General features: G+C 68.2%; 34 protein-coding genes. 12 read left to right on the forward strand and 22 right to left on the reverse strand.

Going from position 1 to position 41,312, the window contains the following annotated elements; genetic code table 11:
• Window positions 1–848 (forward strand): 3-deoxy-D-manno-octulosonic acid transferase (locus V7702_RS06410; protein WP_335649307.1); only part of this gene is annotated, 848 nt, incomplete at its 5' end.
• The gene (lpxK, locus tag V7702_RS06415) at window positions 845–1,867 is read left to right on the forward strand and encodes a tetraacyldisaccharide 4'-kinase (RefSeq protein ID WP_335649308.1); all 1,023 of its coding nucleotides are present in this window, start codon (window positions 845–847) and stop codon (window positions 1,865–1,867) included. The genes V7702_RS06410 and lpxK, both read left to right, overlap by 4 nt.
• An 11-nt stretch (window positions 1,868–1,878) precedes the next feature.
• On the opposite strand, the gene V7702_RS06420 is transcribed toward lpxK, so the two are convergent.
• The 8 genes from V7702_RS06420 to V7702_RS06455 all read right to left on the reverse strand — a co-directional run bounded on the left by V7702_RS06420 (window position 1,879) and on the right by V7702_RS06455 (window position 10,992).
• Window positions 1,879–2,952: a phosphotransferase gene (locus V7702_RS06420; RefSeq protein ID WP_335649309.1), complete on the reverse strand. Its 1,074-nt coding sequence runs from the start codon at window positions 2,950–2,952 to the stop codon at window positions 1,879–1,881.
• A gap of 134 nt (window positions 2,953–3,086) precedes the next feature.
• Window positions 3,087–4,358 carry a phosphoribosylamine--glycine ligase gene (gene purD, locus V7702_RS06425; RefSeq protein WP_335649310.1) on the reverse strand — a complete coding sequence of 424 codons (1,272 nt, stop codon included), beginning with the start codon at window positions 4,356–4,358 and terminating at the stop codon, window positions 3,087–3,089.
• 59 nt (window positions 4,359–4,417) lie between these two features.
• Window positions 4,418–5,107: a phosphate regulon transcriptional regulator PhoB gene (phoB, locus tag V7702_RS06430; RefSeq protein WP_300578091.1), complete on the reverse strand. Its 690-nt coding sequence runs from the start codon at window positions 5,105–5,107 to the stop codon at window positions 4,418–4,420.
• 16 nt (window positions 5,108–5,123) lie between these two features.
• Window positions 5,124–5,819 (reverse strand): phosphate signaling complex protein PhoU, encoded by a 696-nt coding sequence (phoU, locus tag V7702_RS06435; protein ID WP_335649311.1) that lies wholly within the window; start codon window positions 5,817–5,819, stop codon window positions 5,124–5,126.
• Window positions 5,820–5,835: 16 nt separating this feature from the next.
• Window positions 5,836–6,660 carry a phosphate ABC transporter ATP-binding protein PstB gene (gene pstB / locus V7702_RS06440; RefSeq protein WP_442958403.1) on the reverse strand — a complete coding sequence of 275 codons (825 nt, stop codon included), beginning with the start codon at window positions 6,658–6,660 and terminating at the stop codon, window positions 5,836–5,838.
• Window positions 6,661–6,701: 41 nt separating this feature from the next.
• Window positions 6,702–8,003, reverse strand: a complete 1,302-nt coding sequence (pstA, locus tag V7702_RS06445; protein ID WP_335649312.1) for a phosphate ABC transporter permease PstA — start codon at window positions 8,001–8,003, stop codon at window positions 6,702–6,704.
• Window positions 7,996–9,438 (reverse strand): phosphate ABC transporter permease subunit PstC, encoded by a 1,443-nt coding sequence (pstC, locus tag V7702_RS06450; protein WP_335649313.1) that lies wholly within the window; start codon window positions 9,436–9,438, stop codon window positions 7,996–7,998. Before pstC ends, pstA begins: the two co-directional genes overlap by 8 nt.
• Window positions 9,439–9,555: 117 nt before the next feature.
• The gene (locus V7702_RS06455; protein ID WP_442958404.1) at window positions 9,556–10,992 is read right to left on the reverse strand and encodes an ATP-binding protein; all 1,437 of its coding nucleotides are present in this window, start codon (window positions 10,990–10,992) and stop codon (window positions 9,556–9,558) included.
• A gap of 175 nt (window positions 10,993–11,167) precedes the next feature.
• Here V7702_RS06455 and V7702_RS06460 point away from each other — a divergent pair, with 175 nt between their 5' ends.
• The 4 genes from V7702_RS06460 to V7702_RS06475 all read left to right on the forward strand — a co-directional run bounded on the left by V7702_RS06460 (window position 11,168) and on the right by V7702_RS06475 (window position 15,465).
• Entirely contained in the window at window positions 11,168–12,265 is a 1,098-nt protein-coding gene (locus V7702_RS06460; protein WP_335649315.1) for a histidine kinase dimerization/phosphoacceptor domain -containing protein, read from the forward strand.
• A gap of 8 nt (window positions 12,266–12,273) precedes the next feature.
• Window positions 12,274–12,735 (forward strand): response regulator, encoded by a 462-nt coding sequence (locus V7702_RS06465; protein ID WP_335649316.1) that lies wholly within the window; start codon window positions 12,274–12,276, stop codon window positions 12,733–12,735.
• Window positions 12,736–12,741: 6 nt separating this feature from the next.
• Window positions 12,742–13,044: a SemiSWEET family sugar transporter gene (locus tag V7702_RS06470; protein WP_335649317.1), complete on the forward strand. Its 303-nt coding sequence runs from the start codon at window positions 12,742–12,744 to the stop codon at window positions 13,042–13,044.
• A gap of 108 nt (window positions 13,045–13,152) precedes the next feature.
• Window positions 13,153–15,465 carry an O-linked N-acetylglucosamine transferase, SPINDLY family protein gene (locus V7702_RS06475; protein WP_335649318.1) on the forward strand — a complete coding sequence of 771 codons (2,313 nt, stop codon included), beginning with the start codon at window positions 13,153–13,155 and terminating at the stop codon, window positions 15,463–15,465.
• Here the strand turns inward: V7702_RS06475 and V7702_RS06480 are convergent.
• From V7702_RS06480 to V7702_RS06510, 7 genes are read right to left on the reverse strand one after another with little or no spacing between them, the layout of a single operon-like run.
• The gene (locus tag V7702_RS06480) at window positions 15,462–16,277 is read right to left on the reverse strand and encodes an NAD-dependent epimerase/dehydratase family protein (protein ID WP_335649319.1); all 816 of its coding nucleotides are present in this window, start codon (window positions 16,275–16,277) and stop codon (window positions 15,462–15,464) included. The genes V7702_RS06475 and V7702_RS06480 overlap by 4 nt on opposite strands.
• The gene (locus V7702_RS06485; protein WP_335649320.1) at window positions 16,274–16,768 is read right to left on the reverse strand and encodes an acyltransferase; all 495 of its coding nucleotides are present in this window, start codon (window positions 16,766–16,768) and stop codon (window positions 16,274–16,276) included. Before V7702_RS06485 ends, V7702_RS06480 begins: the two co-directional genes overlap by 4 nt.
• Window positions 16,768–17,319, reverse strand: a complete 552-nt coding sequence (gene rfbC / locus V7702_RS06490; RefSeq protein ID WP_335649321.1) for a dTDP-4-dehydrorhamnose 3,5-epimerase — start codon at window positions 17,317–17,319, stop codon at window positions 16,768–16,770. The genes V7702_RS06485 and rfbC overlap by 1 nt, the downstream gene beginning before the upstream one ends.
• Window positions 17,319–18,557, reverse strand: coding sequence for a class I SAM-dependent methyltransferase (locus V7702_RS06495; RefSeq protein WP_335649322.1), 1,239 nt, complete (start codon window positions 18,555–18,557; stop codon window positions 17,319–17,321). The genes rfbC and V7702_RS06495 overlap by 1 nt, the downstream gene beginning before the upstream one ends.
• Complete coding sequence (rfbG, locus tag V7702_RS06500) at window positions 18,557–19,615, reverse strand: CDP-glucose 4,6-dehydratase (protein WP_335649323.1); 1,059 nt, start codon at window positions 19,613–19,615, stop codon at window positions 18,557–18,559. The genes V7702_RS06495 and rfbG overlap by 1 nt, the downstream gene beginning before the upstream one ends.
• The gene (rfbF, locus tag V7702_RS06505; RefSeq protein ID WP_335649324.1) at window positions 19,612–20,385 is read right to left on the reverse strand and encodes a glucose-1-phosphate cytidylyltransferase; all 774 of its coding nucleotides are present in this window, start codon (window positions 20,383–20,385) and stop codon (window positions 19,612–19,614) included. The genes rfbG and rfbF overlap by 4 nt, the downstream gene beginning before the upstream one ends.
• 26 nt (window positions 20,386–20,411) lie before the next feature.
• On the reverse strand, window positions 20,412–21,179 hold the full coding sequence (locus V7702_RS06510; RefSeq protein ID WP_335649325.1) for a cephalosporin hydroxylase family protein: 768 nt from the start codon (window positions 21,177–21,179) through the stop codon (window positions 20,412–20,414).
• Between the two features lie 146 nt (window positions 21,180–21,325).
• Between V7702_RS06510 and V7702_RS06515 the strand changes: the two genes are divergently transcribed.
• A complete protein-coding gene (locus tag V7702_RS06515) occupies window positions 21,326–22,066 on the forward strand; it encodes a sulfotransferase family protein (RefSeq protein ID WP_335649326.1) in 741 nt (246 codons plus the stop codon).
• 110 nt (window positions 22,067–22,176) lie between these two features.
• Window positions 22,177–23,145, forward strand: a complete 969-nt coding sequence (locus tag V7702_RS06520) for a M23 family metallopeptidase (RefSeq protein WP_335649327.1) — start codon at window positions 22,177–22,179, stop codon at window positions 23,143–23,145.
• Between the two features lie 233 nt (window positions 23,146–23,378).
• Here the strand turns inward: V7702_RS06520 and V7702_RS06525 are convergent, their stop codons facing one another.
• From V7702_RS06525 to V7702_RS06540, 4 genes are all read right to left on the reverse strand, one after another.
• Window positions 23,379–25,070, reverse strand: coding sequence for a glycosyltransferase family 4 protein (locus tag V7702_RS06525; protein ID WP_335649328.1), 1,692 nt, complete (start codon window positions 25,068–25,070; stop codon window positions 23,379–23,381).
• Between the two features lie 128 nt (window positions 25,071–25,198).
• Window positions 25,199–27,061 carry a calcium-binding protein gene (locus V7702_RS06530; protein ID WP_335649329.1) on the reverse strand — a complete coding sequence of 621 codons (1,863 nt, stop codon included), beginning with the start codon at window positions 27,059–27,061 and terminating at the stop codon, window positions 25,199–25,201.
• A gap of 232 nt (window positions 27,062–27,293) precedes the next feature.
• Entirely contained in the window at window positions 27,294–28,679 is a 1,386-nt protein-coding gene (locus tag V7702_RS06535) for an HlyD family type I secretion periplasmic adaptor subunit (protein ID WP_335649330.1), read from the reverse strand.
• Window positions 28,676–30,403, reverse strand: a complete 1,728-nt coding sequence (locus tag V7702_RS06540) for a type I secretion system permease/ATPase (protein WP_335649331.1) — start codon at window positions 30,401–30,403, stop codon at window positions 28,676–28,678. The genes V7702_RS06535 and V7702_RS06540 overlap by 4 nt, the downstream gene beginning before the upstream one ends.
• Before the next feature lie 150 nt (window positions 30,404–30,553).
• On the opposite strand from V7702_RS06540, the gene V7702_RS06545 reads away from it, so the two are divergent.
• Window positions 30,554–31,315, forward strand: coding sequence for a DUF6270 domain-containing protein (locus tag V7702_RS06545; RefSeq protein ID WP_335649332.1), 762 nt, complete (start codon window positions 30,554–30,556; stop codon window positions 31,313–31,315).
• Between the two features lie 12 nt (window positions 31,316–31,327).
• Here V7702_RS06545 and V7702_RS06550 read toward each other — a convergent pair whose 3' ends face one another.
• From V7702_RS06550 to V7702_RS06560, 3 genes are read right to left on the reverse strand one after another with little or no spacing between them, the layout of a single operon-like run.
• Window positions 31,328–32,587 (reverse strand): hypothetical protein, encoded by a 1,260-nt coding sequence (locus tag V7702_RS06550; RefSeq protein ID WP_335649333.1) that lies wholly within the window; start codon window positions 32,585–32,587, stop codon window positions 31,328–31,330.
• Window positions 32,584–33,624: a hypothetical protein gene (locus tag V7702_RS06555; RefSeq protein ID WP_335649334.1), complete on the reverse strand. Its 1,041-nt coding sequence runs from the start codon at window positions 33,622–33,624 to the stop codon at window positions 32,584–32,586. The genes V7702_RS06550 and V7702_RS06555 overlap by 4 nt, the downstream gene beginning before the upstream one ends.
• Window positions 33,621–35,618 carry a hypothetical protein gene (locus V7702_RS06560; RefSeq protein ID WP_335649335.1) on the reverse strand — a complete coding sequence of 666 codons (1,998 nt, stop codon included), beginning with the start codon at window positions 35,616–35,618 and terminating at the stop codon, window positions 33,621–33,623. Before V7702_RS06560 ends, V7702_RS06555 begins: the two co-directional genes overlap by 4 nt.
• Before the next feature lie 110 nt (window positions 35,619–35,728).
• On the opposite strand from V7702_RS06560, the gene V7702_RS06565 reads away from it, so the two are divergent.
• From V7702_RS06565 to V7702_RS06575, 3 genes are all read left to right on the forward strand, one after another.
• On the forward strand, window positions 35,729–36,778 hold the full coding sequence (locus V7702_RS06565) for a sulfotransferase family protein (RefSeq protein WP_335649336.1): 1,050 nt from the start codon (window positions 35,729–35,731) through the stop codon (window positions 36,776–36,778).
• 86 nt (window positions 36,779–36,864) lie between these two features.
• Window positions 36,865–40,008: a glycoside hydrolase family 99-like domain-containing protein gene (locus tag V7702_RS06570; RefSeq protein ID WP_335649337.1), complete on the forward strand. Its 3,144-nt coding sequence runs from the start codon at window positions 36,865–36,867 to the stop codon at window positions 40,006–40,008.
• Entirely contained in the window at window positions 40,005–41,135 is a 1,131-nt protein-coding gene (locus tag V7702_RS06575) for a glycosyltransferase family 4 protein (RefSeq protein WP_335649338.1), read from the forward strand. Before V7702_RS06570 ends, V7702_RS06575 begins: the two co-directional genes overlap by 4 nt.
• Window positions 41,136–41,312 lie beyond the last annotated feature (177 nt).

Below are 41,312 nucleotides of genomic sequence, written 5' to 3' on the forward strand. Positions count from 1 at the left end.
CCGAACGGGATGTCCGCCTGGCCCTGGTCTCGGCCCGGATGACGGAAAAGAGCGCCCTGGGCTGGGGCCGCGCGCCCGGCGCCGCCCGCGCCTTGCTGCAGGCTTTCGATCTGGTCCTGCCGCAGGACGCCGAGACGGCCACGCGGCTGGAGCGGCTTGGGGCGAGCCTCGGCCCGCAGCTCAACCTCAAGCAGGTCGGCGCCCCCCTGCCCTGCGACGCCGTCGAGCTCGACCTTTTGCGCCAGGCGACCGAGGGACGGCCGGTGATCCTGGCCGCCAGCACCCATCCCGGCGAAGAGATTCTGATCGCCGAGGCGGTCCAGGGCGTGATGGCCGGCCAGCCCGGCGCCCTGCTGATCGTGGCCCCGCGGCACCCCGAGCGCGGGGCCGAGGTCGCCCGAATCCTGGGGCAGGCCGGCTTCAACACCGCCCGTCGCAGCGCAGGCCATAGGCCTACGCCCCTGGTCGGGGCCTATGTGGCCGACACCCTGGGCGAGCTTGGCCTCTTCTTCCGCCTGGCTGATGTGGTGATCATGGGGGGCGGCTATGCGGCAGGCGTCGGCGGCCACAATCCCCTGGAGCCCGCCCGGCTGGGCGCCGCCATCGTCACTGGCCCCTCGGTGTTCAACGCCGCCGAAACCTATCAGGCCATGTTCGAAGAGGTCGCCGCCCTCTGCGCCCCGGACGGCGAGACCCTGACCCGCCACCTGGCCGGCCTGCTGGACAATCCGACCATCGCCCGACGCATGGGCGCCGCCGCCATGGCCCATGCCCAGCGCTATGGGGCGGCCCTGAATGAGGCCATGGACCGGCTGTCGCCGCTGCTTCCTGGCGGAGACGCCCGATGAAGCTCTCCACGCCGCGCTGGTGGTACGTGCGCGAGCGCGACCGGTCGTCCATGCCCCTGACGCGGGCGCTGCTGACGCCGATCTCCTGGATCTGGGCCGTCGTCACCGCCCGCCGCATCGCCCGTGCGGCGCCCTGCGATCCCGGCGCGCCGGTCATCTGCGTCGGCAACATCACCATGGGCGGGACCGGCAAGACGCCGGTGGCCCGCGAGATCCTGGCCCGGCTGCGTCGCAGTGGCGTCGAGGCCCATGGCCTCTCTCGAGGCTATGGGGGCCGGCTGGCCGGACCTGTCCGCGTGGATCCCGCTCAGCACACCGCCGCCGATGTTGGCGACGAGCCGCTGATGATGGCGCAGGACGCGCCCATCTGGGTCGCCCGCGACCGGGCCCTGGGGGCCTGCGCGGCGGTTCAGGCGGGGGCGGCCGCCATCGTCATGGACGACGGCCACCAGAATCCGAGCCTCGCCAAGCGCCTGTCCTTGATCGTGGTGGATGGCGAGACCCGCGAGGGGGAATGGCCCTTTGGCGACGGGGCGGTCTTTCCGGCCGGGCCGCTGCGCGAGCCCCTGGCCGCAGGCCTGGCGCGGGCCGACGCCGTGATCGTGATGCTGCCGGAGGACATGGTCGCGCCTGACCGCGAACTCCTGGCCCTGTTTGGCGAGACGCCCGTGCTGATCGCCCGGCTGAAGGCCTCGGCGCCGCCGCCGCCCGGGCCGCAGGTGGCCTTCGCCGGGGTCGGCAAGCCGTGGAAGGTGGAGCGCGCCCTGAAGACGGCGGGCTGCGAGCTGGCCGACTTCGTCGCGCTGCCCGACCACTTCGCCTATGACGCCGCCACCCTGGCCCGGCTGGCCGCTCGGGCCGAGGATTTCGGCGCCGGACTGGTGACCACGGAAAAGGACTGGGCGCGGCTGCCCCCCGAATGGCGCGCCCGGGTGACCGCCTGGCCGGTGCAGGCGCAGTTCGAGGACGAGGCCGCCCTGGACGCGCTGCTGTCCAGGGCGATGGGCCAGCCTCTCTAGCCCGTGGGCCTTCAGGCCGTCGCGCCGGCCTTCTGGGCGAAGCTCCAGCCGGCCTTGGCCAGCAGCGGGACCCGTTCGGCCATGGCCGCGGCCTGCGGGCTGTTGGCGGTGCCGTCGCGGACCCGGCCGACGATCCCCTGGATGATGCCGGCCAGGCGGAAGATGTTGTAGGCGAAGTACCAGTTCAGGTCCGGCAGGCTGTCACGGCCGGTCAGGCGGCAGTACTCGGCCACGTACTCGTCGATGGACGGCACGCCGTGCGCCTCAAGGTCCTCGATATTGGCGATGGTCCCGTTGACCCAGTTCATCAGCAGATAGGTGAAGTCGGCCAGGGGCTCGCCAAGCGTCGACAGCTCCCAGTCCAGCACGGCAATGACGCGGGGCTCGGTGGGGTGCAGCACCATATTGTCCAGGCGGTAGTCCCCATGGACGATGGAGGTCCGCTCCTGGGGCGGCACGGTGCGGGGCAGCCATTCGATCAGCCGCTCCATCTCCTCGAGCTTGACGGTTTCCGAGGCGCGGTACTGCTTGGTCCAGCGATCCACCTGCCGGCCCATATAGTTGCCGGGCTTGCCGTAGTCCCCCAGGCCGATGGCCTCATGGTCGGTATTGTGCAGGTCGGCGAGGGTCTTGAGCTTGGCCATATAGATCGGCCGCCGCTCCTCGGGCGTGTACTGGGGCAGTTGCTGGTCCCAGAGGATGCGGCCCTCCACCATGTCCATCACGTAGAACATGGTGCCGATGACCTCGTCGTCGGTGCACAGGCCGTAGGAGCGCGCCACCGGGAAGCCGGTGGGATAGAGGGCGCTGATCACCTTGTATTCCCGGTCCACCGCGTGGGCCGAGGGGAGCAGCTTGCCCGGCGGCTTGCGGCGCAGGACGTACTTCTTGTTCGGCGTCACCAGTTGGTAGGTCGGGTTGGACTGGCCGCCCTTGAACTGGCGCACCTCAAGCGGGCCCTGGAAGCCCTCCACATTGGCCTGCATCCAGGCCTCAAGCCGGGCTTCGTCGAACCGGTGGGACTCCGCGACCTCCTTGGTGCCGGTGTTCAGCTGTTCGCGCTGTTGTTCGGCGGCGTCGGCCATGGGAATCCCCTCTACTCATAGGCTTGGGCGCGTAAGTCTTACGCTTGTTTGAACCCACCTTACCGAGCCGCGGCATGGCGCCGCAAGGCGTTCGGCGCCCGGGCGTACTGGAACCCAGAACCAGGTAAGCCCGGTCAGCGGTTCAGCGCGCGCCAGCCGATGTCGGAGCGATAGAAGCCGCCGGGCATGCGGATCTGGTCCACCGCGGCATAGGCCGCCTGCCGCGCGGCCGGGAAGTCCGCCCCAATCGCACAGACGTTCAGCGCCCGGCCGCCTGCGACCCGCAAGGTCCCATCGGCGTCCTTGGATGTGCCGGCATGAAAGACCACCACACCGTCGCCGAACCCCTGGTCGGCGCCGGTGATCGCAGCGCCTGCGACCGGGGCGCCAGGATAGCCTTCGGCGGCCATCACGACGCAGACGGCGGCCTCATTGCGCCAGGCTGGGGGCGGGAGGCTGTCGAGCTCGCCCCTGGCGCAGGCCATCAGATAGGGGACCAGGTCGCTCTCCAGGCGCAGCATCAGCACCTGGCATTCGGGATCGCCGAAACGGACGTTGAACTCCACCAGACGGGGGCCCTCGCGGGTGGCCATGAACTCCACAAACAGCACTCCGCGATAGGGTGCGCCCTCGGCGGCGATGGCCGCGAAGGTCGGCTCGGCCAGTTCATTGCGCACGCGATCGACCAGTTCGTCGGTGAACAGGGGCGCAGGCGCATAGGTCCCCATGCCGCCGGTGTTGGGACCCTTTTCGCCGTCATAGGCCCGCTTGTGGTCCTGGGCATGGCCAAAGACCATGCTGGTCGTCCCGTCGCACAGGGCGAACAGGGAGCCGATCTCGCCCTCCAGGAACTCCTCGATCACCACCCGCGCGCCAGCCGCGCCGAAGCGGCCGCCCAGGGTGTCGTCGATGGCGGCTTCGGCCTCGTCCCTCGTCTGGGCGATGACCACGCCCTTTCCGGCCGCCAAGCCATCGGCCTTGATCACATAGGGGGGCGAGAACCTGTCCAGGGCGGCTTTGGCTGCGGGCGCCTCGTCGCAGACCACATAGGCGCCGGTGGGCAGGCCGTGGCGTTCGGCGAAGGCCTTGGTGAAGGCCTTGGAGGATTCGAGCTGGCCCGCCGCTTTGCTCGGTCCGAAGCAGGGAATGCCTGCGGCCATGAGGGCGTCGGCAAGGCCCGCCTCGACGGCCGATTCCGGGCCGATCACCACCAGGTCCGCGGTCATCTCCCGCGCCAGGGCCACGAGGCCGGCCACGTCGGTCACCTTGACCTGGACCACCTCGCCCAGGGCCGCCATGCCCGGATTTCCCGGGGCCATGACCAGGCGGGTGAGCAGGGGCGACTGGGCGATCTTCCAGGCCAGCGCATGCTCGCGCCCGCCCGAACCGACGAGGAGAATGTTCATGGGCGGGCTTTGCCGCGCCGCGCCCGGAGCGTCAAGCTGGCCGTCCTAGAGCGTCAGGTTCAGGCCTCGACGTCGAGGGAATAGCCGGCCGAGCGCACGGTGCGGATCGGGTCGGCCGAGGCCTCGCGGTTCAGCGCCTTGCGCAGGCGGCCCACATGCACGTCGACGGTGCGGGCCTCCACATAGACATCCGAGCCCCAGACGGCGTCCAGCAGTTGCTCGCGGGAAAACACTCGGCCGGGATGCTGCATCAGATAATCCAGCAGGCGGAATTCCGTCGGGCCGAGGTGGATCTCCTTGCCCGAGCGCTTCACCCGGTGGGCGACGCGGTCGATGACCAGGTCGCCGATCCGAACCCGGTCCTCGGCCAGGCCCGGCCGCAGGCGGCGCAGGACCGCACGGATGCGGGCCGAGAGCTCCGACATGGAGAAGGGCTTGACGATGTAGTCGTCGGCGCCGGTGTCCAGACCACGGATCCGGTCGGTCTCCTCGCCGCGGGCGGTCAGCATGATGATCGGGATGTTGCGGGTTTCAGACCGCGCCCGCAGGCGGCGGCAGACCTCAATGCCGGACACCTTGGGCAGCATCCAGTCCAGCAGGATCAGGTCGGGCATCTTCTCGTCGACCATCACCAGGGCCTCTTCGCCATCGGCGGCGACCGCGACGGCATAGCCCTCTTTTTCGAGATTGTAGTTCAGGAGGGTCGAGAGGGAGTCTTCGTCCTCGGCGACCAGGATATTGGGGGTCATGGGGGTCCTCCCGCGCCTACCGCTGCAGCGGATCGGTCTTGGGGCGCTCGGCGGCGATCGCCTCGTCCCCGGTGATCTCGTAGTGGATGATCTCGGCGATGTTGGTGGCGTGGTCGCCGATGCGCTCAAGGTTCTTGGCCACGAACAGCAGATGGGCGCAGGCGGTGATCGTGCGCGGATCGCCCATCATATAGGTCAGCAGTTCGCGGAACAGGCTGTTGTAGTGCTCGTCCACCTCGTCGTCCCGGGACCAGACGGTCATGGCCCGCTCAAGGTCAGACGAGGTGTAGGCGTCCAGCACCTCTTTCAGGCGGGTCACCACCAGGCGACCCATGCGCTCGATGGAGCGTGTCAGCGGCACCATCGGGTCGGATTCGATGATCACGATGGTCCGCTTGGCGATGTTCTTGGCCAGGTCGCCGACCCGCTCGAGATTGTTGGCGATCTTCATGGCCGCCACCGTGCGGCGCAGGTCGTTGGCCAGCGGCTGGCGCAGGGCGATCATGCGGATCGCCTTGCGCTCGATATCGGCCTGCAGGATGTCCAGGCGCTCATCGCGGCCCACCACCAGGTCGGCGGTCTGCTGGTCGCGGCGGACCACGGCCTCGAGCGCGTCGGCGACGGCGGCCTCGGTCAGCCCGCCCATCCGCGCGCACTCGGCGGTGAGCATGTTGAGCTCGTCTTCGTAGGCCTTGACGATGTGTTCGTTCATGGCGGCGTCCTCCCGGTCAGCCGAAGCGTCCGGTGATATAGTCCTGCGTGCGGGTGTCACGCGGGTTGGTGAAGATCTCGTCGGTCGCCCCAGCCTCAACCACCGCGCCCATGTGGAAGAAGGCGGTGCGCTGGGAAACCCGCGCGGCCTGGGCCATGGAATGGGTGACGATGACGATGCAGTACTGGCTGCGCAGGTCGTCGATCAGCTCTTCGATCTTGGCCGTGGCGATGGGGTCGAGGGCCGAGCAGGGCTCATCCATCAGGATCACTTCAGGGCTGACGGCGATGGCCCGGGCGATGACCAGGCGCTGCTGCTGGCCGCCCGACAGGCTGGTGCCCGGCGCCTGCAGGCGGTCGGCCACCTCGGCCCAGAGGCCGGCGCGCTTGAGCGAGGATTCCACAATGTCGGCCAGCTCGCTCTTGGTGGAGGCGAAGCCGTGGATGCGCGGCCCATAGGCCACGTTTTCGAAGATGCTTTTGGGGAACGGGTTGGGCTTCTGGAAGACCATGCCCACCCGGGCGCGCAGCAGGACGGGATCGACCCCGCGGTCGTTGATGTCCTCGTCGTCCAGGATGATCCGTCCTTCGACCCGGGCGCCGGGGATGGTGTCGTTCATCCGGTTGATGCAGCGCAGGAAGGTCGACTTGCCGCAGCCCGAGGGGCCGATCAGGGCGGTGACCGCCCGGTCGGGCATGTCCAGGGAGACGTCGAACAGGGCCTGCTTGTCGCCGTAGAAGACGCTGATGTCGGTGGCCGAGACCTTGGGGCCAGCCTGGCCGGCGCGGGGCGTCGTCATGGAGACGCCCTGGGCGTGGGCGTCGTCGCGTTGGCGGGTCATGGGCGAACTCGGAGCATGGCGGGACTGAGAAGACATGGGGATCACCACCGCCGTTCGAAACGCCGGCGGAGCAGGACCGCGGCGAGGTTCATCAACACCATGAAGACCAGCAGCACGATGATGGCCGCGGCCGTGCGCTCATGGAAGGCGCGCTCAGAGGCGTTTTCCCAGATGAAGATCTGCACCGGCAGCACGGTGGCCGCGCTGGTCAGGGTCTCGGGCACGCCGGGGACGAAGGAGACCATGCCGATCATCAGCAGGGGCGCGGTCTCGCCCAGGGCGTGGGCCAGGGACAGGATGGTGCCGGTCATCATGCCGGGCATGGCCAGCGGCAGGACGTGATGGAAGACCGTCTGGGTGCGCGAGGCGCCCACAGCCAGGGCGGCCTCTCGGATCGAAGGCGGCACGGCGCGAAGGGAGGCGCGGGTGGCGATGATGATGGTCGGCAGGGCCATCAGCGCCAGCACCAGGCCCCCCAGCAGGGGCGAGGACCGCGGCACGGCCAGCCAGTTGATGAACACCGCCAGCCCCAGCAGGCCGTAGATGATCGAGGGCACGGCGGCCAGGTTGTTGATGTTCACCTCGATCAGGTCGGTCCACCGGTTCTTCGGCGCAAACTCTTCCAGATAGGTGGCGGCCAGCACCCCGATGGGGGCGGCCAGCAGGGCGGTGACCAGCAGCATCATGGCCGAGCCGACCACCGCGCCGAGCACGCCGGCCTGTTCCGGCTCGGTGGAGTCCGAGCGCGAGAGGAAGGTCCAGTTGAAGCCGCCGCTGACCATGTCGCGCTGGCGCAGCTCGTCCAGCCAGTCGAGCTGGCGGTCGCTGAGCAGCCGGCCGCCGACCTCGGTGTCGCGGCTGATCTGGCCCTTGTAGTAGAGGCTGGCATTGGCCTTCATCGGGCCATGGACCGTGATGGTCTGGCCGACGAGCGAGGGATCTTCCCGCAGGCGGTCGAGGATCTGGAAGCCCAGGTCCCCCGACAGGATGGCCATCATCTCGCTGGAGGCCTCGCCATAGACGTCGTCCTCCTCGCCCAGCACGGCCAGTGCGGACTCGGCGACCATGAGGTTGAAGTTCGAACCGCCCAGGTCGGCCATGTCGACACGGTCGGCGGAAATCTCTACCGGCAGGCTGATGCGGTAATCGACGAAGGTCGAGTAGCCCTGGGTTCCGATCCGGCCCAGCAGCACCACAAGGAAGGCCAGGGCCAGGAAGATGGCCGCGCGGCCATAGAACCGGAATCGCGTCTCGGCGCGATAGCGGCGCTTCAGACGCGCCTCGGCCTGGGCGCGGGCGCGGGCCTTGGCGGCCTGGGCGGGGGTCAGGGCCGCGTCAGTCATACTGTTCCCGATACCGCTGCACGATCTGCAGGGCGACGATGTTGAGCACCAGCGTGATCACGAAAAGGGTCAGGCCCAGGCCGAAGGCCGAAAGGGTCTTGGGACTGTCGAACTCCTGATCGCCGGTCAGCAGGGTGACGATCTGCACCGTCACGGTGGTCACCGTGTCGAGGGGATTGAAGGTGGCGCGGGCCTGAAGGCCGGCGGCCATGGTGACGATCATGGTCTCGCCCACGGCCCGGGAGATGGCCAGCAGCAGCGCGCCCATGACGCCCGGCAGAGCCGCCGGCATGATCACCCGGCCGATGGTCTCCGACCGCGTGGCGCCCATGGCCAGGGAGCCGTCCCGCAGGGACTGGGGCACGGCGTTGATGATGTCGTCCGACAGGGAGGAGACGAAGGGGATCAGCATGATGCCCATGACCGCCCCGGCCACCAGGGCCATCTGGTTCTGCACCTGCATCAGATAGAGGCCGACCCCGTCCAGCGGGCCGCCCAGCAGTTGGGCGCCGAGCCCGTTGAAGAAGCCGCGGAACAGCGGCCCCACCGTCAGGGCGGCGAAGAAGCCGTAGACTACGGTGGGAATGCCGGCGAGCACCTCCAGCAGCGGCTTGACCACCGCCCGCGTCGTCCGCCCAGCGTACTCCGACAGATAGATAGCGGCGAACAACCCGACCGGCGCCGCCACCGTCATGGCGATCATCATGATCAGGAAGGTGCCCATGAACAGGGGCACGGCGCCGAACGCGCCCGAGGAGGCTACCTGGTCAGCGCGGATGGCGATCTGCGGGTCCCAGGTGAGCCCGAACAGGAATTCGAAGATCGGCACGGCCTGGAAGAACCGCCAGGATTCCCAGACCAGCGAAGCCACGATGCCCACGGTCGTCAGCACGGCGACGATGGAGCAGATCAGGAAGAGGGCGGCGATCCACCGTTCCACATTTGGACGGGCGGCGAAGCCGGCGCTGACCTTGGGCCAGGCGAAGGCCGCGCCGGCCAGGGCCAGGGCCAGGGCGGCCGCAAGCGTCGCCGCCACGAGATTGCGATGGATTTCGCGCGCCTCGACCAGCTTGGCCCCGAAGGCCTCGCCAAGCGCGCCATCATATTCGGTCTGGCTGACCTGGCCGTCCGTCACCGTCGCGACCACGTCGTTATAGAAGACGTCCTGGGTGCTGTCAGGCAGTTGCGCGACCGCAGCCGGCGGGTCGGCGCGCAGGACCGCTTCCTCGATCTGGCCGCCCAGCATACTCACCAGGATCAGCAGAATGACCGCCGGCGCCGCGGCCCACAGCGCGACATAGGCGCCGTAGTAGCCAGGCAGGGAATGGAGCACGCGAGTGCGGCCGCCAACGGCGCGCAGCACCTTGCGGCGTCCGGCCGAATAGGCCGCGAGGGAGAACAGGACGAGCCCGATCAGGGCGATCCAGATGAGCATTCAGGCCTTCGACTTATGGCTCGGATCGCGCGGGAAAAGGGGAATCTCGATCTTGAGCTGACCCTTGGGTGCGCGGCGCGGAACCTGCCTGCGGATTGCTGACCGAACGCGACATTTTCATGACACTTTTGCGACATCGTCGGACTTGTCGGTGTCTGCAAGCTCCCGACGCCGACGCACCAGTTCCGCCCTGGGGAAGTAGGCGGTGAAGATCGCCCCGCGCCCCGGCGCGCTTTCGACCATCAGGCCGCCCCTGTGACGGTTCATGATGTGCTTGACGATGGCCAGGCCCAGGCCCGTGCCGGACTTCTCGCCGCTCTTCTGACCCTCGACCCGGTAGAAGCGTTCGGTGAGCCGGGGCAGATGCTCCCGGGCCATGCCGGGGCCGGAGTCCGTGACCGAGAGGGCGGCGAAGCGGTCCGGACCGTGGTCGGGCGTCAGCAGCGACAGGCGGGCCGCCTGGTCCATCCGCGGGGCCATGGCCGCCTCGATCCCCAGGCCGTCCTCCAGAACCACGCGGACGACGCCGCCGGCGGGGGAGTATTTCAAGGCGTTGTCCACCAGGTTCTGGGCCACCTGCACGACCTGATCGCGGTCTCCCACCGCCGTCACGCTGCCCCGGGGCGGCAGGTCAACCTCCAGGCTGACGCCCTTTTCCCGGGCCAGGGGGGTGATGGCGTCGACCACGTCCATGACTGCGGCCACCAGATCCACATCCTCATTGGGCGGGACGTGCTCGTTCAGTTCGATACGGCTAAGCGACATCAGGTCGTCGATCAGCCGGGACATGCGCTCGGCCTGGACATGCATGATGCCGAGAAACTTCTCGCGGGCGCCCTCATCGGCCCGGGCGTGTCCGCGCAGGGTCTCGATGAAGCCCGACAGCGAGGCGAGCGGGGTGCGCAATTCGTGACTGGCATTGGCCAGGAAGTCGGCCCGCATCCGCTCCACTCGGCGAATGTCGGTCTCGTCGTGAAGCACCAGCAGCGCCAGCCGCCCCCCGTCCGCGCCCAGGCCCAAGGGGCGGGCGTAGACCCGGAAGATTCGCTCCTGCGAGCCGCCAGGCTCATAGATGGCTTCGCCCTCGAGGCCGCCGAACAGGGCTTCATCCACGGCCTCCAGGACGTCAGGATCACGGATCGCGGTGACCAGAAGGCCTGCTTCCCGCTGGATCTTCAGCACCTCCCGGCCCGCCAGATTGACCATCACGAAGCGGCGCCCGGTGAGGTCGTCCGGCTCATGGGCGGAGATCACCATGACGGGGTCGGGAAGCGCGTTGAGCACCGCCGTATAGGGCAGAGACAGCTGACCCGCGGCGACCTCGGCGTGGGTCTCGGCCACCTCGGCCTGGAGCCGTGCGGCTTCGCCCCGGGCGCGGAACGCCTGAATGGCCGCGACGCCGGCCACGGGCAGGGCCAGGACGGCGGCCGCCAGGGGATCGGCGCCGCCCACGGCGACCAGGCCAGCCAGGGCCAGCAGGCCCGCCGCCCCCGTGACGAGGGCGGGCCCGGCGGCGAACCCGCGGCGAGGTCCGAGGGGCAAGGGTTGCGGCAGCAGGGACAAGACCGAATCTCCGTTCGCCGGATCATCCACCAAGCCGCATACCTGTGTCATCGCCGTGACAACGGAAAGAATTCACGACTCACAGGCGCCTGACCTGGGATGCGGCCCTGGAACTGCCCCGGCCAGCCGGCGTTTGTCTGGCTCTCGGGGACGCGGTGCAAAGATCATGAGCGAGCGAAGGGACACCTTTCGGGCTGACAGCCTGTTGACCCCGCAGGCCGGCATCGACGATCCGTTCGCCGCCGCCGTCCACGCCACCCGCATGTCGATGATCATCGCCGACGCCCAGGCGCCGGACATGCCCATCGTCTTCGCCAATGACGCCTTCCTCGCCCTCAGCGGTTATCCCCGCGACGAGATTCTGGGACGCAACTGCCGCTTCCTCCAAGGTCCAGACACCGATCCGGAGGCGGCGCGAAGGCTGGCCCAGGCGGTCGCCGACGGCGCGCCGGTCAATGTGGACATCCTGAACTACAGCAAGGACGGCAAGCCGTTCTGGAACGCCCTGCAGATCAGTCCGGTGCACAACGCCGAAGGCCTGCTGGTCTATTTCATCGGCTCGCAGATCGATGTCACCGCCCGGAAGAACGCCGAGAATCGACTCGTCCAGGACCGGGAGGGCCTGGTTTCGGTGGCCACCGAGCAGGCCCGGGCCGCCGAGCAGGCCGTGGCCGAGCGCACGGCGCTGCTCCACGAGGTCGATCACCGGGTCAAGAACAACCTCCAGCTCATAAGCTCGCTGCTGGTCCTGCAGACGCGGCGAACCGAAGACCAGCAGACGCGGGTGGCCCTTCAGTCGATGCTGTCGCGGGTGAGCGCCATCGCCACAGTGCACCGGCGCCTGTTCCAGAGCCGCGATCTGGAGCGGTTCGATGTGGCCGCCTTTGTTCGCGACCTGGTGGGCGACGTGTCCTTGAGCCGCGACGAGGTGGAAGTCGATCTGGATCTTCAAAGTATCGAGATCGCCGCCGCCCAGGCCGCGCCCCTGGCCCTGGCGGTCAATGAGTTGCTGGACAACGCCCTCTCCCACGGCCTGGCCGAGGGGCGCGCAGGCAGGCTGGGCGTACGCGTCCAGCGCCAGAACGGCCATTACGTGATCGAGATCTGTGACGATGGCCCAGGCCTTCCCCCCTGCGGACGGTTCGCACCAGGATTTGGCCTGACGATTGTCGGCCTGCTGGCGCAACAACTGCGCGCCGAGCTGCGTTTTGAATCCGTGAACCCCGGCGTGCGCGCCATTCTCGAATTGCCCGTGAACGCCTAGGTCCCTTGATGCCCAACCCCCTGTCTGTGCTGATCGTCGAGGATGAGGCCCTGCTGGCCGTCGAACTCGGCTTCCTGGTGGAAGAGGCCGGTTGCGTCGAGGTCGGGCACGCGCCGGACTCCGCCGTGGCGGTGCAGATGGCCGGGAGGCTGAAGCCGGACATCGCCCTGGTGGATGTTCATCTGGCTGACGGCCCCACCGGAGTCGATGCGGCTCGCGAGATCGCCGCCCATCACGGGGCGATGGTGCTGTTCATGACCGCCAATGTGAAGCGCCTCCCGGATGATCTGGCCGGCGCCTGCGGCGTAATCGGAAAGCCCTACACGGACCGCGCCGTCCGTCGCGCCCTGACCTATCTCGTCGGATGCCTGGAGCGTGGCTGCGCCGACGCGCCCCCGCCGCCGGGCCTCACCCTTTCCGACAGCTACGCCGCCCGCTGGGGCGTGCAACGCCTCGAACAGACGGCTTAGACAACCATGGCCCCGAGTTTCCTGGCCGAGGTGATCGGCTTCTGCGCCGGTCTGTGTTCAATGGTGAGCTTCACCCCTCAACTCATCAAGACATGGCGGGAGCGGGACGCCCGATCGATTTCCCTGCGCATGTACGTGGTGACCGTCACCGGTTTCAGTCTCTGGGTGACCTACGGAGTGATGATCGGGAGCTGGCCGGTGATGCTGACCAACTCGGTCTGTCTGATCCTGTCGGGGCTCATCCTGGCGCTGAAGTGGCGCTTCTCGCACAACCCGGCCCCCCCTGGAAATCTTGAGCCCACGGCCTAGCTTTCCGGCATCGGTTGGCGCCGCAGCAGGCGCTCTCTAGAATTGCTGTTCCGACGACGAGCGTCGCGCCGCACCTGGCGTGTGCGACCGCCATTTCAGGACTTCGCAATGAACGACCGGATCGCCGCAGTTGAGGCCGCTTTCAAGGCTGGCCACTTCGAGGATGGGGTCGCCCTGACCGAAGCGCTGTTGACCGACGAGCCCAAGTCTGGCGCCCAGCTCTATCGCAATTTCGCCTCGCTGCTGTTTCGCCGGGGCCGCTATGAGGACAGCGCCCGTTGGGCGAAAACCGGCGCGGAGATTTATCCCCGCGACAGTGAGCTCTGGAACGTTCTCGGCGTCTCGCTCCGCCGCCTGGGCCGCCCGCAGGAGGCCCTGCAGGCGCTCAACGCCGGCATCAAGGCACAGCCCAAGAGCGAGGCCCTCTGGCAGAACAAGGGCAATGTCCTGAACGATCTGAAGGACGGCCCCGGCGCCATTGCGGTGTTCAGCCGTCTCGTTCGCCAAGCTCCCACCAATCCTGAGTTCCAACGGAGTCTGGGGCGCGCCCATGGGCACGCAGGCGAACTGGACAAGGCAGAGATGCGCTACCGGCTGGCCGCGCGCCTGCGGCCGGACCTGGTCGACGCTTGGCTCGACCTCTCGGCCCTGCAGGCCGAAGCCAAGACGCCGGAAGTCGCCGTGGCGACCCTGGACGAGGCCATCGCGCAGAACCCGGCCCCCCGCCTGAAGGAAGCCAAGGCGCTGGCCATCCGCCGATCCAACAAGCTGCGCCAGGCTGAAGCCTATCTGCTCACCGTGCTGGAGGACCTTCCGGACGAGGCCTGGGCGCATCATCAGCTGGGGGCGGTGATCACCGACTGGGACCGACCACGGGCCAATAAGCATCTTCGCCGGGCGGTCGATCTGGCGCCGGACAATCTGGACTACCGGATGGGCCTCGTCGAAAGCCTTGTCCGATCGCGCCACGGGGACGAGGCGGCCAATATCGACGCCGCCTATGTCGAACTGAAGCTGGCCCGCGAGCTCGGCCCCCTGGTCAGCGGCCCGCAGCTCAAGGTCGCCTCAGAGGTGCTGTCCCGTGTGGCCGACTTCGAGGGGCTGGAGGCGACTTGCGACTTCTACGAAACCGGCCGGCTGTGGGCGGGCCAAGGTCGCCACACCGCGCTGCTGAGCCAGCTGTCGCGGGTGCGGGCGCCGGAGGACCGCGACGAACTGATCACCCAGCACCGCATCTATGGGGACATGGTGCAGGAGAAGATCGACCGCCATCCCCTGCGGCGGCCGGCAGAGCCGCGGAGCCCGGACGGCAAGATCCGCCTGGGCTTCATGTCGTCGGACCTGCGCAATCACCCGGTGGCCTATTTCGCCCTGCCCCTGTTCGAGCACTATCCGCGTGAGCGCTTCGATCTCTATTGCTACTCCTTCTATCAGGGCCAGGAAGACCAGCTCCAGAAACGGATCGCCAGCCAGGTGAAGGCCTTCCGCTGGCGCCAGGACATCAGCGACTTCGACGCCGCCCAGATGATCTGCAACGACCAGCTGGACATGCTGATCGAACTCGGCGGCTCGACCCACATGAACAAGCTCAATGTCATGGCCTGGAAGCCCGCCCCCCTTCAGGCCAGCTGGCTCGGCTATCCACACTCCTCGGGCCTGTCTCGGATCGATCACCTGATCGTCGACCCCTACCTGCTGCCGCCGCGGCCGGAACTGATGATCGAAGAGCCCCTGCTGATGCCTGCAAGCTGGATCGCCATGGGCGAACTGGCCTTCCCGGAGCGGCCGATGGCGGCCGAGCCGCCAGTGGTCGCCAACGGCTATGTGACCTTCGGCACCGCCAACAATCCGTACAAGTACAGCCGGGAGATGGTCCGCCACTGGGCGCGAGTGACCGCAGCCGTCCCCAATTCGCGATTCATGTTTGTCCGCCCGGAAGTTGGCACCTCGGCGTTCCGCGACAATATCAGCGCCATCTTCGAGTCCGAGGGCGTGAGCCGGGACCGGTTGCGCTTCGAGGCGGTGCGCGGCGCGCACATGCCCTTCTACAACGAGATGGACATCACCCTGGACACCTTCCCCCAGACCGGCGGCACGACGACCTGCGAGTCGCTCTGGATGGGGGTCCCGGTGGTGACCCTGGTGGGGCCTGGCCTGTTCGAACGGCTGAGCCTGTCCATCCTGGGCAATGCCGGTCTGTCCGATCTTTGCGCCGGCGACCTCGACGCCTATCTGCAGACCGCCGTGAAGCTGGCCGGCGATGTGAAGCGGCTGACCGACCTGCGGCAGAACCTGCGATCGACCCTCAAGGCCAGCCGCCTTGGGCAGACCAAGACCTTCGCCCAGGACTTCTATCGGATGATCGACGCCGCCGTGACCCGCAGCCAGAACGCCAAGGTCCCGGCCAACGAGGTCGCCTAACCCCGGAAGAAGTCGGGCGCCCGGAGGGCTTCGCGCAATAGCACCCGCGGGTCGCGAGGGGCGACGCCGAGGGCGCGCAGGCGTGCGGTGGCGCAGACTGGCGCCTGCGGCGTCGGCCTGTCGGGCGCCAGATTCAGGGTCCAGCCGGCCTCGGCGAAGACCTGGGCGAGGTCGGCGTTGGAGACGTTCTCGCCGCGGGCCACATTGACGACCCCCGTGGCGTTCCGGTCCGCCATGGCCAGCAGGCCTGCGACCACGTCCTCGGCATGGATGTAGTCGCGCACGGCGCCGGGAACCGAGTCGCGGCTCAGCGTCCGGGCATGGCGCGCCTCCTGGAGAAGCTCCGGCAGAAAGCCGCTGGCGTCCTCGGCCAGATCGAAGACGTTGGAGAGGCGGGCCACGGCGCCGCGGCCCTCCGACCGGGCCAGGGTGAGGTTCTCCCCTAGAGCCTTCGACAGGTCATAGACATTGCGCGGGGCGGCCGGATCGAAGGCGAGCATGTCATCTTCCCGCCCGCCGGCCGCGCCCAGGCTGTCATAGAGCCGGGTGGACGACAGATAGATGAGCCGCTCGAACCGGGCCTTGGCCAGCACCTGGGCGAGCAGGGTGACGTGAGCCTCCACCGTGTCGAAGGGCCGGACGGCGAAGTCCCCGGTCAGGCCGGCGCAATAAAAGACCTGGCCGAGGTCCCGCTCGAACAGGTCCTTAGCGTCCCGGGAGGGCGCATAGACCGCCTCACCCCGGGCTCGCAGGGCCCGGGTCAGCCGACCGCCGATGAAGCCGCCGGCCCCGATGATGGTCCAGCCGCTCATCCCTTACCGCGCTCGCCGATGCGGCGGACGGGCGCGCCCGCATAGATTCCATAGGGTTCGAGCTTGCCGCGCACCACCGCGCCCGCAGCCACCACGCAACCCTTGCCGATCACAGCGCCGTCCAGGACGACGACGCCGGCGCCCAGCCAGACATCGTCCTCGATCACGATGCCGCCGCGGCTCTCCATGAAGCCCTGGTCGCGGATGCGCGCATTACGGTCGGAGATCTCGTGGTTGGTCGGCGCCAGCGTGCAGTTGGCTGCGATCAGCACCGCCTCGCCGATCCGCACGCCATTGCCCGTATAGATGACCGTGCCGGAATTGACCGCCGAGTCCGCGCCGATGATCACCTCGCCGGATCCGCCGACGGCCTTGATTTTGACGAAGGAGTCGATGAGCACCCGGGGGCCGATCTCGATCAGGGTGCCGCGCACCGAGCGCTCGACATCGGCTAGGGGCGAGACGACAGCGGTGGGATCGATCTTCAGCATCAGCGGCCTCCTGGCCCGGCGTCGGGGTCGAAATCCGGATAGCTGGCGTCCCGCTCGGAGATCACCTGCGGCGTGGCCGGCCAGGCGATGGCGAAGGCCGGGTCGTTCCAGCGCACCCCGGCCCCATGGCCAGGCTCGAAGATCGGGGCGATCTGATAGAGCACGTCGGTGTCGGGCTCCAACGTCAGGAAGCCGTGGGCGACGCCTTCGGGAATGAACAGGGCGCGGCCGTCCTGCGCATCCAGCTCCACCCCGGTCCAGCGGCCGAAGCTCGCGCTGCCGGGCCGCAGGTCAAGGGCCACGTCGAAGATCCGTCCACGGACCACCCGCACCAGCTTGGTCTCCCCGTGAGGGGCCAGCTGATAATGCATGCCCCGCAGCGTCAGCGCGGCGGTGTTCCGCGACAGGCTGGTCTGGGCCGGAACGAAGTCGATGCCGGCGTCGGCGAACTCCGCCGGGCAGTGCAGCCGGGCGAAGGCGCCGCGATCATCGAGCACAGGGTCAGGATCGACCACGACAACGCCCGCGATCTCCGTGGGCGAAAACCGCATCAGTCGAGGACCCTGGTCGTCGGCGAGGCGATGACGAAGGGGCCGCCCCAGTCGCGGACATAGGCCAGTTGGCCCATGATCTCGTCCTTCAGATTCCAGGGCAGGATCAGCACATAGTCGGGCTTCACCTCGGCCACCTTGTCCGGCCCATAGATCGGCGCATGGCTGCCAGGCAGGAAGCGGCCCTGCTTGTGTGGATTGGCGTCGAAGGCGCAGACGAGGTCGTCCGGCCCCACCCCGGCATAGTTGAGGAAGGTGTTGCCCTTGGCCGCCGCCCCATAGGCCGCGACAGTCTTGCCGTCCGCCTTGGCCTGGCGAAGGAAGGCGAGGAAACTGTCGCGCACCTCGTCGACCCGGGCGGCATAGCCCTCATAGGTCTCCAGCCTGTGCAGGCCGGCTGCGGCTTCTCGGGCGCGAACGGTCCTGAGCGCCTCGGTCTCCTGATGGCTGGAGGCCTCATGGGCGCAGAACAGGCGGAGCGACCCGCCGTGGGTGGGCAGCAGCTCGACGTCAAAGGCCCGCAGACCATTGGCCCGCAGCACCTGGGCCACAGCTAGCAGGGACAGGTAGGAGAAGTGCTCGTGATAGATGGTGTCGAACTGCACCATCTCCAGCATGTTCAGAAAGTGCGGAAACTCGAAGGTCAGCACACCCTCGGGCTTCAGCACCTCGCGGAAGCCTGCCACGAAACCGCCGATGTCGGGGACATGGGCCAGCACGTTGTTGGCCGCCATCAGGTCGGCCTTGACCCCCCGGGCCGCCAGCGCCTTGCCGGTCTCGCCGTGGAAGAACATGACCTCGGTGGGCACGCCCTTTTCGATGGCCGCCTGGGCGGTGTTGGCCGTGGGTTCGATCCCCAGCACCGGTACGCCGGCGGCCCTGAAATGCTGCAAAAGGTAGCCGTCATTGGAGGCGATCTCGACCACCAGGGAGTCCGCCCCAAGGCCAAACCGCGCGATCATCGCCTCGGCATAGCGGCGGGCGTGCTCCACCCAGCTGGCCGAGTAAGAGGAGAAATAGGCGTAGCCGGCATCGAAGATCTCGTCGGCGGCGACCGGATCGTCCACCTGCACCAGGAAGCACTCGGCGCAGACCCGGGCGTGCAGGGGATAGGTCTTCTCATCGCCAGCCGCCAACTGCTCGGCGGTCAGGTTGCTGTTGGCCAGGGGCTGGCGGCCCAGATCCACCAGGGTGTGGGTGAGCGGCGTACGGCAGAAGCGGCAGACAGGGGTCGTCATCACAGGCTTTCGTAGGTCTCGATCTGCGCCAGGCAAAGCTCACGGGCGACCTCGCCCTGCCCCTGGCGGCGGTACCAGTCCATGGTCCAGGCCACGGCCGCAGGGCCGTCCAGCCGGCTCTCGAAGGCAAGGCTCTTGCGGGCGAGGCTCGCGTCCACCGCCAGGCTCTTGGCCTCAATGGAGGCCAGGTCGGGCTCGTGACGCCAGGGCTGGGCGTGCAGGGCGGCGATAGCCTGGGTCGCCAGCTCGCCCACGGTGATTTCGGCCGAGCCAGGGCGGGGGCCGAAGTTCAGGGCGCGCGGGGTGTCGGGCTTCTGGACCAGGGCCTGGGCGAAGACGAGGTAGCCGGCCACGCAGTCGAGCACATGCTGCCAGGGCCGTGTGGCCTCCGGGTGGCGCAGGACCGTGGTCTCGCCGGCCCGGGCGGCGCGAACGATGTCGGCCACCAGACGGTCGCGGGAGAAGTCGCCGCCGCCGATCACATTGCCGCCGCGGGCGGTGGCCACCGGCACCCCGGCCTTGTCGAAATAGGAGCGGGCGAAGCTGGAGGTGACGATTTCGGCGCAGGCCTTCGACGCCGAATAGGGATCCTTGCCGCCCAGGGCGTCGCCCTCCTGGAAGGCGCGGCCGCCGTCATTATTGGCGTAGACCTTGTCCGAGGTGATCACCAGGACGGCGCGCAGGGCGTCTTCGTCCCGCAGGGATTCCAGAAGATGGGCGGTGCCCATGATGTTGGTCGAGAACGCGCCGACCGGGTCCTCGATCGCCGCGCGCACGATGGGCTGGGCGGCCATGTGCAGCACGAGGTCGAAGGGCTGGCCCCCGACCACGTCCAGCACAGCGCGGCGATCGCGCAGATCGACGATGTGCGAGGCGGCCAGATGGTCATAGCCGGCCAGATCGGCCAGGGCGGGAGTCTGATCCGGCGCCAGCGCCAGGCCGGTCACCCGGGCGCCCATGCGGGCGAGCCAAAGCCCCGTCCAGGCGCCCTTGAAGCCGGTGTGGCCGGTCAACAGGACGCGCTTGTCGGCCCAGAAGCCCGGGTCGGGCCGGCTCATGCCCACTTGCGCCAGGGCGCCTGGCCCGACGCCCACAGGCTCTCCAGCTGGTTCTTGTCGCGCAGGGTGTCCATGGCCGCCCAGAAGCCGTCATGGCGATAGGCGATCAGCTCGCCGTCGGCGGCCAGGCCTTCCAGGGGGCCGAGCTCCCAGACGGTGGCGTCATTCTCCACCCGGTCGATCACCGAGGGGTCGAGGACGAAGAAGCCGCCATTGATCAGGCCGTTGTCGCCCGGCGGCTTCTCCACGAAGCGGTCCACCCGGTCGCCGGTCATCTCCAGGGCGCCGTAGCGGCCAGGGGGCGCAACCGCGGTCACTGTCGCGGGCTTGCCGTGGTCGGCGTGGAACTTCGCCAGTGCCGCGAGATCCACATCGGCGACCCCATCCCCATAGGTGAAGAAGAAGGGCTGGCCGGGGTCGAGGAATTCCCGGACCCGCTTCAGCCGGCCGCCGGTCATGGTGTCGGGGCCGGTGTCCACCAGGGTCACCTTCCACGGCTCATGCTTGGTGGCGTGGTAGTCGATGGCCCGGTTGGCGAGATCGACGGTGAAGTCGGCATTGTGCAGGACGTAGTTGGCGAAATATTCCTTCACCACATAGCCTTTGTAGCCCAGGCACACGACGAACTCGTTGAAGCCGTGGTGCGAGAACATCTTCATGATGTGCCAGAGGATCGGCCGGCCGCCGACCTCGATCATCGGCTTGGGCCGCAGGTGGCTTTCCTCGGAAATCCGGGTGCCCAGGCCGCCGGCCAGGATGACGACTTTCATCGCAGTACCTCCCCCCTGCCTGCGGCTCAGGCGATCCGCTTGACGAAGGCGTCGGGCCAGTAGGTCACCCGCTCCTTCACCACCCCTTCGTTGAAGGGGAAGGTCGGCTCTTCGATGATGAAGCGCTTGTCCTCGGCCACGAACTCATGAACCGCCCGGCGCGGATTGTTCCAGGTCCAGTCCTCGGCCGTGCGCGGTCCGCCGACCACCTGCTCCATGATCCCGTCGGTGGCGACGATGTAGGAGCCCACCGGCACCATGTCGGCATAGGCGCGCAGCTCGTCGAGCACATGGCCCTTGGTGTGGTTGGAATCGAGCACCACCAGCACGGTCTCGCCGGGCTTGATCTGCGCCTTCACCTGTTCGACCACCTCGGGCGCCGTGGACGAGCCCTCGATCAGCTCGATCCGCTTCTTCATCGGATGGGCCTCGATGGCCGTGCGGTTGTGCGGCCGGATCTCGATATCGATGCCGATCACCCGGCCCTTGTTCATGGCTTCGAACAGGGAGGCGTAGAAGACCAGCGACCCGCCATGGGCCACGCCGGTCTCCACCAGCACGTCGGGCTTCAGGTCCCAGATCACTTCCTGCAGGCGGACCATGTCCTCCGGCAGCTGAATGATCGGCCGGCCCATCCAGGCGAATGAATAGACGTACTTGGAATCCCAGGTCGCCCGGACCCAGGCCTTGGACGCCGCGGCGAAGCCTTCGGCGGTGGAGAGGCTGTGGCGCGTTTCAGTGTCGCCGTCGCGGACGACGACTTCGCCGCGCTCTTCGTCGATGATGGTGATCAAGACCCCGACCTTGTATGCCGTTTCTGGCGGACCGTGCTTAGGTGGCCCGCGCTCTGGCCTCCTCCATATCGCGTGTCGGCGGCCCGATGAAGCCGTATCCCGCATGGGGCGCGTATCACGCCCCTCCGGTTGCCCAGGAGCAGGGTTTGAATCCGAAGGTCGATTTCATCATCATCGGGGCCCAGAAGGCCGGCACGACGGCCCTGTTCGACTATCTGGGTGAGCATCCGCAGATCGGCCTGTCCGACGTCAAGGAGGTCCACTTCTTCGACGATGAGGGCCGTGACTGGGCCGCGCCTGACTACGGCGCCTATCACGCCCGGTTCCACCTGGCCGACCGCAGCCGCCGCTGGGGCGAGGCGACGCCGATCTATCTCTATTGGAAGAACAGCATTGAACGGATCGCGGCCTATCATCCGGAGGCGCGCCTGATCATCCTGCTGCGGGATCCGGTGGAGCGGGCCTTCTCTCACTGGAAGATGGAGTTCGCCCGCGGCGCGGAGGTCCACCTCTTCGAGTGGTGCATCCGCCAGGGCCGCGCCCGGCTGTTTGACGCCGAGCCCTGGGGCTTCCACCGGGAGTTCAGCTATGTGGAGCGCGGCTTCTATGGCGAGCAGGTCGCCAAGGTGCTGGCGCATTTTCCGGCCGAACAGCTGCTGATTCTGCGCTCGGACGACCTCGAGGCCGCCCCTGAGGCGACGCTGCGACGAATCAGTGGCTTCCTGGACGTCGCCCCGCCGCCGTCCATCCGGCCCCGGCGAGTGCATGAGGGCCAGGCCATGAGCTATCCATCCAGCCTGACGACGGAGGATGTCGCCCTGCTCCGGCGCCTCTACGCCGCCGACACGGCTCAGCTGGCCGAGCTGACCGGCATCCGATTCTGGTGACCCTCGCCACATTTCCGTCAGGGCTCTTGGCCAAGCTGGATTTCATGCTCGCCTCTTCCCGCAGGTGGACCGCTCCACCGGCCACACTCGCCCCCCTTGCGGCTCTCGCCATGCTGGTCGCCTGTTCGCCCAGCGTTCCCAGCGAGGCCGCCGACGGCCCGCCGCTCGGGCCTGAACTGGTGTTGCCGGTGGACTGCGTGCTGGGCGCGACCTGCGAAATTCAGAACTATGTGGATCGCGATCCCGGCCCCGGCGCCCGAGATTACACCTGCGCGGCCCGCACCTATCAGGATCACAAGGGCGTCGATATCCGCGTGCCCGACCTGGCCGCCCAGCGGGCCGGCGTCGCGGTCCTGGCCGCCGCGCCGGGGCGGGTGGCGCGCCTGCGCGATGGGGTCGCCGACGTCTCGGTGCGGACGACCGGCGTCTCGGCCGTTGACGGCGTGGAATGCGGCAACGGCGTGGTCATCGACCACGGCGACGGCTGGGAAAGCCAATACTGCCATCTGGCCCAGGGCAGCCTGATCGTGGCGCAGGACGCCGAGGTCCGGGCCGGTCAGCCCATCGCCCGCATCGGCCTGTCGGGCCAGACGGAGTATCCGCACCTGCACTTCACCCTGCGCAAGGACGGCCAGGTGGTCGATCCCTTCGCGCCGGCAGGCGGCGAGGCCTGTGAGGCCCAAGGCGCGCTGTGGTCGGCCGACGTCGCCGAGGCCATGGCCTACAAGGCCGGCGCGGTGCTCAACACCGGCTTCTCGTCCGGGGCGGTTTCGATGGAGTCCATCGAAGACGCCGCCCTTCCCCCCGCCAGCGCCCACGCCCCGGCCCTGGTGGCCTATGTGCGCGCCATCGGGCTGGAGGCCGGTGATGTCCAGCACCTGAAGGTCACCGGACCTGACGGGGCGACCCTGGCTGAGACCACCATTGATCCGCTGGACGCGTCCAAGGCCCAGTACATGCTCTATGCCGGCCGACGCACCCCGCCCGCGGGCTGGACGTCCGGAACCTACACGGCGGAGTACTGGGTGGAGCGGGGCGGCAAGCGCGCCCTGGAGCAGCGCTTCGTGGCCGACCTCTGAGGCGACGGCCGCCCGGCCGGAATTTTGGCTAAACCTGTCGTTAAGGCGACAGATTCTCTTTCGCAGTGCGGCGGACTAAGCTACAGTTTGGTGTCAGCCTTGCTCTCCAGGGCTGTGTCGCATCGGCCGGGCCATAGCATCCATGCCAGCTATGGCTCGGCCTCTTGCTTTTCCTGACAATCTGGATCGATCGCCGCTCTATTGGGCGCGCTGAGGCGCGAGCCTCCTCTGGCTCAGCCTGCCTCCGGCGCCAGGGTCGGCGGCGTGGCCATGGCCAGAAGATCGAACTTGATCAGCCACAGCAGGCTGCGTTCCAGGCGCCGGGCGCGCTCGTTGTCGACGCCCAAGGGCGCCAGCAGGTCGGCCACCGCACATTCCCCCAGGCGGGCGACCTCGCCATAGGCCGCCTCAATCTCGGCCATGGTCGCCATGGCCCAGCGGCCGACCCTGGCCAGCTCTCGGTCAAGAATGACCTGCGCGCCTGCCCAGTCGGCCGCCGCCGGCCCCAGGCGCAGCCGATCCTGGGCTCCCAGCGTGGCGGTGGGATAGGCGGAGAAGAGGGTGAAGGGATCCAGGCGACGGGGATGGCTGGGGGTGGCCGGCTGATGCTTGTCCGGCCCGGCGGCGACACGGCGCTCGGCCAGCTCCTGCCAGAAGTCCTGGTATTGGGGAATGATCGCTGACCAGTCCAGGGCCGCGGCGACCCGGCGGCGGCCCGCCTCCCCCATGCGCCGGCGCAGGTCGTGGTCGCCCACCAGGGCCGACAGGGCCGCCACGGCCGCGCCCATGTCGATGGCCGTCATCTGAGCTGCGGCGCCAACATAGTTGTCATAGGAGAGCCAGCCATTGTCGTGGCTGAAGGCCAGGTCCTGGCCGAGCCCCGGGCGCGGGGCCAGGGTGGGGATGCGGAAGCCGTCGACGCCGTGACGGACGGTTTCGCGATAGCCGTTCCAGTCGGTGACCACACTCGGGAGACCGGCGGCCATGGCCTCGGCCGGGGTCAGCCCGAAGGTCTCCTGGATGTTGTCGGAGAAGGACAGGAACAGGTCGGCCGCCGACCAGATGGAAAACCTCGTATCGGCCGGGCGGCCGTCTACCGCGCGATACTGGATGCTGGGACAGAAGGCCCGAGTGGCGGCGTGGAAGCTGGCCCACGCCTCGGGCGTGGCCGACCAGCCGGAGACGATCCAGTAGATTGTCTGGCCTGTGGCGCTCGCCGTGCGTTCCAGGGCCTGGGCCATGAGGGCGGGGTTCATCTTGGCCTGTACGTTCAGCCGCCCAACATAGAGGGCCGCCACGGCGTCCTGGGGAATATCGAGGCGTTCGCGCCAGGCTTTCCGCTGCGCGGCGTCAGTGGCGAAATCGGCGCTGTTGACGCCCAGGGGAATGGTGGCGAGTTGCGGCGAGGCGATGCGTGTCGCGCCCAGACGCTCCGCGAGGTCTTCGCGCACGGCGTCCAGCTGGGCCTCCACATTGGCGCGGACGGCGGCCGAGGTGCAGATCAGGCCGTCCCAGGGCTCCACCGGACTGACAAGCAGGTCGGCCAGGGCGTCAATCGCCTTGTGGGTGGCGGTGGTGTGCGTGACGCCACAGAGGCTGTAGGTCGCCGCACCCACGGTGCGACGGCGCCAGGCCTCGGGGCCGATCGTCGGGCTAGGATAGTAGACACAGCCGGGATCGCTGAGGGCTGCGCGCGCGTCAGGCGGAATCCAGCGCGCAGGGCGGGTATTAGGCTCGATGCCGCGCACCAGGGCGCTGGCCTGGTCCTGCGTCAAGGCGCTCTGACGCCAGAAGGCCATGTAGGGCGCGTCGAGGTGGCGGATATAGCCCCGAAGGAAGCTCTCACCGGCCGAGTGGCGGCCCATCAGCCGCTCGCGGTCCGTCCGGTAGCCGTCAGGGTGCAGATAGATGGCCGCGTTGCGCATGGGCTACTGGCCTAGCGGCAAAGCTCGCGGGCCGGAAGTCTGAATTGCCGGCGGTCCCTCACGCCTTCACCCAAAGAAAAGGGGCCGCCCCGAAGGACGGCCCCAATCTTAGGTCAGAACAAGATCGCTTAGGCGATGATGTTGGCTTCCGAGATGTCAGCCAGGGTGAGCGTGGTCAGGTGGACCGCCATGCCAACCGTGTTGGAGCTGGTGATGTCGGCGAAGACATACACATCAGCGCCAACCGACACCGCGACAACGTCGCGCGAGCCGGACTGGATCAGAGCCGAAGCGTCCGAGAGGGCCTGGGTGTAGGTGCCCGTGCTGATCTCGGCGTAGTTCGTCGTCGTACCGGCGACGCCGATCTTCAGGAAGTCGGCCGTCGCGAAGTCGGTGATGCGATCCACCGAACCGGCGACGGTGGACGTGTCGCCCGGAGCGAAGATGAACGTGTCAGCGTCCGCGCCGCCCGAGATGGTGTCCACACCAGCGCCACCCGAGATGGTGTCGGTGCCGGCGCCGGCCGAAACCGTGTCGTTACCAACGCCACCCGAGACCGAGTCAGCCCCAGCCGCCGAGGTCAGTTGGTCGTCACCTTCGCCACCCAGGAGGGTGTCTTCGTTGGCGCCACCGGTGATGGTGTCATTGCCAGCATCGCCATTGGCGGTGTTGGTGCCGTCGCCCGTCACCAAGCGGTCGTTGGCGTCGCCACCCGAGAGGGTGTCGTTGCCCGTGCCGCCGTCGATGGAGTCGGTGCCGGCGCCGCCAGACAGGCTGTTGTTGCCGTTGCCGACCGCGTTGACATCGTCATTGCCTTCGCCGCCGATGACAGTGTCATTGCCAGCGCCAGCTTCCAGAATGTCGTTGCCCGTGCCGCCATCGATGTAGTCGTTGCCAGCGCCGCCATCGAGATCGTCGTTACCGTCTTCACCGTAGATGGTGTCGTTGTCGGTGCCGCCGGTGATGTCGTCGCTGCCCAGGTTACCGTTCAGGAAGTTGGTGCCCGAGGTGCCAACGATGGTGTCGTTGCCTTGGCCGCCCAGCAGGGTGTCGTTACCCGCGCCGGCCGTCATGTTGTCGTTGCCAAGGTTGCCGTTGGCCCAGTCGTTGCCAGCGTCGCCGTCGATGGTGTCGCCGTCTTGACCGCCGTAGAGGCTGTCGTTGCCGGCGCCGCCGTTGACGGAGTCGGCGCCCGCATTGCCCTGGAGCGAGTCGTTGTTGTTTTCGCCGCGCAGGGTGTCAGCGCCGGCGCCGCCCCAGATGGTGTCGTTGCCGTCACCGCCCGAGAGGCTGTCGACGTCGTCGCCGCCGTCGATGCTGTCATTGCCCGCGTCGCCACCGATGGTGTCGTTGGCGCCTTCACCCAGCAGGGTGTCGTTGCCAGCGCCGCCAGCCAGGGTGTCGGTGCCCAGGTTGCCGTTGATGAAGTCGGCGCCAGCGCCACCGATGATCGAGTCAACACCTTGACCGCCGAGCAGGGTTTCGGCCTGGGCCGAGGTGCTGCCACCGGTGATGGTGTCGTCGCCCAGGTTACCGTGGACGAAGTTGCTGCCACCGCCAGCGGTGATCTCGTCGTCGCCTTGACCGCCGTACAGTTGGTCAGCCGACGAGCCCGACGTGATCGTGTCGTTGCCGCCATTGCCCTGGATGAAGTTCGCGCCTTCAAGGCCCGCCAGGGAGTCGATGCCGTCACCGCCGTACAGGCCGTCCGAGCCGGAAGCGCCCGACTGATCGTCACTGCCGTTGCCGCCAATGAACAGGATCGAGCCCGTGGTGGTGGTTTCGACTTCGCCATAGATGCCGATGCCGAAGATTTTCGTCACGCCATTGACGGTGATGCTCACACGCGCCGGATCGGCGCCCGCGGCGGGAACGTAGAAGACCGTGATCGCGGAGGCGTTGGTGCCCGGCGCGAACGCCAGCGAGTCAGTGCCGGCTTGATAGTCCAGCGCCTGCTGCGCCGTAATGGTCTCAAATGTGTAGTTAGCCATGCTTCTCTCCAGTCAGTGTCACGTGGACCCCAGAACGCCTGGCCACCATCCCGCGGATGGAGCGGTCCTGGCGGTCCCTCCCCGCGCCATTACACATGGACGTGGCGAAGGTTAAAACGAGCCCGAGGAATGGGTATCGGATGCTTCGTCGATACGCAATATCAAAAAGCCTTACGGGCCGCGGGTCGCGTACAAGTGTGACCTGCCCGCCGGGACTCGGATGGACCTTGCTCTACTCTTCCCGCAGGGCGCTATCGAAGGTGTCGGTCAGCGGATCGAGAATATAGGACAGGATTGACCGCCGTCCGGTGACGATCATCGCCTGGGCCGGCATGCCCGGCGCCAGCTCCACATTGCGTGGCAACTTGGCCAGGGCGGCGGGATCGATGCGCAGCTCGGCCAGGAAATAGGCGACACCGGTCTGCTGATCCACCAGGCGGTCGGCCGACAGGCTGGTGACGACAGCGTCCATCGGCGGAATCTTGCGCGAGGCGAAGGCCGAAATCTCTACCCGCGCCTCCTGGCCGACGGTGACGCTGTCGACGTCCGTGGGCTGGACGCGGGCATGGACGATCAGCGGCGCGTCAGCCGGCACGATGTCCATCAGCAGCTCGCCCGGCGCGACCACGCCGCCGACGGTGAACTGGGTGAGATTCAGCACATAGCCGTCCACCGGCGAGCGGACCGTGGTGCGCTCCAGAATCTGGGTGGCTGCGGTGAGGCGGGGACCGACGTCGGAAAGCTGGCTCTGCATCTGGCGCAGGCCTTCGGCGGCCTCGCTGATGCGCTGGTTGCGAAGGGTGGTGAGCTGGAGCCGCGCCTCCCCCTGGGCCTGGCGCAGGCGATTAAGCTCAGAGGTGAGCGCGCCGCGACGTCCGCCAAGCTCCGCCAGGCTGCGCTCATAGCGCAGGATCAGGGTCTTGGGGGCATAGCCCTTTTCGTAAAGGGTCTGATAGCCGGCCAGCTCCTCGCGGGTGAAGCCGATCTGTTCGTCGATGGAATCCAGCTGCGCCTGAACCCCGACCATCTGGGTCGCCAGTTGGTCGACCCGCTGTTCCAGTACGCCCTGCTGGCTGACGAAGAACTGCAGGCGGGTGCTGAACAGCAGTTGCTGATCGCGGATCAGGCCGGCGACACGCGGGTCGCTCATCCGGCCGGTCAGCTCCTGCGGCAGATCGAGCGTCTGACGCCCGGCCGTTTCGGCGCTGAAGCGGGCGCTCTGGGCCAGGATGGCGTCATACTGATTCTGCAGCACATCGACGGCGGCGTCCGACTGGACGGCGTCAAAGCGGATCAGGGGCTGGTTGGCGCGCACGCGCTCGCCTTCCCGCACCAGAATCTGGGAGACTACGCCCCCTTCGCGATGGCGCAGGGTCTTGCGGCTGGATTCCACCCGCACCTCGGCCGGCGCCACCACGGCGGCGCTGATTTGGGTGAAGCCCGCCCAGATGAGCATGCCGAAGACGAAAACACCGATGACCACGCAGCCGACCAGCACCGGCCGCCAGAGGCGCTTTTCCAGGTCGCGGTTCGGCTCGGGCTCACCGACGTCGAACCGGGTGTCGAGGGGGCGGATAGGACCGAGCACCGGCTTGAGCGGACCGAGGTCGAACTTCATTGACTGGCCTCGACGGGACGAACGGCGGTCGGCTGAGTGACCCGCGCCATGACGGCCTCCCGCGGGCCAAACAGCTCCATGCGGCCCTCGCGCAGGACCAGCATCTTGTCGGCTGAGCGCAGGATGCTCGGCTTATGCGACACCACCACCACCGTCGTGCCCTTGGCCCGCTGGGCGTCGATGGCCTGCATGAGGGCGTTTTCGCCCTCGGCGTCCAGGCTGGCGTTCGGCTCGTCCAGGACGAGGAGGCGCGGTTCGCCCAGCAGGGCGCGGGCCAGGCCCACCCTCTGCCGCTGGCCCGCCGAGAGTATGTAGCCGCCGTCGGTCAGTTCGGTCTCATAGCCCTTGGGCAACCGCAGGATCATCTCATGCACATTGGCCTGGGTGGCGGCGTCGACCACCGCCTGATCGGTCACATCGGCGCGGAAGCGGGCGATGTTGTCGCGCAGGGTGCCCGCGAACAGCTCGGTGTCCTGCGGGAGATAGCCCACATGAAGGCCGAATTCGGTCCGGTTCCAGGCGAAGACGTCGGCGCCGTCCAGGCGCACATGGCCGTTCACCGGTCGCCAGACTCCGACGATCAGCCGGGCCAGGGTGGACTTTCCCGCCCCGGAAGGGCCGATGATCCCCAGCATCTCGCCGGGCTCGATCTTGAAGTTCAGTCCCTGGAGCACGTAGCGCTCGGCGCCCTGCGGCGCGAAGTTCACCGCCTCGATGCTCAGCTGGCCGAGCGGCCGCGGCAGGGAGGTGGCCGGCGCCGTCGGCTTGTAGTTGTTCAGCAGGGTGTTCAGCCGGTCATAGGCCCGGCCGCCATTGACGATGCCGTCCCAGGCGCCGACCACCTTCTCGATGGGCTGCAGGGCGCGGCTCGCCAGAATCATGTTGGCGAACAGCATGGCCGGCGGGATGGCGCCCACCACCACCAGATAGGCCCCGACCCCGATCACCAGGATCTGGATCAGCATGCGGGTGAACTTGGTGGTGTTGCCCACCACGCTGGAGCGCTGCGAGGCCCAGGCGCTCCGCTCGATGGCCCGGCCGCGGAAGGCCGACCAGCGGGCGCCGAGCGCGCCCAGCATGCCCATGGCGCGCACCACCTCGCCGTTGCGCAGGCCCGCCTCGGTGAAGGCGTAGGCCCTGAGGCTCGCCTCATTGGCCTCCTGCAGCGGCGGACGCGACAGACGGTCCTGCAGCATGGCCAGGCCGAACAGGGCCGCGGCCCCCACGAGCGTGATCGCTCCCACCAGGGGGTCAATGACGAACAGGATGCCGATGAAGAGCGGCATCCAGGGCAGGTCGAAAATGGCCGAGAAGACCGAGCCCGTCAGAATCTGGCGAAAGGCGTCGAGATCGCGCAAGGCCTGGGATCGGGTCTGGCCCTGGCCCTTGGTTTCGGCTTCGAACAGGGCGGCGAAGACGTGGCTGGAGACCCGCTGATCGAGCATGATCCCGTAGTTGATCAGCACCCGCGTCCGCAATTCGTCGATGACGCCGGAGATCAGGAACACCAGCAGCGTGCCCACGGTCAGCACGATCAAGGTCGAGATGCTGTGGCTGGACAGCACCCGCCCATAGATCTGGAAAGTGTAGAGTGGCAGGGCCAGGTAGAGCAGGTTGCTGATCAGGCTGAAGCCGGCGGCGAAGGCCAGGGGCCGGGAGCCTTCCTTCAGCGCGCCCGTCAGCACATTGTCGGGCAGCGACGCAAAGGGGTTGAGTATCTTCATGCGTGCGAGCGTCCGTCGGAGCCTCATAGCCCCCAACATCGGAGCGCTTGAGGGCGCGACACATGACGACCGACGCTGGTCAAGTCAATGGCGGCCCCCTTATGGGGCGAACATGCTATTGCGCGGTCAATGCCTTCTGGAAAAGGACCCATGGCGAGAATAGCCGTCATCGGCAGTTGCATCACCCGCGACCTCTGGCCGCTGCGCGACCAGGCGCCGGCGGACCTTCTCTATGTCTCGCGCACCAGCCTGCCGAGCCTCCTGTCCGACCCGGTGACCGGCTTTGAGGCCAGGGGGGCGGAACATACGCGCTACCAAAGGATGGCCGTCCAGGCAGATTTGGCGAAGAGCGGGTTGGCCAGGGTGATCGCACACCGACCGACCCACCTGATCTTCGATTTCATCGACGAGCGGTTCGACCTGCTCGCCCTGCCGGGCGGGGAGATCATCACCCACAGCTGGGAACTGGAGAGCGGCGGCTGGCTTGAGGCGCCGGTCTTCGCCGGACGCCGCCAAATCCCGCGCCTTTCGAACGCCTGTGATCGCCTTTGGCGCAATGCTCTGGATCAGATGGCCCTGTTGCTGAAGGCCAGCGTCCTGAGCCAGGCCGAGATCATCCTGCACTCCGCCCGATGGGCCGACCGCCAGCGAGACAAGGATGGCGCCGAGATGGCTCTGCAGGGCGAGCCGCACATCTGGGCGGGGCGTCCGACGAGCCTGACAGCCCACAATCTGCTGCTGGCGCGCTACGAGCAGGCCTTCATGGCCGCCGTGCCCCAGGCGCGGATCATCGCCGCAGCCCCACAGAACCGGCTGGCCGATCCGGGTCACCGCTGGGGGCTGAGCCCCTTTCACTACGCGCCAGCCTATTACGAAGACATCCGCCGCGCGCTGGCGGCGCTGGGCGCCTGACGCCTATCGACCCTAAGCGTTGCGAGCCCAGTGCTCGAGGGGCGTCATGCCGCTCTCAACCAACTCGGGCCGAGCCGCCAGATAGGCGGCGGGTGCAAAACCCGACTTCACGGCGCCCAGGCCCCAGGCGCCGCCGGTCAGATAGTCGATCAGCGGATTGACCTCCGGCGCCAGGCCGCCAGGCTTGGCCGACGCATATTGCGACGACGAGAACCATCCGCTGGGGTCGCGACACTCGAACCCGCCGGCGGTGACGAAGTGCGCCAAGGGCTCGGCGCCCGCGGCGGCGACGTCAGGATATCGGTCCAGGTACCAGGCCGGATCAAACAGGGGATGTGGCTTGAACCCCTCCCGCCAGCCCTGGGTCAGATAGTGCAGCAGAGCCGGCTGCCCGCGACCGTCCCGCCCCGCCTGCGCCAGATAGAAGTCCGTGTCGAACAGCGGGTGGGGGCTCACGCCCTCGCGCCAACCATGGCTCAGATAATGGGCCAGAGGATTGACCCCCGAGACGGCGAGATCAGGGCGTCGTGAAATGTACCAGTCGCCACAGAACAGCGGGTGAGGATCAAATCCCTCAGCGGCGCCGATCCGCACATAGTGCTCCAGAGGCGAAAGGCCCGTGGCGCCCACCGCATCCCCGTGCCGGGCAAGATAGAAGTCCACATCAAACAGGGCGTGGGGGACCCGGCCTTCCCGGCCGCCGCTGGCCAGATAGTGGGCGAGCGGCGACGCGCCGCCCGCGGCGACATCGGGGTAGCGCGCCAGATAGGCGTCGTGATCGAAGATTCCCGGCGGCCGAAGGCCCGGCCGCGCCCCTTGCGCGGCATAGATGACCATGGCTCGAAGCGCCGCCAGCCGTCCTCTGCCCCCCCCGGCCGGAGCGGCCCAAAGACCGGATCGCGCGATCATCGCCGCGCGCCCAGGCACACTCAGCCGCAGAAGAAGGCTATCGATCCGCCGTGAAATCCGGTTGTGGCGTCGCGGCCGTCGGACGGCGGCCCGGCGGTGAGCGGCGATCAAGGCCGCGCGCCCGTCCGCCTCAGCCCTGGCTCTGCCGCCCAAGGCGCGATCCAGGGCCAGCGTCAGGCGCGAGCGCGTCAAGGCAAGATCGACCTCCGTCCGGTGCAGATCATCTTCGGTCCGGCGCAGCTGATCTGCCAGGCGATCCTGCCGCTCGACGACCTGCCGGGCCTTGGCGACCAAGGGATGGACGTGGTGCTGCGCCACAGGTTCAACGGCCGGCGCAGCAGGGTCAGATGCGGACTGGGTCATGCAGCGCTCCCCCGGGCGCGACCTTCAGCGATCAGCCAGGCCAGGTAGGACCCTGGTCCGGCCGCGAAGGGATCTTCGAACGCAGCCTGCAGGTCGGGGCTCTCCCGCCAGAGCACCCGGTGGCTCTTGTCGATCGGCGTGCCGTCCGAATAGGCCTCATAGGCCCAGTAGCGGGCCGGTATGGCAGGATCGGTCGCGGCCGCCACCTGGCGCTTGTACCAGTTCCAGATCTCATAGACCTCGAAGTTGTCGCCGGCGTACTTCTTGGTCATCAGGTCGCCCGTCGGCCCCAGCTTGGTGAAGTGCCAGAAGCGCAGCGGCGCGCCGTTGACGGTGATGGCCCCGTCCTTGCCGATGGCGACCCTGCGCTGGGAGAGGTTCCAGCTCGCGACATTGTAACCCGGGTCGCGGACCACCTTCACCTTGTCGAACAGGGCCGGGACGTGATCGCACCACCGCTGATCAACGAACAGGCCGCGAGGCATGTCGTCATAGCAGTATTCGAGCAGGCGATCGTTCCACCATTTGGCGAAGCGGGCGCCCTCGCCCTTGGTGCGGATGGCCACGAAGCCGAGATTGAAGATGCCCGTGCGCGAGGCCGACAGGTCGTTGTCGAGAATCGCGGTGCGCTCCGTGTTCGGATCGATGAGGTGCGGCGTCAGCAGGATTTCGTCGGTCTGCAGCCAGTCGATGAGCGGATCGAGCGGCGCCAGCAGGGCGGTGTCCGGATCAAGATAGATGGCGATGTCGGCCTGGCTGCAGGCCTGGTGGATGAAGGGCCCCTTCACCGCCGTGCAAACCTCGACCACGTCATGGCGGAACAGCCAGTTCCGGAAATTGTCGATGCCCAGGTCCTGCGCCCAGACGACCCGGTCGAAGGGCTCGTGGGCCGGATCGAAGTCAAAGCCGGCGGGCGGCTCATCGGTGATCAGGGCCACCAGCTCCCAGTCGGGGTGGAACCGCCGGAGGGTCGAAAATAGCACCCGGGCCCGGTTCAGATAGGAGAAGGTGAAGCTGGAATAGCAGAGCACCTTCATTGAGCCGCCTCCCCGTCCAGAAGGTCGATGGTCAGGCGGCTATAGCTGAGATCATAAAGGACGGGCCTGCGCGCCGACCGGCGGAGGTCGAGCACGGCGCCGGTTTCGAACATCTCAAACAAGGCGGCCTCGTTTCCGAGCACGCGCCCCTGCCCCGTCGCCTCGACAAAGGCGGCCACATTGCCGCTGTCGGGGCCGGTCAGGATCGCCGCGCCGGCGGCGGCGGCCTCGTGGGTGGTGAAGGAGAAGGTCTCCCGGCACAGGGACCAGATCATCACCGCATCGACCCCCAGCGATTCCAGCGCCTCCTGCATGGCCCTGGGCTGGGCCTCGCTCACCGTCACAGGGTGGAAGCTTAAGGGGAGGCCCCCGCTTGGGTCCCGGGCAAGATGGAGAAACTCGTAGCGAGGATCCTCGGCGAACCTGAGGACGAGCTCGCGAAAGACCGGCCAACCCTTTAGCGTGCTGGGCAACCCTGGCAAGGCCAGCCGAAAGGGTTGGCGGGCGCGCGACCGGACCGCTGGCTCTGCCTGCCGTGGCGTTAGCTGGGCGAGGGGCGCGACCACGACCCGACTGGGCGCAAGGCCCGTTCCGCGACGCCAGGTGTCCAGGGCCGACTGACTGGGCGCGGCCACCGAGAGATCCAGGGCTGCGAACAGGCGGCGATGCTCATCCATGTGGAAGGCCCGGGCCTCCCCGTAGAGGCAGACGCCGCAGGCTGCGCTGCCGGGCGGCGGGGCGCCGCAGTCTGAAACGTCATTTCGCAGGAGGTGATAGCTCACACAGGCGCTGGCGAAATCGTGCACCCAGAACCAGCCCTCCGTCAGCGCCATCGCCCCGGCGACGGCCAGGACGTCGTCGACCCGGTGGCCGAGCAGGCTATGGATGGCCAGGCTGCGCCGTCCAGGCTCGACTCCGTCCAGTTGCGCCTTCAGCGCCTCGGTGAGGGTCCCGATCGCAAAGGCGCCCACCGGCGCGCCATTCCACAGGACGCCGACCGGCTGGTCATCGCCGGCGGCGCGCAGCATGGGACGGGAATTGAGGGGGTAGAGATGGAGGTGGTCGCGACCGCTCGCCGCCGCGGCTGAGGCCTCTCGCTGGATACACAGCTGCACGCCGCCGAGGTTGGTCGAATAGTCATCATGGCTGACGGTGACATGCAGATCGGCCAAGCCCGAACGGGAGCGGGCGAAGGCCTGCGAAAGCGCCTCTGCGTTGCTTGCCGGGATGGGACGGTCGTGAGCGGCGAGGGCTTCGAACCGCGCCTTGAGGGGCTGCAGGCCTGCGATGATCTTGTGGCGGAAGCCGAGGTCCAGCCGGGCCAGCCGGCCTTCGACCCGTCCCGCCTGAAGATAGTGGACGAAGGGATTCATTCCCGACGCCGCCACATCGGGATTGAGCTCCTGATAGTCCGCGACGGAGAACCATGGCGCCGGATCTCGCCCCTCGCGCCAGCCTGCGACCAGGAAGTGGTTCAGGGCGTCCCCGCCCGTCTGGGCGACATCAGGGTTTTCGGCCAGATAGAAGCGGGCGTCGAAGGCGCCGGCGGCCAATGCCCGCTGCGCCTCTGTGGTTTGTGCAGGCTCGGTCGACGCCGCGACGATCTGTGCGGCGACGGGCGCGGCGACGGGTTGCGGCGGCGGCGGCGGGTCGTAGCGCCAGGCGGCCCGAGGGCTTTCGGCGGGCCTCCGACTGAAATCGGCGCGACGTAGCGAGGAGGGTTTCGCCTCGCGGCCCTCGCTGGCGCCGACCCGCAGATAGTGGGCCAGCGGATTGACGTCGAGCATGGCGACATCGGGATTGTCATTCAGATAGTCAGCGGTCGAGAACCAGGGCGCGGGGTCACGACCCTCGCGCCAGCCGGCCTCGGCATAGTGGGCGAACGGATCGACGCCCGCCTGGTCGATATCGGGGTAGGCGCGCCGATAGAAATCGGGATCGAGCGCCGTGCAAACCAGGGCGAAAGCAAAGTCTTCTGTGGCCACGGCGGCCATGCGGGGCTCCCTGTCCGAGGCCGGAGGGCTGTGTGCAACAGATGGGCGTAGTGATCAACCACGGCGTTCGCGCCTTGCGGCCGGGCCCGCACAGCCATACAGCAACTTGTGTGACCCGCGCCAACAGCCAGACCAGCCAGGCCCCCTCCGCCCGCGACCGGGCGGCTTATCTCGTGCTGGGCATGCATCGCTCGGGCACCTCGGCCGCAACCCAGGTCCTGGCTCTCTCCGGCGCCACCCTGCCGGAAAACGTGATGCCGGGGGACGAACACAACGCCAAGGGCTACTTTGAGCCCTGGCGCATCGCCATTTTCAATGACCAGCGCCTCAGGGCGGGCGGCGGCGCCTGGGACGACCCGTTCACCTTCCCCTACCGGCCCGTGGAACCACGGGAAGAACGCCGCTGGATCACCCGGGCGACCGATCTGTTCGAGGAGGAATTCGCCGGCGCCGCCTATCCGCTGATGAAGGATCCCCGGGTCAGCGTCCTGGCGCCTCTCTGGCGCACCGCGCTCAGCGAGCTCGACTACCCCCTGCGGGCGGTGATCCCCGTGCGCCACCCCCTGGAGGTGGCCGGCTCGCTGGCCAAGCGAAACGGCTTTCCCGTGGAGAAGTCGGTGCTGCTCTGGACGAGCTACATGCTGGCGGCCGAGGCCCACAGTCGCGACATCCCCCGCGCCTTCATCCCCTATGACGGCCTCCTGACCGACTGGCGCAGCCAGGCCGCCCGCATCGAAGCCGCCCACGGGGCCACCCTGCCTGGCCTGGACGACGCCGCCGGCGCGGCCATCGACGACTTCCTCACCGGCGACCTGCGCCACAATGCGGCGGACCAGGACCTGGCAGCCGTTCCCCTGGTCGGGGCCTTGGCCGCGCAGGTCTATGACTGGTTCGCCGCCGCGGCCCGGGACGAGCGGGGCGATCCCGACGTGCTGCGCACGGCGGCCCACGCGCTGGGCGAGCTCAGAGCCGCCATGGGCGTCTTTGTCTCACCGGTCACGTCGGCCCTGGATCTGGCGCGGATCGAGGCGCTGGAAGCCCGCCAGTTCGCCGCCTTCGAACAGACCCGCGGCGCGGCCTTGGAGCGGCAGCTGAACGACCTCCAGGCCATCGAGCAGGCGGTCGACGACATCCTCTCCGAAGCCCTCGGCGACCTATGAGCCGCAAGATACGCCGCTGATCGGCCGTGCCAGACCTAAAGCCCCCTTCCGAGCCGCCCCCGCCGATCCAGGCGGCCACTGAGCTCATGGCGCGCCGCCGCCGGGCGCGGCTGCAGGCCAGCGCGGTCGCCGCCGAGCGCTGGCGGCGCTATCGCCGGATCGCCGCCGATCGGACCAAGGCGCCCCTGGCCCCACGACTGGCCTCACGCTTTGCGACGGCGCTCGCCCGTGGAAAATGGCCAGGCCGGGCGCTTCTCATCCGCATGTCGGGGGTTTGGGATCAGGGGCTGACAGCGGGCCTGGGCCGCGATCCCGCCCTGGCGGAAAACCTGATCGGCTATGTGCGGGCCGGTCCCGATCCTTCGGCGCAGCCGCGCGCCCTGTTCGACCAGGCCGCCTATCTTGAGCGCCGGCCAGACCTCGCCGGCTCCCGCTGGGCCCCGCTGGCCCACTATCTCGTCCTGGGGGACGCCGCGGCCTGCGATCCGCATCCCCTGGTGAATGTGAGCGACTACCGCCTGCGCAATGGCCGCGCCCTGGAGGCCAGCGGCCTCACCGTGCTGCAGCACTTCCTGTTCGCGGGCGCCGGCCTTGGCCTTGATCCCCACCCGCTGTTCAGCCTGCGCCACTATGTGGGCCAGTGCGAGGCCGTCGCCCTGACCGGCGAGAATCCGCTGGTCCACTATCTGCGGGAGGGCTGGCGCCAGGGCCTGGACCCCCATCCTCTCTTTGCCAACGACTGGTACCTGGAGCGCTATCCGGAGGTGGCTGCCCAGGGCCTGCCGCCCCTGCTGGACTACGTCTCAGGCGGGGCCGACCAGGGCCGCGATCCCCACCCCCTGTTCGACGGCGCCTGGTACGCCGAGCGCTATCGGGACCTGCGCCCCCCGGGCTTCAATCCCCTGGCCCACTTCGTGCGCTTTGGCGCGCGGGAGCATCGCAATCCGAGCCCCCACTTCGATTCGGCCTACTACGCCCAGCAGGATGGGAGCCGGGACCCCGAGGCCGGCGATCCCCTGAGCGACTATCTCACCCGCGGCGCGTTCGAGGGCCTCTGGCCAGCGCCGGATTTTGACGAGGCGGCCTATCTGCTGGCCAATCCCGAGGCCGTCGGCACGCCCTATAGCGGACTGGAGCACTGGGCGCGGACCAGCGGCGCGCGGCCCGAGCCTCTCGGCGGAACCGGCGCCCAGGGGGCATCCGCCCTGTTCGACCAGTTACGCAACGCCAGCCGCCGCAAGGACCCGGGCGCCTACGATCTGCAGGCCTATGCGGAACTGGCGCAGAGCTGGCGCGACATCCAGGCTCAGAGGATCGAGGCCTTCACGCCGACCCCGCCGCCCATGGTCTCGATCCGGGGAGACCTGGCCAAGGCGGCGCGGCGCATTGTCCTGCCGACCCCGGAGCAGCCGAAGATCAGCCTGATCATCCCGGCCTTCAACAATCTGCGCTTCACCCTGGAGTGCCTGCAGGCCGTGAGCGAGGCCGGCGGTCTGGATAAGGCCGAGGTCCTGGTGATCGACGACGCCTCTACCGAGCCGGGCGTCGAGACGCTGGAGCAGGTGACCGGCTTGCGGGTGATCCGCAACGGCGAGAACCTCGGCTTTATCCGCACCTGCAACCGGGCCGCCGCCGAGGCCCGAGGCGAGATTCTGGTCTTCCTCAACAACGATGTTCAGGTCCGCAAGGGTTGGCTCGCCCCCCTGGCGGCCGCCCTCGACGATCCCGCCATCGGCGCCGTGGCGCCCAAGATGCTGTTCCCGGACGGCCGGCTGCAGGAGGCCGGCGCGCGGATCAATCTCGACGGCTCGAGCGAGATGATCGGCCTGTTCCAGGACCCGGACCTGCCCCGCTGGAACGTGCGGCGCGAGGTGGACTACGCGTCTGGCGCTTGCCTGGCTGTGCGCCGCGCCGATTTCGAGGCGCTGGGCGGCTTCGACCTCATCTATGCGCCGGCCTATTGCGAGGACGCCGACCTCTGTTTCCGCCTGCGCGACCGCGGCCTGAAAATCATCTACGAACCCGCCGCCGAGATCATCCACCACCTCAGCATCACGGCCAATTCCATCGATGCGGGCTACAAGCACCGACTCGCCAGCGCCAACCAGCAGACCTTCGTCGCCCGCTGGGGCGAGATCCTGGAGCGGTTGAACCGGGTGCGGACGATCGCCTTCCACCTGCCCCAGTTCCACGCGATCCCGGAGAACGACCGATGGTGGGGCGCGGGCTTCACCGAATGGACCAATGTCAGCCGCGCCCTGCCCAATTATCGCGGCCACTACCAGCCTCACCTGCCGGCCGACCTCGGCTTCTATGACCTCGCCCGGCCCGAGGCGCTGAAGCGCCAGGCGGCCCTGGCCGAGCGCTATGCCCTGGGGGGCTTCTGCTTCTACTACTACTGGTTCTCCGGCGGCCGGCGGGTGCTGGAGACGCCGCTGGAACACCTCACGGCGCCGGACGCGCCGGACTTCCCGTTCTGCGTCTGCTGGGCCAACGAGAACTGGACCCGCACCTGGGACGGCCAGGAACGGGACGTCCTGCTGGCCCAGACCTATGACGAGGCCGACGCCGCCGCCCTGATCACCGACATGGCGCCGCTGTTGGCGCGAGCCAACTATATCCGCATCGAAGGCCGGCCCCTGCTGGTCATCTATCGACCCGGCCTGCTGCCCGATCCCGCCGCCTGGACCGAGACCTGGCGGGCGACGGCGCGGTCCCTGGGCCTGGGCGAGATCTATCTGGCCATGGTGGAGACCTTCGACGTGGCCGGGACCTATCCCGATCCCACCGCCATCGGCTTCGACGCCGCCATAGAGTTCCCCCCCATGGGCGCGGCCCAGCCGATCAGCCCGCCAGGACCGCTGCACAACCGCGCCTATGAGGGCGTGGTCAGCGACTATCGCGAACTGGTGCGCCGCTACATGGCCGCGCCGACGCCGGCCTCACGGCGCTTCCGGGGCGTCGCGCCCTCTTGGGACAACACTCCGCGACGCCAGGACCAGTCCTATGTCTTCCACTATGCCAGTCCCGGCGCCTTCCAGGCCTGGACGGAGGCCATGATGGCCGAGACGCGGCGGCAGAATTTCGGCGACGAGCGGATCGTCTTCGTCAACGCCTGGAACGAGTGGGCCGAGGGCGCCCATCTGGAGCCCGACGTCCGCTTCGGCCACGGCTGGCTGGAGGCCCTGAAAAACGCCGCCGAGGCCGACCTGCTGGACCCTGAGACATGAGGCCGGACGCCCTGCCGCAGGACCTGGTGGTGGTCGGCCACCCGTTCGCCCCGATCGGCATGGGCGAGCACCTGCGCTCCACCGTCCGCGCCCTGCGCGCCGTGGGGCTGAAGCCCCAGCTGATCGACGTCTATGGCCTGGACCGGGGCCGCGACCCGGACCTGGAGCGCGCATTCGGCGCCGATGTCACCCGCAGCCTCTCTCCGGCCCTCAATCTCTTCTGCGTCAACGCCAACGAGCTGGACGAGGTGATGGCGCGCGTCGACCGGACCGGGTTTTCCTCGGCGCGCAACATCATCTTCCCGGCCTGGGAGCTTTCGGACTATCCCGCCGTCTGGGCGGAAAAACTGGCTGCGTTCGATGGGATCTGGGCGCCCTCGCGCTTCGTTCAGGACGCCCTGGCCCGCGCCACCGGCCGCCCCGTCGCCTGTGTGCCCCTGGCGGTGGAGATGAAGCTGTCAGCCTTCCTCGGGCGGCGATGGTTCGACATCCCCGAACACGCCTTCGTGGTGATGTTCGCCTTCGACTTCTCCTCCTATGCCGCGCGCAAGAACCCGATGGCGGTGCTGGAAGCCTTCGAAGCCCTGGCGGCCCGCAGGCCGGACGCGCCGCTGCACGCCGTCATCAAGTGCAAGGGGGGCGATCCCACCGATCCGGCGCGCAAGGCCCTGGAGGCGCGGATCGCCGCCCTGGGGGGCCGGGCCCAGATGATCAGCCGCGAGCTGTCGGACAATGAGGTCAAGAACCTGTTCCGCTGCGTCGACGTCTTCGTCTCGCTGCACAGGTCCGAAGGCTTCGGCCGCGGCATGGCCGAAGCGATGGCGCTCGGCACGCCGGTGGTGGCCACCGGCTGGTCCGGCAATATGGACTTCATGGACGCCGACACCGCCTGGCTGGTCGACCATCAGATGATCCCCCTCGAAGCCGGCCAATACCTCCACGGTGAAGGCCAGCTCTGGGCCGAGCCCGACGTCGTCCAGGCCAGCCAGCTGATCGAACGGGTGATGAGCGAGCCCCGGATCGCCCGCGCCACAGCTGATCGGGCACGACGGCGCATCCGCACCCAGCTCAGCCCGCGGTCCGTGGGCCTGGCCGCTGCAGACCATCTGGCCGCGGCCCTCGGCTGAGGGCTAGACTCAGGTTCTGGGTCGCAAGGGCGGCGCTTCATCGGCCGCGGTATCGGCCGGCGGAGCCTCAGTGATCGCCACCTGGTGGATAAGGAACTCGCCGCCGGCGGCGTCATCGAAGTCGATGCGGATGCGATCGATCACCGACGTGGTCCAGTCTTCGCCGCCAGCCAGAGG

The organism is Phenylobacterium sp. (assembly GCF_036963605.1).
Taxonomy (GTDB): Bacteria; Pseudomonadota; Alphaproteobacteria; order Caulobacterales; family Caulobacteraceae; genus Phenylobacterium.

Excerpts from the sequence above, each read along its gene's own strand:
- V7702_RS06480 (WP_335649319.1), bottom strand. The coding sequence starts at position 16,277 with ATGAGCGGCTGGACCATCATCGGGGCCGGCGGCTTCATCGGCGGTCGG.
- V7702_RS06520 (WP_335649327.1), top strand. The coding sequence starts at position 22,177 with ATGCTGGTCGCCTGTTCGCCCAGCGTTCCCAGCGAGGCCGCCGACGGC.
- V7702_RS06420 (WP_335649309.1), bottom strand. The coding sequence starts at position 2,952 with ATGGCCGACGCCGCCGAACAACAGCGCGAACAGCTGAACACCGGCACC.
- V7702_RS06465 (WP_335649316.1), top strand. The coding sequence starts at position 12,274 with ATGCCCAACCCCCTGTCTGTGCTGATCGTCGAGGATGAGGCCCTGCTG.
- V7702_RS06535 (WP_335649330.1), bottom strand. The coding sequence starts at position 28,679 with ATGAAGTTCGACCTCGGTCCGCTCAAGCCGGTGCTCGGTCCTATCCGC.
- phoB (WP_300578091.1), bottom strand. The coding sequence starts at position 5,107 with ATGACCCCCAATATCCTGGTCGCCGAGGACGAAGACTCCCTCTCGACC.
- V7702_RS06525 (WP_335649328.1), bottom strand. The coding sequence starts at position 25,070 with ATGCGCAACGCGGCCATCTATCTGCACCCTGACGGCTACCGGACGGAC.
- purD (WP_335649310.1), bottom strand. The coding sequence starts at position 4,358 with ATGAACATTCTCCTCGTCGGTTCGGGCGGGCGCGAGCATGCGCTGGCC.
- rfbG (WP_335649323.1), bottom strand. The coding sequence starts at position 19,615 with ATGAGCCGGCCCGACCCGGGCTTCTGGGCCGACAAGCGCGTCCTGTTG.
- V7702_RS06575 (WP_335649338.1), top strand. The coding sequence starts at position 40,005 with ATGAGGCCGGACGCCCTGCCGCAGGACCTGGTGGTGGTCGGCCACCCG.
- V7702_RS06560 (WP_335649335.1), bottom strand. The coding sequence starts at position 35,618 with ATGGCCGCCGTGGCCACAGAAGACTTTGCTTTCGCCCTGGTTTGCACG.
- V7702_RS06475 (WP_335649318.1), top strand. The coding sequence starts at position 13,153 with ATGAACGACCGGATCGCCGCAGTTGAGGCCGCTTTCAAGGCTGGCCAC.
- V7702_RS06495 (WP_335649322.1), bottom strand. The coding sequence starts at position 18,557 with ATGACGACCCCTGTCTGCCGCTTCTGCCGTACGCCGCTCACCCACACC.
- V7702_RS06555 (WP_335649334.1), bottom strand. The coding sequence starts at position 33,624 with ATGAAGGTGCTCTGCTATTCCAGCTTCACCTTCTCCTATCTGAACCGG.
- V7702_RS06540 (WP_335649331.1), bottom strand. The coding sequence starts at position 30,403 with ATGAAGATACTCAACCCCTTTGCGTCGCTGCCCGACAATGTGCTGACG.
- phoU (WP_335649311.1), bottom strand. The coding sequence starts at position 5,819 with ATGAACGAACACATCGTCAAGGCCTACGAAGACGAGCTCAACATGCTC.
- V7702_RS06470 (WP_335649317.1), top strand. The coding sequence starts at position 12,742 with ATGGCCCCGAGTTTCCTGGCCGAGGTGATCGGCTTCTGCGCCGGTCTG.
- rfbF (WP_335649324.1), bottom strand. The coding sequence starts at position 20,385 with ATGAAAGTCGTCATCCTGGCCGGCGGCCTGGGCACCCGGATTTCCGAG.
- V7702_RS06570 (WP_335649337.1), top strand. The coding sequence starts at position 36,865 with ATGGCGCGCCGCCGCCGGGCGCGGCTGCAGGCCAGCGCGGTCGCCGCC.
- rfbC (WP_335649321.1), bottom strand. The coding sequence starts at position 17,319 with ATGCGGTTTTCGCCCACGGAGATCGCGGGCGTTGTCGTGGTCGATCCT.
- pstB (WP_442958403.1), bottom strand. The coding sequence starts at position 6,660 with ATGACCCGCCAACGCGACGACGCCCACGCCCAGGGCGTCTCCATGACG.
- V7702_RS06545 (WP_335649332.1), top strand. The coding sequence starts at position 30,554 with ATGGCGAGAATAGCCGTCATCGGCAGTTGCATCACCCGCGACCTCTGG.
- V7702_RS06530 (WP_335649329.1), bottom strand. The coding sequence starts at position 27,061 with ATGGCTAACTACACATTTGAGACCATTACGGCGCAGCAGGCGCTGGAC.
- pstC (WP_335649313.1), bottom strand. The coding sequence starts at position 9,438 with ATGCTCATCTGGATCGCCCTGATCGGGCTCGTCCTGTTCTCCCTCGCG.
- V7702_RS06550 (WP_335649333.1), bottom strand. The coding sequence starts at position 32,587 with ATGACCCAGTCCGCATCTGACCCTGCTGCGCCGGCCGTTGAACCTGTG.
- pstA (WP_335649312.1), bottom strand. The coding sequence starts at position 8,003 with ATGACTGACGCGGCCCTGACCCCCGCCCAGGCCGCCAAGGCCCGCGCC.
- V7702_RS06485 (WP_335649320.1), bottom strand. The coding sequence starts at position 16,768 with ATGCTGAAGATCGATCCCACCGCTGTCGTCTCGCCCCTAGCCGATGTC.
- lpxK (WP_335649308.1), top strand. The coding sequence starts at position 845 with ATGAAGCTCTCCACGCCGCGCTGGTGGTACGTGCGCGAGCGCGACCGG.
- V7702_RS06460 (WP_335649315.1), top strand. The coding sequence starts at position 11,168 with ATGAGCGAGCGAAGGGACACCTTTCGGGCTGACAGCCTGTTGACCCCG.